44 protein-coding genes are annotated in these 50,583 nt (G+C 66.3%); 25 read left to right on the forward strand and 19 right to left on the reverse strand.

Annotated features, from left to right (window positions below; all coding sequences use genetic code 11):
* The 3 genes from SR3_RS20960 to SR3_RS20970 form a co-directional block, all read left to right on the forward strand.
* On the forward strand, window positions 1–329 hold a 329-nt coding region (locus SR3_RS20960; protein WP_218018864.1), incomplete at its 5' end, for a hypothetical protein.
* Between the two features lie 11 nt (window positions 330–340).
* A complete protein-coding gene (locus SR3_RS20965) occupies window positions 341–1,375 on the forward strand; it encodes a LacI family DNA-binding transcriptional regulator (protein WP_068090363.1) in 1,035 nt (344 codons plus the stop codon).
* A 161-nt stretch (window positions 1,376–1,536) separates the two neighbouring features.
* Window positions 1,537–3,042: an MFS transporter gene (locus SR3_RS20970; RefSeq protein ID WP_407668189.1), complete on the forward strand. Its 1,506-nt coding sequence runs from the start codon at window positions 1,537–1,539 to the stop codon at window positions 3,040–3,042.
* A 1-nt stretch (window position 3,043) separates the two neighbouring features.
* Here SR3_RS20970 and SR3_RS20975 read toward each other — a convergent pair whose 3' ends face one another.
* A complete protein-coding gene (locus SR3_RS20975) occupies window positions 3,044–5,560 on the reverse strand; it encodes a sensor domain-containing phosphodiesterase (RefSeq protein ID WP_084455782.1) in 2,517 nt (838 codons plus the stop codon).
* A gap of 205 nt (window positions 5,561–5,765) precedes the next feature.
* Here SR3_RS20975 and SR3_RS20980 point away from each other — a divergent pair, with 205 nt between their 5' ends.
* The 3 genes from SR3_RS20980 to SR3_RS20990 all read left to right on the forward strand — a co-directional run bounded on the left by SR3_RS20980 (window position 5,766) and on the right by SR3_RS20990 (window position 9,337).
* Window positions 5,766–6,740 (forward strand): ligase-associated DNA damage response exonuclease, encoded by a 975-nt coding sequence (locus SR3_RS20980; RefSeq protein WP_068090367.1) that lies wholly within the window; start codon window positions 5,766–5,768, stop codon window positions 6,738–6,740.
* Window positions 6,741–6,742: 2 nt separating this feature from the next.
* The gene (locus SR3_RS20985) at window positions 6,743–8,335 is read left to right on the forward strand and encodes a cisplatin damage response ATP-dependent DNA ligase (RefSeq protein WP_068090369.1); all 1,593 of its coding nucleotides are present in this window, start codon (window positions 6,743–6,745) and stop codon (window positions 8,333–8,335) included.
* 123 nt (window positions 8,336–8,458) lie between these two features.
* Window positions 8,459–9,337 carry an ADP-polyphosphate phosphotransferase gene (locus SR3_RS20990; RefSeq protein WP_068090370.1) on the forward strand — a complete coding sequence of 293 codons (879 nt, stop codon included), beginning with the start codon at window positions 8,459–8,461 and terminating at the stop codon, window positions 9,335–9,337.
* A gap of 99 nt (window positions 9,338–9,436) precedes the next feature.
* Here SR3_RS20990 and SR3_RS20995 read toward each other — a convergent pair whose 3' ends face one another.
* Window positions 9,437–10,294 carry an aldo/keto reductase family oxidoreductase gene (locus SR3_RS20995; protein ID WP_068090372.1) on the reverse strand — a complete coding sequence of 286 codons (858 nt, stop codon included), beginning with the start codon at window positions 10,292–10,294 and terminating at the stop codon, window positions 9,437–9,439.
* 95 nt (window positions 10,295–10,389) lie between these two features.
* Here SR3_RS20995 and SR3_RS21000 point away from each other — a divergent pair, with 95 nt between their 5' ends.
* Window positions 10,390–11,310, forward strand: coding sequence for a LysR family transcriptional regulator (locus tag SR3_RS21000; protein ID WP_068090374.1), 921 nt, complete (start codon window positions 10,390–10,392; stop codon window positions 11,308–11,310).
* Window positions 11,311–11,375: 65 nt separating this feature from the next.
* On the forward strand, window positions 11,376–12,032 hold the full coding sequence (locus SR3_RS21005; RefSeq protein ID WP_068090376.1) for an HAD family hydrolase: 657 nt from the start codon (window positions 11,376–11,378) through the stop codon (window positions 12,030–12,032).
* A 29-nt stretch (window positions 12,033–12,061) separates the two neighbouring features.
* Here the strand turns inward: SR3_RS21005 and SR3_RS21010 are convergent, their stop codons facing one another.
* The 3 genes from SR3_RS21010 to SR3_RS21020 form a co-directional block, all read right to left on the reverse strand.
* On the reverse strand, window positions 12,062–13,015 hold the full coding sequence (locus SR3_RS21010; protein ID WP_245654031.1) for a DUF4198 domain-containing protein: 954 nt from the start codon (window positions 13,013–13,015) through the stop codon (window positions 12,062–12,064).
* An 11-nt stretch (window positions 13,016–13,026) separates the two neighbouring features.
* Entirely contained in the window at window positions 13,027–13,518 is a 492-nt protein-coding gene (locus SR3_RS21015; RefSeq protein ID WP_068090377.1) for a DUF2271 domain-containing protein, read from the reverse strand.
* A gap of 238 nt (window positions 13,519–13,756) precedes the next feature.
* Window positions 13,757–14,215 carry a cupin domain-containing protein gene (locus tag SR3_RS21020; RefSeq protein WP_157099011.1) on the reverse strand — a complete coding sequence of 153 codons (459 nt, stop codon included), beginning with the start codon at window positions 14,213–14,215 and terminating at the stop codon, window positions 13,757–13,759.
* Between the two features lie 169 nt (window positions 14,216–14,384).
* Between SR3_RS21020 and SR3_RS21025 the strand changes: the two genes are divergently transcribed.
* The gene (locus tag SR3_RS21025; RefSeq protein WP_157099012.1) at window positions 14,385–15,779 is read left to right on the forward strand and encodes a hypothetical protein; all 1,395 of its coding nucleotides are present in this window, start codon (window positions 14,385–14,387) and stop codon (window positions 15,777–15,779) included.
* Here SR3_RS21025 and SR3_RS21030 read toward each other — a convergent pair whose 3' ends face one another.
* Window positions 15,780–16,694 (reverse strand): SDR family oxidoreductase, encoded by a 915-nt coding sequence (locus SR3_RS21030; RefSeq protein ID WP_068090381.1) that lies wholly within the window; start codon window positions 16,692–16,694, stop codon window positions 15,780–15,782.
* A 98-nt stretch (window positions 16,695–16,792) separates the two neighbouring features.
* Here SR3_RS21030 and SR3_RS21035 point away from each other — a divergent pair, with 98 nt between their 5' ends.
* Window positions 16,793–17,680 carry a helix-turn-helix transcriptional regulator gene (locus tag SR3_RS21035; protein ID WP_068090382.1) on the forward strand — a complete coding sequence of 296 codons (888 nt, stop codon included), beginning with the start codon at window positions 16,793–16,795 and terminating at the stop codon, window positions 17,678–17,680.
* A gap of 30 nt (window positions 17,681–17,710) precedes the next feature.
* On the opposite strand, the gene SR3_RS21040 is transcribed toward SR3_RS21035, so the two are convergent.
* Window positions 17,711–18,616, reverse strand: a complete 906-nt coding sequence (locus SR3_RS21040) for a LysR family transcriptional regulator (RefSeq protein WP_068090383.1) — start codon at window positions 18,614–18,616, stop codon at window positions 17,711–17,713.
* 111 nt (window positions 18,617–18,727) lie between these two features.
* On the opposite strand from SR3_RS21040, the gene SR3_RS21045 reads away from it, so the two are divergent.
* Window positions 18,728–19,717, forward strand: a complete 990-nt coding sequence (locus SR3_RS21045) for an aldo/keto reductase (RefSeq protein ID WP_068090384.1) — start codon at window positions 18,728–18,730, stop codon at window positions 19,715–19,717.
* Window positions 19,718–19,782: 65 nt separating this feature from the next.
* Here SR3_RS21045 and SR3_RS31500 read toward each other — a convergent pair whose 3' ends face one another.
* A complete protein-coding gene (locus SR3_RS31500) occupies window positions 19,783–19,956 on the reverse strand; it encodes a hypothetical protein (RefSeq protein ID WP_157099013.1) in 174 nt (57 codons plus the stop codon).
* A gap of 397 nt (window positions 19,957–20,353) precedes the next feature.
* On the opposite strand from SR3_RS31500, the gene SR3_RS21050 reads away from it, so the two are divergent.
* On the forward strand, window positions 20,354–22,693 hold the full coding sequence (locus SR3_RS21050) for a TonB-dependent receptor (protein ID WP_068090386.1): 2,340 nt from the start codon (window positions 20,354–20,356) through the stop codon (window positions 22,691–22,693).
* Between the two features lie 184 nt (window positions 22,694–22,877).
* Here the strand turns inward: SR3_RS21050 and SR3_RS21055 are convergent, their stop codons facing one another.
* The 7 genes from SR3_RS21055 to SR3_RS21085 form a co-directional block, all read right to left on the reverse strand.
* Window positions 22,878–23,525 carry a ParB-like protein gene (locus SR3_RS21055; protein ID WP_174549173.1) on the reverse strand — a complete coding sequence of 216 codons (648 nt, stop codon included), beginning with the start codon at window positions 23,523–23,525 and terminating at the stop codon, window positions 22,878–22,880.
* A 14-nt stretch (window positions 23,526–23,539) separates the two neighbouring features.
* Window positions 23,540–25,141: a SulP family inorganic anion transporter gene (locus tag SR3_RS21060; protein ID WP_281198738.1), complete on the reverse strand. Its 1,602-nt coding sequence runs from the start codon at window positions 25,139–25,141 to the stop codon at window positions 23,540–23,542.
* 65 nt (window positions 25,142–25,206) lie between these two features.
* The gene (locus tag SR3_RS21065) at window positions 25,207–25,857 is read right to left on the reverse strand and encodes an NrsF family protein (protein WP_068090390.1); all 651 of its coding nucleotides are present in this window, start codon (window positions 25,855–25,857) and stop codon (window positions 25,207–25,209) included.
* The gene (locus SR3_RS21070) at window positions 25,850–26,449 is read right to left on the reverse strand and encodes an RNA polymerase sigma factor (protein ID WP_218018865.1); all 600 of its coding nucleotides are present in this window, start codon (window positions 26,447–26,449) and stop codon (window positions 25,850–25,852) included. The genes SR3_RS21065 and SR3_RS21070 overlap by 8 nt, the downstream gene beginning before the upstream one ends.
* 82 nt (window positions 26,450–26,531) lie before the next feature.
* The gene (locus SR3_RS21075) at window positions 26,532–27,767 is read right to left on the reverse strand and encodes a protein-disulfide reductase DsbD family protein (RefSeq protein ID WP_068090394.1); all 1,236 of its coding nucleotides are present in this window, start codon (window positions 27,765–27,767) and stop codon (window positions 26,532–26,534) included.
* Window positions 27,768–27,798: 31 nt separating this feature from the next.
* Window positions 27,799–28,356, reverse strand: coding sequence for a peroxiredoxin (locus SR3_RS21080; protein ID WP_084455785.1), 558 nt, complete (start codon window positions 28,354–28,356; stop codon window positions 27,799–27,801).
* A gap of 123 nt (window positions 28,357–28,479) precedes the next feature.
* Entirely contained in the window at window positions 28,480–29,079 is a 600-nt protein-coding gene (locus tag SR3_RS21085) for a hypothetical protein (protein WP_068090398.1), read from the reverse strand.
* Between the two features lie 345 nt (window positions 29,080–29,424).
* Here SR3_RS21085 and tenA point away from each other — a divergent pair, with 345 nt between their 5' ends.
* Window positions 29,425–30,096: a thiaminase II gene (gene tenA / locus SR3_RS21090; RefSeq protein WP_068090400.1), complete on the forward strand. Its 672-nt coding sequence runs from the start codon at window positions 29,425–29,427 to the stop codon at window positions 30,094–30,096.
* A 78-nt stretch (window positions 30,097–30,174) separates the two neighbouring features.
* On the opposite strand, the gene SR3_RS21095 is transcribed toward tenA, so the two are convergent.
* Window positions 30,175–30,810 carry a TetR/AcrR family transcriptional regulator gene (locus tag SR3_RS21095; protein WP_068090408.1) on the reverse strand — a complete coding sequence of 212 codons (636 nt, stop codon included), beginning with the start codon at window positions 30,808–30,810 and terminating at the stop codon, window positions 30,175–30,177.
* Window positions 30,811–30,916: 106 nt separating this feature from the next.
* Here SR3_RS21095 and SR3_RS21100 point away from each other — a divergent pair, with 106 nt between their 5' ends.
* From SR3_RS21100 to SR3_RS21135, 8 genes are all read left to right on the forward strand, one after another.
* Window positions 30,917–32,404, forward strand: a complete 1,488-nt coding sequence (locus SR3_RS21100) for an efflux transporter outer membrane subunit (RefSeq protein WP_068090410.1) — start codon at window positions 30,917–30,919, stop codon at window positions 32,402–32,404.
* Window positions 32,397–33,542, forward strand: coding sequence for an HlyD family efflux transporter periplasmic adaptor subunit (locus tag SR3_RS21105; RefSeq protein WP_068090412.1), 1,146 nt, complete (start codon window positions 32,397–32,399; stop codon window positions 33,540–33,542). The genes SR3_RS21100 and SR3_RS21105 overlap by 8 nt, the downstream gene beginning before the upstream one ends.
* A gap of 2 nt (window positions 33,543–33,544) precedes the next feature.
* Window positions 33,545–35,092, forward strand: a complete 1,548-nt coding sequence (locus SR3_RS21110) for a DHA2 family efflux MFS transporter permease subunit (protein WP_068090414.1) — start codon at window positions 33,545–33,547, stop codon at window positions 35,090–35,092.
* Between the two features lie 177 nt (window positions 35,093–35,269).
* Window positions 35,270–36,259, forward strand: coding sequence for an L-histidine N(alpha)-methyltransferase (gene egtD, locus SR3_RS21115; protein ID WP_068090419.1), 990 nt, complete (start codon window positions 35,270–35,272; stop codon window positions 36,257–36,259).
* A gap of 4 nt (window positions 36,260–36,263) precedes the next feature.
* Window positions 36,264–37,550, forward strand: a complete 1,287-nt coding sequence (egtB, locus tag SR3_RS21120; protein ID WP_157099014.1) for an ergothioneine biosynthesis protein EgtB — start codon at window positions 36,264–36,266, stop codon at window positions 37,548–37,550.
* 32 nt (window positions 37,551–37,582) lie between these two features.
* Window positions 37,583–38,827, forward strand: coding sequence for an MFS transporter (locus SR3_RS21125; RefSeq protein ID WP_068090423.1), 1,245 nt, complete (start codon window positions 37,583–37,585; stop codon window positions 38,825–38,827).
* Between the two features lie 13 nt (window positions 38,828–38,840).
* Complete coding sequence (locus tag SR3_RS21130) at window positions 38,841–39,569, forward strand: glutathione S-transferase (protein WP_068090425.1); 729 nt, start codon at window positions 38,841–38,843, stop codon at window positions 39,567–39,569.
* Window positions 39,570–39,903: 334 nt separating this feature from the next.
* A complete protein-coding gene (locus tag SR3_RS21135) occupies window positions 39,904–40,614 on the forward strand; it encodes a hypothetical protein (RefSeq protein ID WP_068090427.1) in 711 nt (236 codons plus the stop codon).
* A 35-nt stretch (window positions 40,615–40,649) separates the two neighbouring features.
* On the opposite strand, the gene SR3_RS21140 is transcribed toward SR3_RS21135, so the two are convergent.
* Window positions 40,650–41,426: a SpoIIAA family protein gene (locus SR3_RS21140; RefSeq protein ID WP_068090428.1), complete on the reverse strand. Its 777-nt coding sequence runs from the start codon at window positions 41,424–41,426 to the stop codon at window positions 40,650–40,652.
* An 82-nt stretch (window positions 41,427–41,508) separates the two neighbouring features.
* Window positions 41,509–44,349, reverse strand: a complete 2,841-nt coding sequence (locus tag SR3_RS21145) for a DUF3857 domain-containing protein (protein WP_084455787.1) — start codon at window positions 44,347–44,349, stop codon at window positions 41,509–41,511.
* A 193-nt stretch (window positions 44,350–44,542) separates the two neighbouring features.
* On the opposite strand from SR3_RS21145, the gene def reads away from it, so the two are divergent.
* Window positions 44,543–45,082, forward strand: coding sequence for a peptide deformylase (gene def, locus SR3_RS21150; protein WP_068090445.1), 540 nt, complete (start codon window positions 44,543–44,545; stop codon window positions 45,080–45,082).
* Between the two features lie 197 nt (window positions 45,083–45,279).
* A complete protein-coding gene (locus SR3_RS21155; RefSeq protein WP_084455788.1) occupies window positions 45,280–47,949 on the forward strand; it encodes a TonB-dependent receptor plug domain-containing protein in 2,670 nt (889 codons plus the stop codon).
* A gap of 138 nt (window positions 47,950–48,087) precedes the next feature.
* Here SR3_RS21155 and pobA read toward each other — a convergent pair whose 3' ends face one another.
* Window positions 48,088–49,257 (reverse strand): 4-hydroxybenzoate 3-monooxygenase, encoded by a 1,170-nt coding sequence (gene pobA, locus SR3_RS21160; RefSeq protein WP_068090432.1) that lies wholly within the window; start codon window positions 49,255–49,257, stop codon window positions 48,088–48,090.
* Between the two features lie 78 nt (window positions 49,258–49,335).
* On the opposite strand from pobA, the gene SR3_RS21165 reads away from it, so the two are divergent.
* Window positions 49,336–50,247, forward strand: coding sequence for a helix-turn-helix domain-containing protein (locus tag SR3_RS21165; protein WP_245654033.1), 912 nt, complete (start codon window positions 49,336–49,338; stop codon window positions 50,245–50,247).
* Between the two features lie 81 nt (window positions 50,248–50,328).
* Window positions 50,329–50,583 (forward strand): aldehyde dehydrogenase family protein (locus tag SR3_RS21170; protein WP_157099015.1); only part of this gene is annotated, 255 nt, incomplete at its 3' end.

Here is a 50,583-nt window from a genome sequence, read left to right on the forward strand (position 1 = left end):
AAGGAGGCGCCCTGCCACCAGTGCGAGGCCGTATCGGGAAGGGTCATGCGTGGTGGTCCTTGGAAGCGGGAATGCAAACACCCGTCGACAGCGGCGATAAGCGCCTGCGCCACGACATCTGCGACATGATCGAATATCCCCCCGGAATGGCCCGCCCGTTTGGCGTGGCGCTGTTGTCTGATCGGGGCGGCGTCGCCCTGTTGATCGCCTTGATACAGCGCGCTTTAGTCGGCTTTGAAGATGGTATACGTATACGCATGGCAGAGCAGGCATCGGCGTGTGGCGCGCGTGGCCCATTTCCCTCAGGGGAACCGGCGAAGGAACGATAGGGAAGACGGCGATGAGCCAGCGGGGATCGGGCAAGCCCACCAGTTTCGACATTGCCTATCTGGCGGGGGTCTCCCAGCCCACGGTCAGCCGGGCCTTGCGGGGCAGCCGCGCGATCAGCGCCGAAACCCGCGCCAGGATCGAGGCCATTGCGCGTGAGCTGAACTACACGGTCGACAAGAACGCCTCTTCGTTGCGCTCGCAGCGGGCCAACACCATCGCCCTGCTGTTCTTCGAAGACCCCACGCCCGATGAATCGAGGATCAACCCCTTCTTCCTCGCGATGCTGGGGGCGATCACGCGCCAATGCGGCAAGCGCGGGCTGGACCTGCTGATATCCTTCCAGAAAATGGAGGATGACTGGCATACGCGCTATCAGGACAGCCACCGCGCCGACGGCATGATCCTGCTCGGCTATGGCGATTATGCGCTCTACGAGCAGCGGCTGACCGGGCTGGTGGCGCAGGGCACGCGCTTTGTGCGCTGGGGCTCGGTGGGGCCTGACACCATCGGCGCCACGGTGGGCAGCGACAATTTCGGCGCAGGAGCCATGGCGGGCGAGCATCTGATCGCCAGGGGCCGAAGCCGCATCGCCTTTCTGGGCCAGGCCGACGAGCATTATCCCGAATTCGCCGAGCGCTACCGGGGCCTGCTTGCCGCGCAGCATGCCGCCGGTCTGAAGCATGATCCGGCGCTGCAAGTCGATGCCTACACCACCGAGGACGATGGCTACGGCGCCGCCATGGCGCTGATCGAGCGGGGCACGCGTTTCGACGCCATTTTCGCAGGGTCCGACCTGATCGCCATCGGCGCGCTGCGGGCGCTGGCCGCCAAAGGCCTGCGCGTGCCCGAGGATGTCGCCATCGTGGGTTTCGACGATATTCCCGCCGCCGCCATGACCAGCCCGCCGCTCACCACGCTGGTGCAGGATTTGCGCGGCGCGGGCGAATTGCTGATCGACACGCTGCTGGCCCAGATCGAGGGCCGCCCCCTGCCCTCGCCCATGTTGCCCGCCCGGCTGACCGTGCGGCGCAGCAGCGGAGCCTGAATTCACGGCCCCGATTTCTTGGCATCGTATTCGTATACGTGATTGCTCAAATCACGGCTCCATGCGACCGCAACCAAGGCATCGTGCGAAAAAGTGGGAACCGGTTTTTCGCAAAAACGATGCGACAACAAAAACACGAAGCCGATCAAGGGAGACGGGGGTTGGAGGATCATATCGCGCAGCATGGCGCAGCAAAGCCCCGTCTGGGCTGGCGCGATCTGGGAAACATCAGCTTCGGCTTCTTCGGCATCCAGATCGGCTTTGCGCTGCAGAACGCCAATATGAGCCGGGTCTTCCAGTCGCTGGGCTCCAATGTCGACGATCTGGCCGCGCTGTGGGTGGCCGCCCCCCTCACCGGCCTGCTGGTGCAGCCGGTGATCGGCCATTTGTCGGACCGGACATGGCTGGGTCGCTTCGGGCGCCGCCGCCCCTATTTTCTGGCCGGAGCCATTCTGGCCGCGCTGGCGCTGGCGGCGATGCCGCTCAGCCATGTGCTGATCGGGGCGGCTCTGCTGCTCTGGCTGCTCGATGCCAGCCTCAACATCTCGATGGAGCCGTTCCGCGCTTTCGTGGGCGATATGCTGGGGCGCGATCAGCATACGGCGGGCTATGCGGTGCAGACGGCCTTTATCGGCGTGGGCGCGGTGGTCGGCTCGCTGTTTCCCAGCGTGCTGGATTGGGCCGGTGTGTCCAATGTGGCGCCCGCCGGGGAGATCCCGGCCACGGTGCGCTACAGCTTCTGGGCGGGCGGCGCGGCGCTGCTGGCCTCGGTGCTGTGGACGGTGCTGAGCACGCGAGAATACTCCCCCGCGCAGATGGCCGCTTTCGGAGAAGCTCATGACGCCCCCGCCCCCGACGCGGCTCTGGCCCGCCGCAACCCCGCCGCCGCGCTGATCTGGCTGGCCGCCGGGGGCCTGCTGGCGCTGCTGGTGGCGCATTACGCGCTGGCCAAGGAGCTCTATCTGCTCGCCGCGCTGCTGGGCGCCTATGGTCTGGCCTATGCCGCCGCGATCCTGATGGCGCGGGCCGGGCGGCCCAACATGCTCTCCAGCGTGGTGGGCGATTTTTCGGGCATGCCGCCGCTGATGAAGCGCCTCGCGCTGGTGCAGTTCTTCAGCTGGTCGGCGCTGTTCGTGATGTGGATCTATTCCACGCCGATCGTGGCGCAATATGCCTTTGGCGCCAGTGATCCGGCCAGCCCCGCCTATCAGCAGGCCGCCAATTGGGTGGGCCGCCTGTTCTCGATCTACAATGGCGTGGCGGCGATTGCCGCGCTGGCATTGCTGCCCTGGCTCTCGGCGCGGATCGGCAAGGCCAGGACCCATGCGCTCAGCCTGTGCTGCGGGGCGGCGGGCTTTGCCTCCTATCTGGTGATCCGTTCGCCCGAAGCCTTGCAGCTGGCTGAAATCGGCATCGGCATCTGCTGGGCCTCGATCCTGGCGATGCCCTATGCGATCCTGGCCTCCAGCCTGCCGCAGAGCAAGCTGGGGGTTTCCATGGGCCTGTTCAACGTCTTCGTGGTGGTGCCGCAGCTGCTGGTCGCCACGGTGATGCGCAGCGTGATGGAGGCCTTCTTCCCCGGCCAGCCCGTTTACACCATGGGTTTTGCCGCCGCCACGCTGCTGATCGCCGCCGGGGCCATGCTGACAGTGCGGACGGAAAGCTGAATCAGGCCGGAACCCGCGCCGGCATGACCCCCTTGCTGGCGGGAAAGCGCCCCAGCGCCTTGGCCGAGATCGGGTGGCTGAAGAGATAGCCCTGCAGATGGGTGCAGCCCAGAGAGACGAGCAGGCCCATCTGCTCCTCATTCTCCACGCCCTCGGCCACCACGGCCATGCCCAGCTCCTGCCCCAGCCCCACCACCGCCTGCACGATGGCGCGGGCCGCGCTGGAGGTGGCGATGTCGTTGATGAAGCTCTTGTCGATCTTCACCTTGTCGAAGATGAAGCGCTGGAAATAGCTGAGCGAGGAATAGCCCACGCCGAAATCGTCGATCAGGATCTGGATGCCCAGCGCGCGCAATTGCTCCAGCTGGGCGAAGGTGCGATCCACATCGCGGATCAGCAGACCCTCGGTCACTTCCAGCTGCAGGCGCTGCGGCGCCAGACCCGACACATCCAGCGCCTCACGCACCGTGGCGATCAGCCGGTTGGAAAGGAACTGCAAGGGTGACAGGTTCACGGCCACGCACAGCGGTTCGGGCCATGTCTGCGCATCGATGCAGGCCTTGCGCAGCAATTGCTCGCCCAGCGCATCGATCAGGCCGTATTCCTCGGCCATGGGGATGAAGATGTCGGGCCGGATCGGGCCGCGATCGGGATGGGTCCAGCGCGCCAGCGCCTCGGCGCTGGTGACCTCCCCGGTCTGGGTGCAGATCAGCGGCTGATAGGCCAGCGCGATCTCGCCATTGGCCACCGCCTGACGCAGATCGCGCGCCACGCTGCGCCGGTCCTGCGCGGCGGCATCCATGGCGCTGTTGAAGAAGCACACGCCCGACCGCCCGTTCATCTTGGCGCGATAGAGCGCCAGATCGACATTCTCGCGCAGATGTTCGGTGGTGGCGCCGTCCTCGGGCATCAGCACCACGCCGATCGAGGCGCCCAGATGCGCCACGCCGCGTTCGGTGACGAAAGGCGCGCCAAGGCGGCGCACAATCGCATCGGCGACATGGGCCGCCCGGTCACGCAGGTTTTCGCCGGGCAGGATGGCGAAGAATTCATCCCCGCCGATGCGCGCCACCCATTCCGCGTCGCCGACCACAGCGGTCAGCCGCTCAGCCACCTGCACCAGCACCGCATCGCCCACCGGATGGCCGAACATGTCGTTCACCGCCTTGAAGCGGTCGAGATCGATGCTGAGCATGGCGAAGGGCGCCCGCTCCTGCACCATGCGGTGAATGCGGTCGGTGAAGCTGGCACGGTTGAGCAGCCCGGTCAGCGTGTCGTAATGGGCCAGGCGCAGCACCTCGGCCTCTTGCTGGCGGATCTGGGTGACATCCTCGGAAATGCCCAGAATATACTGGCCGGACCGGTCCGGACCGTCGATCAGCTTGCGGATGGTGCGCAGATGGACGGTCTCGCCATCGTCGCGCACGAAAGCGCTTTCGAAGATATGGGGACCGTCGGAAGCGGCGGCGGCGCTGTCGCGCGCCTCGTAACCCGCGCCATATTCGGGGAAGAGTTCCAGATCGGTGCGGCCCACCATCTCGGTGGCCTCGCGCCCGATCACTTTCTCACCCGCCTGATTGACGACCAGATAGCGGCGGCTTTGCACATCCTTGACGAACAGCATCGCCGGCAGATTGGTCACCACATTGGCAAGGAAGGCCTTGGCATGCTCATGGTCGCGCTGCAGCGCCTTGCGGTGGCCAATGTCGCGCAGGATCGCGGCGATGCCGCCCGCATTGCCCTGCACCCATGGCGCCACGGTGAGTTCGACCGGAAAATCGGCGCCATCGGCGCGGCAGGCCAGCACCTCGCGCCGTGACGCTGTGGCGCCGCCTGGCTCGGGCAGGCCGCCGGGCAGCATCAGCGCGATGCCATGGCCCAGCACATCGCGGGCGGCATGGCCGAACATCGCCTCCGCCGCCGGGTTCCAATAGACGATCTTGCCCTCCGCATCGACCGCCAGCACTGCGTCTGAGGTGGCATCGACCACCTTGACGGCGATCTCGCCCATGCGGTTGAAGCGCCGCGCCTCGATCAGATCGGTGGCCAGCCGGGCCAGATCGGCCAGCAGGCCAAGCTGGGCCTCGTCGAGCCCTGCGCGCGCCCGCGTATCGAAAACGCAAAATGTGCCAAGGCAATGCCCCGAGGAGACGATCAGCGGCACGCCCGCATAGAAGCGGATGCCATCCTCTGCCACGACATGGGGATTGTCGCAGAAGCGCGGGTCGAGCGTGGCGTCGGGCACCACCAGCGTTTCGCGCGCGGCCACCGTATGGATGCAGAAGGCCACATCCAGCGGGGTTTCCTCGAAGGGAATGTTGTGGCGCGACTTGTACCACTGGCGCTTGTCATCCAGCAGGCTGACCGCCGCGCATGCGACACCCAGAGCGGCGGCGGCCAGCCGCGTCAACTCGTCGAAGTCGCTTTCGGGCGCGGAATCGAGAATGCCCAGCCCGGCAAGCACGTTGAGCCTTGCCCGGTCGCTGCAGGCGAGTTTTGGAGCGTTGGAGAGGTCCATGCCCGCAGGCTAGCAGCATGCCCTTTACGCTTGGATCACAGGCCATCCGTTCATAATAAGTGGCAACACCTATGTTATGGGAGGGAAGTGACAACCATCCTGCCCCGCAGACTTCCCCGGAACGAGACGCCTCCGCAATGCTTTGATACACCAGAACCGAAGCCGGAAGGATTTGATTTTGGCAGCATCCTCATGGATCAGCCCCATGCCGCAGGGCCTCTATCTGCCCGGCGCGGATGTCTGGGTCGACCCTTCCGTGGCGGTGGGCCGGGCGCTGGTCACCCATGGCCATGCCGATCACGCACGCGGCGGCCACGGGGCCACCATCGCCACGCCCGAGACGCTGGCGATCATGGCGCTGCGCTATGGCGTGGCGGAGGGTGCGCATCCCCTGCCCCTGCGTGAACGGCTGGATCTGGGCGACGGCATCACCGCATGGCTGGCTCCGGCGGGGCATGTGCTGGGCTCGGCGCAGGTGGTGCTGGAACGGCAGGGCGAGCGGGTGGTGGTGACGGGCGACTACAAGCGCCGCCCCGATCCCACCTGCCTGCCCTTCGAGCCGGTGCCCTGCGACATCCTCGTGACCGAGGCGACCTTTGCCCTGCCCGTCTTCATCCATCCCCCCATCGCCGGAGAAATCGCCCGCCTGCTTGAGGCCCGCGCCGCCAACCCAAAGCGCTGCGTGCTGGTGGGCGCCTATGCCCTGGGCAAGGCGCAGCGGGTGATCGCGGAATTGCGGCTGGCGGGCTACGATGCCCCGATCTGGCTGCATGGCGCGATGGAGGCGATGTGCCGCCTCTATGGCGAGTGGGGCGTCGATCTGGGCGATCTGCGGCTGGTGAGCGAGGCGAAGAAGGAGGCGCTGGAAGGCCAGATCATCCTCTCCCCGCCCTCGGCGCTCAATGATCGCTGGAGCCGCCGCCTGCCCGAGCCCATCACCGCCATGGCCTCGGGCTGGATGCGGGTGCGCCAGCGCGCGGTGCAGCGCAATGTCGAGCTGCCGCTGGTGATCTCCGACCATGCCGACTGGAACGAGCTGACCGCGACCATCCGCGAACTCTCGCCCGCCGAGACATGGATCACCCATGGGCGGGACGATGCGCTGGTCCATTGGTGCCAGACGCATCAGTTGAAGGCCCGCCCGCTCGATCTGGTGGGCTATGAGGATGAGGACGATTGAGCGTGGAAGATTTCGCCAACCTCATCGACCGGCTGATCTACACACGATCGCGCAATGGCAAGCTGGATCTGATCGCGGATTATCTGCGCGAAGCTTCCGATACCGATGGCGGCTGGGCGCTGGCCGGGCTGACGGGCGGGCTGGATTTTCCCGCCGTCAAGCCTGCCGCCATCCGCACGCTGATCGGGCAGAGGGTCGATCCGGTGCTGTTTGCCCTGTCGCGCGATTATGTCGGCGATACGGCGGAAACGGTCAGCCTGCTGTGGCCCCAACCCGGTGCCCCCGCCGCGCCGCCGGGGCTGAGTGAAACCGTCGTCGCCCTGCAGGCTATGACGTGCGGCAGCGTCCAAACCGATTTGGCCGCGCTGCTGGACCGGCTGGATGCCAAGGGGCGCTTTGCCTTGCTCAAGCTGGCGACGGGGGCCTTGCGCATCGGCGTCTCCGCGCGGCTGGCCAAAACGGCGTTTGCCCAGGCCTTCACCCTGCCTCTGGATGACGTGGAAGAGGCGTGGCACGCGCTGGAACCGCCTTACGCCGAGCTCTTCGCCTGGGCGCGCGGGCAAGGGCCGAAACCCGACGCCGCGCATCGCCCGGTGTTCCGCGCCTTTATGCTGGCCCATCCGCTGGGGGACGAGCAGGTCGATCTGGCCGATTATGCCGCCGAATGGAAATGGGATGGCATCCGCGTGCAACTGGTCCGCATGGGCGGGCAGACGCGGCTCTACAGCCGGGGCGGCGACGACATCACCGCCTCCTTCCCCGAGGTGGCCGCCGACTTCACCCGCGATGGCGTGCTCGATGGCGAGCTGCTGGTGCGCGGCAGCCATCAGGGCGGCGAGGAAGGCGGCGCGGCCAGCTTCAACGCCCTGCAGCAGCGTCTTGGCCGCAAGCAGGTCAGTGCGCGCATGCTGGAGGACTATCCGGCCTTCGTGCGCCTCTACGATGTGCTGTTCGATGGCGGCGAAGACCTGCGCCCCCTGCCCTGGCACCAGCGCCGCCAGCGGCTGGAGGCGATCATGCCCCACCTGCCCGCTTCCCGCTTCGACCTCTCGCTGCTGATCGAGGCGGCGGATTTCACCGCCCTCTCCCTGCTGCGCGACGGCGCCCGCGATGCCGCCATCGAGGGGGTGATGCTCAAGCGCCGCGACAGCGCCTATAGCGCCGGGCGCCGCGTGGGCCTGTGGTACAAATGGAAGCGCGATGCGCTCACCGCCGATTGCGTGCTGATGTATGCCCAGCGCGGGTCGGGCAAGCGCTCCAGCTTCTATTCCGACTACACCTTCGGCTGCTGGACCGCCCCGCCGGAGCAGGGCGGCGAGCTGGTGCCGGTGGGCAAGGCCTATTCCGGCTTCACCGACGAAGACCTCAAATGGCTCGACAGCTTCGTGCGCCAGCACACCACCAACCGCTTCGGCCCGGTGCGCGAGGTGGAGAAATCGCTCGTCTTCGAGGTCGCCTTCGATTCCATCCATGAGAGCAACCGCCACAAATCCAAGCTGGCAATGCGCTTCCCCCGCATCGCCCGCATCCGCCGCGACAAGCCCGCCGCCGAGGCCGATCTGGTCGCCACCCTGCAGGCCATGATCCCGCACTGAGCGACAGATTGAGCGGCAGGGCGCCACGGGCACGCGCCATCCGCCGCGCAAGCCTCTTGCCCAACTGCCCGCAACCGGCAATCCTGCCTTGCTTTCCCTCCTCCCAACCGAAGGGCATCGCTTATGAAAATTCGCCTCAAGGATTATCGCATTGCCCCGGGTGAGGAGGTCGATCTCAAGAAGCGCAAGACGCTGGTGACGCCCGTCTACCACTCCAAAGAGCATTATCAGGAGGTGCTGGCGGATCATGTTTCCAAGCTCAGCGACCTGCAGCAGCGCCACTATGCCGACAACAGCCATGCCGTCCTCGTCATCTTTCAGGCGATGGATGCGGCGGGCAAGGATGGCGCGATCCGCCATGTCATGTCGGGCATCAACCCGCAGGGCTGTCAGGTGTCCAGCTTCAAGCACCCCAGCGCCGTGGAAGCGCAGCATGACTTCCTGTGGCGCGCCGCCGTCAAACTGCCCGAGCGCGGCCAGATCGGCATCTTCAACCGGTCCTATTACGAGGATGTGCTGGTGGTGCGCGTCCACCCCGAGATTCTGAAAGCGCAAGGCTTCCCGGTGGAGCGCCACAAGGGCGACGCCCTGTGGGAGGACCGTTTCCGCTCGATCCGCGATTTCGAGCGCCACCTCCACGCCAACGGCACGCGCATCGTCAAAATCTTCCTGCACCTCTCCAAGGAGGAGCAGCGCAAGCGCTTCCTCTCGCGCATCGACGAGCCCGACAAGAACTGGAAGCTCAGCCCCTCCGACGTGGAGGAGCGCAAGTTCTGGAAGGACTATCGCAAGGCCTATGAGGCCGCGATCTCCGCCACCAGCAGCGCCGATGCGCCATGGTATGTCGTGCCCGCCGACGACAAGGAGAATGCCCGGCTGATCGTCTCGCAGATCGTGCTGGATCTGCTCGACGGGCTGAAGCCGCACTTCCCCAAGGTCAGCGCCCAGCATGAGGCCGAGTTGCAGGCGATCCGGGCGGATTTGATCGGGCAGAGGGAGTGAAGGTTTTTAAGTGAGAGAATGCGAGGGCCATCGCCCTCGCGCTCCCTTGAGTGTCTTCGTTGCGCTCAAACCTAATCGTTCGGCACGTGTTCGCAGCTTTTAGAGGTCCAGCTTCGCAAGAAGCTCCGGGGTCAACTCCAGCTGCGCCGCCGCCAGATTTTCCGACAGATGGTTCAGGCTCGAGGTGCCCGGAATCAGCAGCAGATTGGGAGAACGCGCCAGCAGCCATGCCAGTGCCACCTGCATCGATGTCGCCCCGATGCTCTGGGCCAGCGAAGCCAGAGCATCCGACTGGATCGGCGTAAACCCGCCCAGCGGGAAGAAGGGCACATAGGCAATGCCCTGTGCCGCCAGATCCTCCACCAGCGCCTCATCCTCGCGGTGGACCAGATTGTAGAGGTTCTGCACGCAGACCACCGGCGCAATCGCCTGTGCCTGTTTCACCTGATTGGCCGTCGCATTGCTCAGCCCCAGATGGCGGATCAACCCCTGCTGCTGCAAAGCGGCCAGCGCCGTGAACTGCTCCTCCAGCGGGCCTTCGGAAGGCGCATGCACATCGCCCATCAGCCGCAGATTGACCACATCGAGCACATCCAGCTTCAGATTGCGCAGATTGTCATGCACCGCCTGGGTCAGCTGCTCCGGGCTCTGCGCCGGGTTCCAGGATGCGTCCTCGCCGCGCAGCGCGCCCACCTTGGTCACGATCACCAGATCGTCGGCATAGGGATGCAGCGCCTCGGCGATGATCTGGTTGGTCACATGCGGGCCATAGAAATCGCTGGTGTCGATATGGTTGACCCCGGCCTCGATGGCTGCGCGCAGCACCGCCAAAGCCTGCGCATGATCGCGCGGCGGACCGAACACGCCCGGCCCGGCCAGCTGCATCGCGCCATAGCCCATGCGGTTCACAGTGCGATCGCCCAGCTTGAACGTGCCGGCTTGTGCAAGATTGCTCATCAGATGCCTCCTCTTAAGGTTGTGTTTGTTATGGACTCACGGGCGGCGATCGATAAGCCGGGTTATTCGCAACAGCTTGTTCGGAATTTCGTACAATGGCGCTGGAACTGGATGACCTCTCGGCCTTTATGGCCGTCGCCCGCGCCGGAGGCTTCCGCGAGGCCGCCCGCACCAGTGGCCTGTCGGCCTCGGGCCTGAGCGAAGCGCTCAAACGCCTGGAAACGCGGCTGGAGGTGCGCCTGCTCCACCGCAGCACGCGCAGCATCTCCCTCACCGAAGCGGGCGAGCGCCTTTTCGCGCGCCTCACCCCCGCGCTGGCCGAGGTCAGCGCGGCTCTGGAGGCCGTGCAGACCCGCAGCGACCAGCCCGCCGGCACGCTGCGCCTCAACGTGCCTGCCAATGTCTCGCGCACCGTGCTGCCGGGCATCCTGCCCGCTTTCCTGCGCGCCCATCCCCAGATCCGGGTCGAGGTGACGGTGGAGGACAGCTTCGTCGACATCCTCGCCTCGGGCGCCGACGCGGGCATCCGTTACGAGGAACGGCTGGAGCAGGACATGATCGCCGTGCCCATCGGCCCGCGCCAGCAGACGATCGTCACCGCCGCCGCCCCCGCCTATCTGGCCGAACATGGCACGCCCACCCACCCGCGCGAACTGCTCCATCACGCCTGCATGCGCGGCCGTTTTTCCAGCGGCAGACTGGCCATCTGGGAGTTCGAAAAGGGTGGCGAAGTGCTGCACCTCGATCCCACCGGCCCTCTGGTGATCCAGCCGGGCCTCGCCTGCGACCTGCTGATCGATGCTGCCGTGGCCGGTCTCGGCGTGATCCATCTCTTCGAGGACTGGCTGGCCCCGCATCTGCGCAGCGGCGCGCTGGTGCGCTTTCTGGAAGACTGGGACCAGCCCTTCTCCGGCCCCATGCTTTACTACTCGGGCCGCCGCCATCTGCCGCCGCCCTTGCGCGCTTTCATCGATTTTATCCGCGCCCGCCCCGAATCCCGGCCAGATCAGCGCTGAACCATGGCCACCCCGGCGCAAGCGCGGTATCCCGCCCCCACGCAGATCACCACGGCTGGAGCAGCATGACCGCACTGATCTTCGATTTCGACGGCGTGATCGCCGACAGCGAGGCTCTGGCCAACATCGTGCTGGCCGAGGAAATCTCGGCTCTGGGCCAGCCCATTAGCTATGACGACGCGCTGGACCGCTACATGGGCCAGCGATGGCACGATCTGGCGGCCTTGATCGCGGCGGATGTCGGCGCCTGCCTGCCCAGGGGTTTCGCCAAAAAGCTGATGGTCAACACGCTGACGCGCTTCCGCTCGGACCTGATCGAAGTGACCGGGGCCACCGCCTTCATCCGGCGCTTCGCCGCGCTGCCACGCTGCATCGCCTCCTCCAGTTCGGAGGAACGGCTGGATGTCTGCCTTGAGGTGCTGAACCTCTCCGATCTTTTCACGGATCGCGTGTTCAGCGCCGATCGTGTCGAAAGAGGCAAACCCTACCCCGATATCTTCCTGCATGCCGCGCAGCAGCTGAACGCCGCACCCGAAGACTGCATCGTGATCGAGGACAGCCCGTCAGGCGTGAAGGCAGGCACGGCGGCAGGCATGACGGTGATCGGCCTCTGCGCCGGATCGCATATCCGCCCCGGCCATGACGAACGCCTGCGCGCCGCCGGAGCCGCCCATATCGCCCACAGCTGGGACGAGGTGGCCGCCATCGTGGAGCAGGCCTGAAGCCGCACCCCACGATGGCCTCGCCATCCTTACGGCGTCGCCACTTCCAGCGTGACGGCGCTCATCATGCGGCGGCTTTCCGCGCGCTTTTCGTCGGGCTTCTTGTCTTCGGCCTCGGCGCCGATCCAGTAGAGACCCGCGCTCGGCCACTTTATGGTGACGAGCCCCTGCTTGTCGGTCGTCAGCGTCAGGGCGTCGGTCTGCTCGCGATAGCGGTCGCCATCGGCGATGACGGTCACCTTGACACCGGCAGCGGGCTGACCGTCGATCAGATAGCGGAACTGCGCGGGCTCGCCCATGGCCACCGCATTGGGATGGGTGACAGGATCGAACTCCAGCCCCTTGCCCTTGGGCTTGAGCGGGCTGGGCGCGCCCTGGGTCACAAAGGTTTCGGTGGTGCTGACGGTCTCGGTCAGATGCACATCGGTGGCGTTCTCGGGGATATCCGCCAGCGCCAGCGGCGGCACGCGACCGGGGCCGCCGGGGCCGCCCGGACCACCCTGACCGGGGCCACCCGGGCCGGGGCCACCTTCAGGACCACGCCCGCCTTCGCCACCCGGACGCCCCTCGGGCCCCGGACCACCCGGCCTCTGCCCCGGAGGCGGACCGCCACGGCCACCCACGCGGCGCTCCTGCCCGTCGATCTTGACGGTGCCCATCACCATGGTCTGCGCGGAGAGGATGCGCCATGTGCCATCCTGATCCAGCTTCAGATCGAACACCGAGCGGAAGCGCTGCTGCAGCGCATTGGCCAGCGTGCCCGGCGTGCCATCGGGCTTCTCCACCTTGATCGTGGCCAGCGCCACCGGGCGGTGATCCAGCTGGAACAGATGGTCCGCCCCCGCCGCATCGAAGGTGACGATGTTGTTGTTGCCCGCCAGGCTGGTGCTGGACGGCTTGATATAGGTGCTGTCGGCCAGAGCGGGCACGGCGGTGCCCGCCAGCAGGGCCGGAACCAGCGCGAAAGCGATTCTGCGCATCATCTGCCCGCCCCTCACTTGGCCGCCACCACGACAGCGCCAACCTCTGACTTGCCCGAAGCCTTGCCTGCGGGATTGGGGATCGAAACCGGTACGCTGACCAGCTCGCGCCCGCCATGCTCGCGCGCCACCTCGACGTTGAAGACATAATGCCCCGGGGCCAGATCATTGGGCAAAGCAATGGTGTAAGTGCCCGGCGCGCGGGTCGCGCCGCTCACGCCATCGGCGGGCAGCTTCATCAGGCGCCCGGCCTTGCGCCACCACGAGCGCAAATCGCCCAGCCATTTGGTGCCCGGCTCATTGCCGCCCTTCTTGAGATCATACCACACGAAGAGGCTGCGCGGCGCGCCGCCATTGGCGGGCTCGATCCAGCCCGCCACGTAAGGACGCTTATACTCGGCCAGCGACATGCGCGGCAGGGTGACCGAAACGGTGCTGGCCGCGGCCGAAGAGGCAAAAGGCGCCGACAGCGCGCCCGCGATCAGGACAAAGGAAGCAGAACGCACGGAAAGCCTATCCTTTCGGGAACAAAGAGAAAAACGGGCGCCTCGCTCCGGCTCCGCCCACACCACATTCTGCCCGCCCATCGGGCAGCAGCATGCGGACGCAAGGCTTCGGACCGGAAAGAATGATGCCCACCCGCGAGAATTAACGCGAATGATTAGCAATTACAACTTTATCTCGTGTAATCTTCTCGCGCGAAAGGTGTCGCAGCTGATACAAGTGATGGCTTGAGCGCAGCTCTTATGGCCTGGGCGGGGCCCGGCGGATCGCGGTGGAGATAAAGACCACCGGCTCCTTGCCCCGATTGACCCATTCATGGCTGACCCCGCCAGAGGTCACGATGGTGGAGCCGGGGCCATAGTCTCGGGGCGGCTCGCCCGCGCGGTTCTGAGTCAGCGTGCCGGACAGGATGCGCACGATCTCGGGAAGATCCTTGTGCGAATGCAGCGCCCGCCCCGTGCCCGGCGCGACGGTGAACAGGTGCTGGGTGAAGAGAAAGCCCTTCATCTGCGGAAACTCCGCCCCCAGATCCACGCTGGCGGTCAGATCGCCCGCCGCGGCGTCGGGCCAGCCGGCGCTTTGCGCGGCGGGCGATGTGGCCGCGCCTTGCGCGGCGGGTGACGCGGTCGCGCCTTGCGCAGAGGGCGACATGGCAACGCAAACGACCGGCAGCAGACAGGCGGAAAGGATCGAACGCATGGACATGCCCTCCTCAACAGGCCGGATCTCTGCCCGGCACGGGCGCACCATAGGCCACCGCGCCGCATGCGCCAGCGCAATTGCGCAACCCCGCGTTTACTTTCACAAGCTTAGGACTGGTCCTCACGCCGCGCCATCATGCAGCGCCTTCGCTTCAAGGGGAATGTTCGTGCCCGCCTTCACCACCCTCAAGCTCCTGATGCGGATCGGCTCCGCCCTGCTGCTGGGGGCAACTGCCACGCTCGCCCAGGCCGCCCCCGCCCCTCAGCCTCAGACCCCGGCCCAGCACGCCGACCGGCTCTACCCTTTCTATATGCCGATGACCGGCCTGAAACGCCCGGCGGTGGTGCTTCAGGTGAAATGCGATGCCTCGCGCGCCGCCCGCAAGGAGGTCTATGCCGGGCGCGATGCCGCCTCGCTCTATGGCCGCGTGGAGGGCGGCTTCGAGTTCATCTATGAGGCGCTGGACCATGAAGGCAAGCCCTGCGTCTATCCCTTCGCGCCGTGGATGCCGCAGATCATCGGCAATCTGCAGGGCACGCAATATATCCTGCGATCCTCGATCCCCGGGCGGCAGGTGACCTTCCGCGATTCCGGCGAATGGGCGGGCATCGATCTGCGCCTCTTCGAGATCGGCAAGCAGCGCATCCATTTCGAGATGCGCGACATCGCGCTGGATTTCCCCGGCTCGATCCAGCCGCAGGGCGCGCTTCATCTGGAGGCGGCGGGCGGCACGGCGCCGGGGCTGTTCACCGCCGTGGTGCGCCGCTCGCGGCTTTATGGCGGCAAGAACGCGCTCTTCGTGCCGAGCGGCCAGACCATGCTCTATGTCGAGGACAGCGATGTTGCGGGCAATGTCGGCACGCAGGTGGACCAGCAGCATTCCACCTATATCAACGGCATTCTGGTCTCTCACCTGCGCAACTCAAGCTGGCATGGCGACCGGGCATGGAAGAATGTCGCCAGCGGCCATCAGCTGAAGGACAAGGCCTATCTGCGCATCTATGAGAATGTCACGGTCTCCAACCAGCCCAACGACACGCCGCCCTCGGCGATGCCGCTGATCGACGCTTCGGCCTTCGGCTTCACCTGGGCGGAGAATCTGCACCTCAAACGCATCGCCCCGCTGCAGGAGCCGCGCGACGCGCTGGTCGATCTGCGCAGCGAAATCATCTATGGCGCGCCCGGCAACTACCCATGGCCGCTGCTGGCCACGCCGAACTGGCGCATGCCCGCCAATCCGCTGTCCGCGCTGGACAAGGTCTATCTCTCGGTCTTCCTCAACACCACGGTGGAGAGCTTCCGCAACGAGCCCTTTGTCTTCGCGCTGAGGCCCACCGGCAACCGCATGGAGCCGGGGGCCTCGGGCGTCTGGGGCAGCGAGGACACCACGCCCGCCCAGCAGCGCGCGGTGTCTCTCGCCTTCAACACCAGGGGCAATTTCCAGCGCGTCTATGGCAAGGAGGGGTGGACCTTCGCCAACCCCAACCTGCCCCAGACCGACCGCTGGGTGCTGGATCACGATGCCTTTATCCGCCACGCGCTGGGGCTGATCGGGCGGTGATTATCCCGCGAAAGCGGCCTGATAATCCATGGCTTTCAGATCCTCGATCATGCCGGGGCCCTTGGGGGCCCAGCCCAGCGCGGCGCGGGTGATCGCGCTGGAGGCGGGCATATCGAGCGCGGCGAACATCGCCATCCAGCCGAAATGCTCCGGCGCTTGCTCAGTCGTCAGCGAGACGACCGGCAGGCCCAGCCCCTCGCCCAGCACTTCGGCGATGGCGCGGGCGGAGATGCCTTCCTCGCCCACGGCGTGCCAGCGCGCGCCGGGCGTGCCGCCGTTCAGGGCGTGATCGATGGCCAGACGATAGAGCAGCGCCGCATCATCGACATGCCCCGCCGGCCAGCGGTTGGCGCCCTCGCCCACATAGGCCACGCGGCCCTGCGCCTTCGAGATCGCCACCAGCGGCGAGATCAGCCCCTGCCTTTCGGGATTGTGGACCTGCGGCAGGCGCATCACATCGACATGCACCCCGGCCTCAAGCAGCGCCTGCCCCGCCTGCTCGGATGCCGCGCGCGGGTTGGGATGGCTGTTGTCATAGACGTCCTCGGTCGCGGGCGAGCCATCGGCATGGCTGCCCAGCCCCGTGCCCGAGGTGATCAGCAGCGGGCGGTTCGAGCCTTTCAGCACCTCGCCCATGGCGGCGATGGCCACGCGGTCCTTCTCGCAATTGGCGACGAAGTTGGCGAAATCATGGTCGAAGGCGGTGTGGATCACGGCATCGGCCTGCTCGGCGCCGCTTTGCAGCGTGGCCGGGTCTTCCAGCGTGCCGCGATGCACCTGCGCCCCGGCCTGTTCCAGCGCTTGCGCGCCGCTGTCGGAGCGGGTGAGGCCCAGCACCTGATGCCCGGCGGCGATGAGTTCGGGGACGATCCGCGATCCGATAAAGCCGGTCGCTCCAGTCAGAAAGATACGCATGGGGGGCTCCTGTCTTGTCCGGAGGGTGATTTCGGCCTAAATGGCTTCCTGTTAAAGTAGTGACTTTATCGTGGTATAATCCTCAACAGGATCGCGGCATGGCTTCCGATGCAACAACGCCCGATGGCGAAACCGGCAACGCACCCCACAATGCCCTGGGCGGTTTCCTGCGCGACCGGCGCGCGCGGCTCGATCCGGCCAGCTTCGGCTTTGCCACCGGGCGCCGCCGCACCCCCGGCCTGCGCCGCGAGGAGGTCGCTCAACGCGCCAACATCAGCGCCACCTGGTATACCTGGCTGGAACAGGGGCGCGGCGGGGCGCCTTCCGCCGATGTGCTCAACCGCATCGCCTCGGGCATGATGCTGACCGAGCCCGAGCGCGAACATATGTTCATGCTGGCGCTGGGCCACCCGCCCGAGCCGCGCTATCGCGAGGTGGAGGGCATCACCCCGCGCCTGCAACGCGTGCTGGACGCCATGGTGCTGAGCCCGGCCATCATCCGCACCGCCACCTGGGAGGTGATGGCGTGGAACGAGGCCGCCGCCGCGCTGCTCACCGATTATGCCACCCTGCCGCGCAAGCAGCGCAACATCCTGCGCCTGATGTTCTCCGACGCGCGCATCCGCGATGCGCAGGAGAACTGGCTGAGCGTGGCGCGCTATGTGGTGGGCGCCTTCCGCGCCGATGCCGCGCGCGCCGGCGCGGGCGAGGAAATCCGCCAGTTGGTGGAGGAACTCTCGCAAAGCAGCCCGCTCTTCGCCGAATTGTGGCGCGGCAGCGATATCGCGCCGACGCATGGCGACGGCACCAAGCGCATCCGCCATCCCGAGATCGGGACCATCGAACTGGAGTTCTCCAATTTCGCGGTGGAGGGCCGCTCCGATCTCAACATGATGGTCTACAACCCCGCCACCCCCGAGGGCGTGGAGCAGGTGCGCCACCTCATCGCGGCGCGGGCGCGGCAGCGGGAAGCCGAAACCGCCTGAGCCTCAGCGCGCCGCGACTGGCGCCGGGAATCAGCGCAAGGTCCGATTGGCCGCCACGAAGAAATCGATAAAGGCGCGCACCGCCGGGCGCATCCCCCTGCGGCTGGAATGATAGAGGTAGAAGCCGGGGAACGTCCCGCAATTCTCGGGGAAGAGTTCGATCAGGCGGCCTTCGGCGATGTGACGGGCGATGCGGCGCTCATAATGGAAGGCGATGCCGCTGCCGTTCAGCGCGGCCTCCAGCATCAGATCGTCATCATTGGTGGTGATGGTTTCGCTGAGATGCGGCAGGGTGATCTCGGTGCCGTCACGCTCCACCTCCCAGACATAGAGCAGGCCGCTGCTGAAGCGGCGGCGGATGCAGCGGTGATGGGCCAGATCGTCCAGACTGGCCGGGCGGCCATGGCGCGCCAGATAGTCGGGCGAGGCGACGATGGTGAAGCGCATCGGCGGGCTGAGCATCACCGCGATCATATCGGGCCGCAGCGCCTCGCCCAGCCGCAGGCCCACATCGAAGCGGTCCGCCACGATGTCGACGAAACGATCCTCCACCAGAATCTCCAGCGAGACTTCGGGAAAGGCGCGCGAGAAATCCCCCAGATGCGGCTTGAGCAGCATGGTGCAGGCCGATTGCGGCGTGGTGATCCGCACGCGGCCCGAAGGCTCGTCGCTGGTTTCGACGGCATCGCGCAGGCCCTGAGCGATATCCTCCATCGCCGGATCGAGGCGGGCGAACAGGCGCTCGCCCGCCTCGGTCAGAGCCAGGCTGCGCTTGGTGCGGTTGAGCAGCCGCACCCCCAGCCGCTCCTCCAGCAGGGCCACGCTGTGGCTGACCGCCGAGGGCGACATGCCCAGCGCGCGGGCCGCGGCGCGAAAGCCGCCCCGCCGCGCCACTTCGGCAAAAAGGCTGAGATGGGGAAGATGTTCCCGGGTCATGGGGCCCTTTCAGTGTGCAATCGAGACGAACAGCATGTGCTTGATAGTGCGACTGGGCAGCGCAGGCCAGAGGGCTAGAACGGGCGCCGGTTCTTCAACGGGAGCAAGCATATGCAACAGCGTCAATTGGGTCAGCTTTCGGTCTCGGCCGTGGGCCTTGGCTGCATGGGGTTCACGGCGGTCTATGGCGGGCATGAGGAAAAGGCCTCCATCGCCACGCTGCACCGCGCGGTGGAGCTGGGCGTCACCCTCTTCGACACCGCCGAGGTCTATGGCCCCTACGACAATGAGCAGATCGTGGGCCGCGCCCTGCGCCCCTTCCGCGACACAGTGACCATCGCCACGAAGTTCGGCTTTGCCATCGGTGAGGAAGGGATCGGTTTCCAGCGCGTCACCGGCGTGAATGGCAGCCCGGCGCAGGCCCGCAGCGTGGCGGAGGCCTCGCTCAAGCGGCTGGGCGTCGATGTGATCGATCTCTATTATCTGCACCGCCCCGATCCCGCCACGCCGATCGAGGAGACGGTCGCCGCGATGGCCGATCTGGTGCGCGAGGGCAAGGTGCGCGAGATCGGCCTGTCGGAGGTGTCGGCGGGGCAGCTGCGCCGCGCCCATGCCATCCACCCCATCGCCGCGCTGCAGAGCGAATATTCGCTCTGGACCCGCGATGTGGAGCGCGACATCCTGCCCGCCTGCCGCGAACTGGGCATCAGCTTCGTGCCTTACAGCCCGCTGGGGCGCGGCTTCCTCTCGGGGAAAATCCGGGGCGCTGAAGATTTCGGCGAGAATGATTTCCGCGCCGCTCAGCCGCGTTTCACCGGAGACAATCTGGCGGCCAATCTGGCGCTGGTCGACCGGTTGCAGGCCATGGGCGAAGCTCGCGGCGTGAGCGCGGCGCAGCTGGCGCTGGCCTGGGTGCTGGCTCAGGGCGAGGATGTGATCCCCATCCCCGGCGCCCGCAGGATCGAGCATCTGGAAGCCAACATCGCCGCCGCCGATCTGGTGCTCGCGCCGGACGATCTGGCCGCCATCGGCGCCGTGATGGCCGATGTTCAGGGCCCGCGTTATGGCGAAAGGGAAATGTCCATCGTCGGGCGGGACTGATCCTCAACACCAGCCGACAGGGGGCGCCGCGAGACCATCGCTGCGCCCCTTTTGCCTGTCGGCTCTCAAGCGATGCGCGCCAAAGGTCCGGCAGAGGCATGATCCGCATTGGCGATCTTCCAAAGCGCATCCACCGCCGCCGAGACATGGATCGCGGGCATCCGCAGCCCTTCCGCATCCAGATCGCTCATCACGGCTTCGAGCCGTTCGATATGCCGTGCCAGTTTTTGATCGTCCATAAATCCTCCTTCACATCAGGGCGGGCATAGCGATCCGGGCTTGAGCGTTTCTGAACGCATTGTCAGGATCGATCCATTACAGAGGCAAAAGCGCATCAAAATATCCGCAATGGAGATATTATCTCTGCGCAAGTTGCGGAGCGCTTGTCACAGTAACGGTTTGCACAGGGTGTGATCCTGCACTCTTCCGGCACGTAACGCCTCCATGCACCGCAACAAAAAGATGCGCGCGTGCAACACTGTGGCAGGAAATGCACCTTACCAACCCCAATCTGTGTAAACTTGTCCAAAAACTGTCATATACGCCCCCTAATCGCAGGCATCGATCTTTGCGGTCGGACTCTTCCAGGCAGCAACTGCCCGCGAAAGACAGATTTTTTACAGGGGACCACCACTGATGACCTTCACCCGCTCCGCGGCCCTCGCGGCTGCCAGCATGCTTGCGCTCGCCTGCGCGCCCGCCTTTGCCGAGACCGCCGCAGCCCCCGCTGCCGACGCTGGCGCAGACGCTCCGGGCGACATCGTGGTGACCGCGCAGCACCGCAAGGAAAGCAATCTGACCGTGCCGATCACCCTCTCGGTGGTCAGCAACGAGCAGATGAGCGACTATGCCTCGGGCGGCGGTGATACGCTGATCAAGCTGTCGGGCCGTGTGCCCAGCCTCTATTCGGAATCGACCACGGGCCGCATCTTCCCGGTCTTCTTCATCCGCGGCCTGGGCAACATCGACTTCTACCTCGGCGCCTCGCAGCCGGTCTCGCTGATTCAGGACGATGTGGTGGAAGAGCATGTCGTGCTCAAGTCCAACCCGATCTATGACGTGGGCGATATCGAAGTGCTCAAGGGCCCGCAGGGCTCGCTCTTCGGCCGCAACACCACGGCGGGCATCATCAAGATCGCCAATGCCGCCCCCACCCCCGAGTGGAAGGCCCATGCCACCGCCAGCTGGGGCACCTACAACAGCGTCAACGTGGAAGCCGGTGTCGGCGGCCCGCTGAATGCCGACAAGACCCTGATGTTCCGCGTTTCGGGCCTGTACCAGCACCGCGACAACTGGATCAGCAACAATTATCAGGGCGCCAGCGACGATGGCACCGTGCCCGGCAAGAACGTCATGGGCGGCTTCAACGAGCGCGACGGCCGCCTGCAGCTGCTGTGGCAGCCCGATGCCGACACCAGCGTGAAGCTGGAAGGCCACTATCGCCATTACGACGGCAGCGCGACGGTGTTCTACCGCCAGTCGGTGACCCAGGGCAGCACCAACCCCACGCCCGGCCTGAACCTGCGCGCGGTGAACTATGCCGAGGGCCAGAACAACCCGCAGGCCTATGACACCCATGGCGAGCAGCTGAAGGTCGAGCACAAGTTCGGCACCGTCACGCTGACCTCGATCTCGGCCTATGAGCATGTGCAGGGCTACAGCCGTGGCGACACGGACGGCGGCGCGGCCGCTGCCTATGGCGCCAACGCCCCGTACTGCGTGGCTTCGGCCGCCAACCCCTATGCCGGTTGCGGCGAATCGATGGGCCGCGTGGCCGGTCTCGACCAGCTGACTCAGGAAGTCCGCCTGTCGAGCGCCGACAATGGCAAGTTCAAGTGGCAAGTCGGCGGCATCTACTTCGACTCGCGTGACAACACGCAGTTCTATCAGCGCGCCTTCTTCCTGCAGAACAACGCGCTGGGCACCGCCCCCAACCCCAACAACTGGGTGCAGCTGCACAACATCAACACCAGCTGGGGCCTGTTCGGTCAGGCGACCTACAACCTGACCCCGGCCTGGAGCGTGACGGGCGGCGTGCGCGTCACCAACGACACCAAGAGCACCGCGCTGACCACCCCGCCGCGCACGGTGACGGGCGCCTCCACCTTCCCCGCCACGGCGCCGACCTATGTCCGCATGTCGGACACGCAGCCCAGCTGGGATATCGCCACGCTCTATCGCCTGGACGATCACACCAGCTTCTACGCCCGCGTGGCGCGCGGCTTCCGTGGCCCCACCATTCAGGGCCGTTCGGCGGTGTTCAGCTCGGCCTTCACCACCGCCAAGTCGGAAACCAACACCTCGTATGAGGCCGGCCTGAAGAGCGTGCTGTTCAACAACCACGGCCACTTCAACCTCACCGGTTTCTACTACAAGGTGAAGGACATCCAGCTCAACGGGCAGGACAGCAACGGCAGCGGCGTGCTCTTCAACGCCAAGCAGGCGCAGGGCTACGGCGCGGAAGCCGAGTTCGACGTGCGCATGCAGAACCTGACCTTCAACGCAGGCCTCTCGCTGCTGCACACCGAGGTGAACGATCCCAACGTCTACGCCCAGGTCGGCGCGGTGGGCGGCGTTCCGGCCACCACCATCCTGAACCCGCGCGTGACCACGGCGGGCGGCGTCTTCGCGCAGATCAACGGCAATCCGCTGCCCGACGCGCCGAGCTACAACCTGAACCTTGGCCTGCGCTACGATCTGCCGGTCGGCCCGGGCAAGTTCTTCGCCTCCACCGACTGGACGGTGCAGGGCAAGATCTCGCTCACGCCCTACACCACGGTGGAATACACCACCAATGGCACCTTCGAAGGCGCGGTGCGCGCCGGTTACGAGTGGAAGAACTACTCGGCATCGGTCTTCGTGCGCAACCTGACCAACGAGCGTAACCTGATCGGCGTGCTGGACACCAACTGGTATCGCGCCGGCGCCTACAACGATCCGCGCATCATCGGCGTGACGCTGTCGGCCAAGATGTAATCCCGGTTACATTCGGATCATGAAGGGGGGCTTCCAACCGGGAGCCCCCTTTTTCTTTACCCATTATGCGGCCGCATCGCTCTTGCGAAAAACCGGTTCCCACTTTTTCGCGCGATGCTCGATCAATGTGCGGTCGCATCGCTCTTGCGAAAAACCGGTTCCCACTTTTTCGCGCGATGCTCCGTCAATCCTCCTCGCCGCCATGGTCGGGTCCGGCATAGCCCGGCAGATAGGATGCTTCGGGAATGCGGGCCAGTTCGATGCCCTTGACCAGCGCCTTGTCGAACTTGCCTTCGATCTGGCCACGCTTGATCCGGCTGCGGAAGTAATCGGCCCAGAGAAATTCGGTGTAGGGCGTGGGGCTCTTGGCATAGCCGCCGCCGCGCCTCACCTCGCCCGCCAGCGAGCGGTAGGGATCGTCCACCAGCTTGCCGACATGGCGGGGCAGATCCTTCCAGTCGCGCCGTTCGCCGTCTTCGTCATAGGGGTGCAGCCAGTTGTGGCTGTCCATAAAGGCGAAGAAGCGCTTTTTGGGCAGGTGCTGCAGCTTGGCGATCACCGAAACCAGCACCTTCTCCTCCCCCGCCTCATGCAGGGCGAGCGCCAGATGATGGTGATCGACCAGCCAGTGCAGCCCGTCCGGCCCCACCACCGTGGGGATCATATGCGTGCCGAGGAAAGCGCCGCCCTTGCTTTCGGCCCTGGCCTTCAGCTTCTCCCAGGCGTCGCGCTTGCGCTTCACCTCATGCATGCCCACCGTCATCTGGGTGGGGCGCAGATCCTTGATCGGCACAGCATGCAGAACGGGTTCGATCGGGTGAGACAAGGCCATGGGTTTACGTCCCCTCAGGTTTGAGCTTGCTGCACAGCGTCTGCCACGCTGTAGGCGGAATGGCTGGCCAGATCGCCAAGCCCGGCGGCCACCAGCACATCGCGCACCCGGTCATGCGCGCGGGCCAGCACCAGCTTTTTGCCGATGGCGGAAAGGCCCTGCGCGAATTCCGACAGCGCATCGATGGCCGTGCTGTCGAGGTCATTGCTTTCCTCGAGGCTCAGCACCACCAGCGGGGCCTTGCTGGCGCGGGCGAGCTGGTCGATGGCGCGCAAGGTGCCCTCGGCGTTGGCGAAGATCAGCGGGGCGTTCGGACGGAAGATGGCCACATCGAGCGGCGCCTGGGCGTCCTCATGCCGGGCGATATCGACGAAATCATGGCTCTGGCCGATGCGCCCCAGCGCGCTGATCGAGGGATGCGCCAGCGCATAGAGCAAATGCCCCACCGAGAGCGCAATCGCCGCCAGCATGCCGTTGAGCACGCCCAGCAGCAGCACCCCCAGCGCGGCGGCCAGGGCAATCCAGCCATCGCGCCGGATCTGGAACAGCCGCCGCAAAGGCGCGGGAGACAGCGCATGGGTCAGCGCCGCGATCACCACGGCGGCCAGCACGGCCTCGGGAATGCGCGCGATCCAGCCCGAAGCAAACAGCGCCAGCAACAGCACCGCCACCGATCCGGCCGCGGCGGCGATGCGGCTGGTCGCCCCCGCCGCCTCATTGGCGGAACCGGCGGAGAAGCCGGCCCCCACCGGCATGCCCTGCGCCACGGCGGCGGCCAGATTGGCGAGGCCCAGCGCGCCCAGTTCGCGGTCGGCATCCATCGGGTCGCCGTGTTTCAGGGCCAGCGAGCGCATCGTCCCCCAGCTTTCGGCGAAGAGGATCAGCGCAATCGGCGCGGCCAGCTGGAACAGGCGCGGCAGAAGGCTGAGCGGCGGCAAATCGATGCTCGGCATGGTCAGCGTCACCGGGCCCGCCAGAGCGATATGCCATAGTTCCGGCGCGGCGGTGGAGCCCAGCACGATCCCGCCAAGGATCACCAGCAGCGCGCCGGGTATTTGCGGCAGACGGCGCAGCGCCAGAATGGCCCCCAAAGCCAGCAGGCCAATGGCGGCGCTGGGCAGGTTCACGCGCGGCAAAGCCGCGATCAGCCCCGGCACCATCGTCCAGATCGGGCCGCCCGGACTGTGGACGCCCAGCAGAGGCGGCAGCTGTTTGAGAATGATGGTGATCGCCAGCCCAAAGGCAAAGCCATGCAGGACCGGGCGCGAGATGAAGGCCGAAAGGCTGCCCAGCCGAAACGCCGACAGCACCAGAAAGATCACCCCGACCAGCGCCACCAGCATCGTCGCCAATGCGCCGCGATCGACGCCCGCGGCCAGCTCATTGGTGGCGAGGCCTCCAATAGCCGCCGCCAGGATCGCCGCCGAGGAGGAGGTGGGCGAGACCACCGCGAACCGGCTGCGCCCGGCCAGCGCATAGGCAAGGCCCCCGGCGATGCCCGCCGCCAGCGCGCGCCCGGGCGGCAGCCCTGCAAGGCCCGCATAGGCCACGCCCTCGGGCAGCATCAGCCCGGCCACGGCAAGGCCCGTCAGCAGATCACGCGGATTGAGCCGGATAAGCCTCCCCCCTTCTTATTCGAAGGCGAGTGTGGCGCGGGACGACGCGCAAGCCAAGCCCCGATTTAGATCACGATCAGGCGGCGTCCCAGCAGGGTGGTCAGGCCCACGATGGTCAGCCCCGCCGCCAGATGCATCACGAAATCGATGGGATGCAGCGATCCGGGGTGGCAGAAGCCCAGCAGCCCGGCGACCAGAAAGGCGATGCCCGTGCCCGCCAGCGCCAGCACCCGCCCCGGGCGCAAGGCCCGCGTGCGGCGCAGCGCCCAGATCACCATCGGCATGATCGGCGCGCTGCCCAGCATCATGAAGGTGAAGCAATACATGCCCGCTCCGGGCCGGATCGGATGCGGCGGCGAAACCACGACGTTGGCGATAGAGATCGTCAGCCACGCCAGCACCAGAGCGGCCAACACGCCCCGCCCGCGCAGGCCCTGCCCGGCGATGCTTGCCTGAAACGCCAGCACCAGCGCGCCCGCGCCGATGCAGAGCGCCAGCGGGATCTCCATCATCGACCACATCATCATGGGCGCATGCCAGTCAGGCTGGTAATGCGGGATCAGCCGCGTCATCGCAAAGCCGCAAGGCAGCGCCAGCGCCGCCCAGCCCAGCGCCCGCATGGCCGCAGGACGGGGCCGCCGCACCGGCGTCAGCGAGGCGCTGAGCTGGTCGATCAGATCATGGTTGGTGGCCGAGCCGGCCCCAGAGTCAACCATTGTCGCCCACTCCATTCTGGCGCAATTTGGCGAAAGCACGATGCAGCAAGGCCTTCAGGGCCGGCACCGACTGGCTGGTGGCCTGCGCGACATGATCCAGACTCATCTCTTGCAGTTTCACCATCTCAACCGCCTGACGCTGCCGGGCAGGCAGGGTGGAGAGCAGCTGGCTCACCTCGCCCTGCACGGCGAAATCTTCCATGCGCGCGCCCGCATCGGGGTCCAGTTCCATCGCCAGCACGGTTTCATCCCAGATTTCACGGCGCTGCACGCGGCCCTGGCGGCGCAGCGCATCCACGGCGCGGGTGGCGGCGATCGCCGCGATCCACGGCATCATCGGCCTTGCCGGATCGTAAGTGTGGCGCACGCGGTGGAGCGTCATCAGCACCTCCTGCACCACATCCTCGGCCAGAGCCTCATCGAACACGCGTCGGCGCACCAGCGACTGGATCGCGGGCATCAGGCTGCCCAGCAGCAGACGATAGGCCTGCTGGTCGCCATCCTGCGCCTTGCGCATCAGCGCGGGCCACAGGGCGGGTTCAGCGCGCCCTATCGCCCTGCTCTTGCGGTCTATGCCATCGCGTGCCGACACATTGCTCACCCTGACCCGTCGCCCGGCCCCACGGCCAATCCGGGCATCTGCGGCAAGAGGCAAGGCGGATGCAAGCGCCATTTCACGCCTTACCAGAGGCCTTGTTCAGCGCATCGACCAGCAGGCTCCTGCTCAGCACCTGCGGCAGGATCACCGGCTCCTTGCCATCGGCGGGGTACAGCACCGTCAGCGGCAGGCTGTCGCGGCCATAGGCGGCCATGGCGTCCTGAATTTTCGCGTCGAACTTTGTGGAATCGGCGACCATATAGGCCGTGCCGGTGCGGGCCAGAGCGGTCTTCACCTCGGCCGTGGACAGCGTGGTCTTTTCATTGACCTGACAGGTGAGGCACCAGCTGGCGGAAAAATCGATCAGGATCGGCTTGCCCTGCTTGCGCAGCGCCGCGACCTTCTCGGGCGACCATGCGGTGGGCGCGGCATCGGCCAGCGCGGGGCTCGCCTCGGCATGGACGGGGATGCCGCCCGCGGGGCGCAGAATGGCCAGCGCGATCAGCGCCGCCACCGCGCCCGCCGCGCCATAGAAGCCGCCAAAGCCCTGCCCCATCATGCGGCGTTTCTGCCCCACGCCATAGAGCCATGCCGCAAAGCCCAGCGCCACGAAACTGGAGAGCAGCACCAGCAGACCGTCATTGCCTGCCTGCTGGGCCAGCACCCAGGTCAGCCATGCCGCCGCGCCGAACATCGGGAAGGCCATCACCGCCTTGACCGTGCCCATCCATGCGCCGGGCTTGGGCAGGCGCCGGGCAAGGGCAGGCACGAAGGAGATCAGCGTGAAAGGCGCGGCAAAGCCCAGCCCCAGCGCGGCGAAAATTCCCAGAGCCGCCAACGGCGGCTGCACCAGAGCATAGCCCAGCGCGCCTGCCATGAACGGCCCGGAACAGGGCGTGGCCACCACGATGGCCAGCACGCCCGTCAGCGCCGCGCCCAGCGGGCCGGAACGCTTGCCGCCGGTCTGACCGATCTTCTGGATCGCCAGACCGAACTCGAACAGGCCCGCCAGATTGAGGCCCGCACCCAGCATCACCAGCGCCAGCACGGCAATCACCAGCGGCGACTGGAGCTGGAAGCCCCAGCCCACCGCCGCGCCGCCCGCGCGCGCCGCGATCAGCGCGCCGGACAGCGCCAGCATGGCCGCCATCACGCCGGCGAAAAAGGCAAGCCCTTCGGCCCGCAGCTGCCCGGGGTGTTCGTCACCATGGCGCACCAGCCCCATGATCTTGAGCGAAATCACCGGAAACACGCAGGGCATCAGATTGAGGATCAATCCGCCCAGAAACGCGGACAACAGAGCTACGAGCATAAGGGCCTGCCTTCTTTACCAACCGCGAGTCTTACGAATGCTTGGCGCGCCAGGCCTTCACGGCTTCCAGCGACTTGGTGATGTGCTGTTCTGGATTGCGGTCGGTGTAGGCGAGCAGGATCTTGCCATCGGGCGCGATCACGTAAGAGGTGCGGTCCGACAGGGTCTTGCCGCCAAACTGGATCTGGTTCTTGTAAACCGCCGCGATCTTGGCGTCAGGGTCGGCGGCGACGGCGAACTTGTCGCGGCATTCCACCTTGGAGAATTCGGCCACGCGGTCGATGTTGCCGGCTGTCACGCCGATCACCGTGGCATGCAGCTTGTTGAAGCTGTCGGTCGCCTCGGCGAAGGAATGGGCCTCGATGGTGCAGCCGGGGGTGAAGGCCGCCGGGAAGAAATAGAGCACCACAGGGCCCTTCTTGAGCGCCTGCTTGAGCGAGAAGGGCATTTCCTTGCCGCCCAGCGCGGCCTTCAGCGTGAAATCGGGGGCCTTTTCGCCCACCTGCAGCGCGGCAGCGGCGGGCATGGCCGCCATCAGCGCCAGCGAACCACCCAGAGCCAGGGCGAAACCACGAGCGAAATTTTTCATCACGATGCTCCCATCAAGCGATGGGGCCGGCTTGCGGTGTCGCGCCAGTCCCCATCATGCTGTTCGACGGGAGGGGAGGAAAAGTTGCGGTGCTGGTTCAGAATTTTTTCGCCCGGGCGCTTTTCAGCCCTGAGCCGCCTTGATGGCGTGAAAGGCGCCGCCCATCAGCCGGGTGACTTCATCCGCGCTCAGCACATAATGCGGCTCGTAACTCAGGCCCAGACGCGCGGCATGCTTCCAGCGGTCGACGAACAGCGCCTTGCCGGGGCCGAACGCCAGATCCACATGGCGCGAAAGCGCGGCAGGCCCTTGCGCCGAATAAGCCAGACGGAACAGCGCGATATCGATGATGATGTCCCCCACCATCAACCAGGCATGGCCGTTGAACGCCGGAGTCTCGACGGCAAAGGCCTCAGCCGGATCGAAGGCGAGGCGGTCGCCCAGCACGGGCACGCCCTCCACCGCCAGCGTTCCGGCCACCACATAGGGCTTTGCGGAAAGTGCATCTTCCAGCCGCACGGCCAGCGCCGCGCTGATCAGCGGCGCCTCATCGGGCGTGGCGGGAAAGACGCGCTGCAGATCGAACCCGGCTTTGGCCACCTTCTCCCCATCGGCGGGGATCAGCGTGGAGGATTTGAAGGCTTTGGCGGCGGCCCAGCCGTGATGGAGGGCAACGAATTTGCCCAATTGGGCGAGGTCTCTGGCAATCGGCGCTTTGGTCATGGCGGGCGCCTCTAAAGCATCCCGCGAAAAAGTGGGAACCGGTTTTTCGCAAAAAACGATGCGACGACACAAACCACGCTCTGGCCAAACCGCGCGCTGGCCGCCGCGCCGCCAGAGCTGCGCTGCCTGCGCCAAGCCGAACGATGATTCCACTTTGCGCATCGACTGTTTCACTTTTCGCATTTGCAATATCGACGCTGCAGCGCAATAAGGATCACGCCTTTCAGGCATCCTCTCCCAAACTTTCAAAGGCCCGGTCCCAGGACCGGGCTTTTTTTTCGCCATCGACAGGGCGCAAAGGCTCGGGCATGCGGCCCGCAGGCTTCCACGGGAAAGGCACGGCTCATGAGTTTCTGCGACACCATCTGGCAAGAGCTGGCCCCGCTGCGCCGCGCCATCCTGGCCCAGCCTTTCCTGAGCGAACTGGCCGATGGCACGCTCCATCCGGACAGCTTCCGCCACTATATCCTGCAAGACAGCCTCTATCTGGCCGACTACGCCCGCGTGCTGGCCATCGCCGCCGCCCGCGCGCCCTCCGCCGCCGGACGCCTTGAGTTTTCCTACGGCGCGAAGGTGGCGGTGCAAGTGGAAGAAATCCTGCATCAGGGGTTCTTCGCGCAATTCGGCGTCACCCCCGCCATGGCGGCGGCGGCGGAACCCTCGCCCGCCTGCCTTGGCTACACCGGCTATCTGGCCAGTCTGGCCGCCACGCGCAGCTATGAAGAGCTGATCGCGGGCATTCTGCCCTGCTTCTGGGTCTATTGGGAGGTGGGCTGCGCGATCAAGCCGAAAGCCGCCTCGCCCAATCCTTACGCCGCATGGATCGACACCTATGCCGCCCCCTCCTTCGGCGAGGCGACAGACCGGGTGCGCGCTCTGGTGGACGAGGCGGCAGCGCAAGCCTCGCCCGCGATCCGTGACGGCATGGCCAAGGCCTTCCGCACGGCGACGCGCTTCGAGTGGATGTTCTGGGATTCGGCCTATCGCCGTGAAGGTTGGCCGGTGGGGTTCGACTGACGCTGAAAGGCGCAAAGCATGGCGCGAGGGGCAGCCCCCTTGCGCTCCCAAGCCTTCGTCCACCTGCGCAAGACAGGCTCAGGCGACCCGCTTCACCTCGGCGTCATCCACGGCATAGAGGCGGAAGAACAGATCGGTGATCTTTTCCGGCGGCGGCGGCTGCATCGCCCCCTGCGGGCAGTTGAGCCCCAGCAGCACGCGCTGATGCGAAATGCCGGTGCAGAGCGAAATCAGCACCTGCGCCATTTCCAGCGGCGTGCCGCCGCGCAGGCGTCCGGCGGCCTCATGGGCGCCAAGAAAGGCGACCAGCAGAGCCTGCACCACGCCGGGACCACGTTCGTAGAAAATGCGACTCGCCTCGGGCGCCCTGGTGCCCTCGCCGCACAGCAGCTGATAAAGCGCCACCGACTGCGGTTCGCGGATCTTGGTCATGAAGCGGCGGCAAAAACTCTCGATCGCCGACCGCAAGGATACGCCGGGATTGAGCACCTGCACCAATTCCGAGCGAAACACCTCGGTCTTATCTTCGACACAGGCCGCAAACAGTTCTTCTTTTGAGGAAAAATAGCTCCACAGCGTGCCCTTGGAGCCACCCAGACGGGCCGCCACGGCAGACATGGTGGTGCCTGCATAGCCATGCTCCAGAAAGCACTCGCCGGCGGTGGCCAGAATGGCGGCGCGCCGCTCTCCCCGGCGCTCTTCTCTTTTGCTCATACCCGTATCCATACATTCCTTATGCCGTACTATATAGTATGATTATGGGTTGACAAGCCCCTTATCAGCGTCGATATGCGGCGTACCCCATAGTACGGTAAAACTTATGAAGCACCCCCCACTTCGCTCCACGACCATCCTCTCCGCCCTGCTGCCGGTCCTTTTGGCCGGCTGCGTCAGCGTGCCGCCGCTGCCTCCCAAGCCGGCGCCCGCCCCCATCTCCGATTTCGCAGCGCAGCAGACGCTGGGCGCGGCCACTGCTGCAGATGCACAATGGCCCGCTCAGGACTGGTGGCACGCCTATGGCGACCCCCAGCTCGACGCGCTGATCGCTGAAGGCCTGCAAGGCGCCCCCGATGTGGCCGCCGCCGTCGCCCGCCTGCATCAGGCGCAGGGCTATGCGCAGCAGCAGCGCGCGCCCCTGCTGCCCAAGATCGACGGCCGCATCATCGGCCAGGAAACCTACGCCAAGGACTTCCCCGGCGGGTTGCTGTCCGACGGGTGGAGCGGGGTGGGCGCCGATGTGCTCCAGCTCAGCTTCGACCTTGACCTGTGGGGCAAGAACCGCGCGGCTCTGCGCGCCGCCAAGCTGGAAAGCACGGCTGCCGAGCTGGATGTGGCGCAGGCCCGCCTGACGCTTTCGACCGCCATCGCCAGCTCCTACGCCGATCTCGCCCGGCTCTATGCCGAGCGCGATGTGCAGGATGCCTCGATCCGGCTGAAGGAAACGCAGGCCCAGCTCACCAGCGACCGCGTGACCAACGGCCTCGACACGCAGGCGGAATTGAAGCAGGCGCAGGCCGCCGTGCCCGCCGCCCGCGAGCAATTGCTGCAGATCGACGAGAACATTGCCCTCACCCGCAATGCTCTGGCCGCGCTGCTGGGCAAGGGGCCGGATCGCGGCCTCTCCATCGCTCGTCCCACGGTGCAGATCGCCGCGCGCGGGCTGCCGGCTGGCGTCACCACCGATCTGATCGCGCATCGCCCCGATGTCGCCGCGGCGCTGGCCCGCGTGAAGGCCGATGACGAGCAGATCAAGGTCGCCCGCGCCGGTTTCTACCCTGCCGTGTCGATCTCGGCGCTGGCGGCGCATCCGGCCATTGGCCTTGAAAACCTCGTGCAGGGCAGCACCCTGCTGGGCGGCGTCGGCCCGTCGATCTCCATGCCGATCTTCCATGCCGGTGAGATCAAGGGCAAATACCGCTCGGCCCGCTCGACCTTCGACGAGGCGGTCGCCACCTATGACAAGACGGTCGCCACCGCCTTCCATGACGTGGCCGATGCCGCCGCCAGCCAGCTGATGCTGACACGGCGGCTGGACCAGAGCCAGCAGGCGCTCACCCAGTCCGAGGCCGCCTATGACGTGGCCCGCATGCGTTACGAGGGTGGCCTCTCCACCTATCTCAATGTGCTTTCGGCGCAGGAGGCCGTGCTGACCGCGCGGCGCACCCATGCCGATCTTCAGGCGCGTGCCTTCACGCTGGATGTCGCGCTGGTGCGCGCTCTGGGCGGCGGGCTGAGTGCCTCCGTCGCCAACAACACCCCTTCTGCGGCCCCCACCGCAAACGCCCCCAAGGATGCAACCCATGGCTGAAGCCGATCTCAACTCCGCCTCGCAGTCCCAGGACGATGCGGCCCGCAAGAACCGCCGCAAGACGCTGCTCACCGGCATCGCCGCCGCTGTCGTGGTGGCCGGTGTGGTGGCCGGTGGCTGGTATGTGCTGGTGGGCAGCCGCCATGTCACCACGGACAACGCCTATGTCGGCGCCGACACCGCCACCATCACCCCCATGGTGGCCGGCCAGATCGCCGAGGTGGACGTGCAGGACACGCAGGTCGTCCACAAGGGCGACGTGCTGGTGCGCATCGACCCGCGTGACGCCCAGATCGCGCTGAACCAGGCCGAGGCGGACCTTGCCAAGGCCAAGCGCCAGTACGGGCAGACCACCTTTGCCGGCAAGGCGCTGGCCACGCAGATCAAGGCCCGTCAGGCCATGATCGTCAGCGCTCAGGCCCAGCTGTCCTCGGCGCAGGCTGCTTATGAAAAGGCCCGGATCGATCTGGACCGCCGCCGCGCGCTGGCCCCCAAGGGCGCCGTTTCGGGCGACGAGCTGACCATCGCCACCAACGCCTATGCCGCCGCCAGGGCCAGCCTCGAGCAGGCGCGCGCCGCCGTGGCGCAGGCCGGATCGGACAAGGGCGTGGCGCAGGGCAACTTCTCGGCCACCGACGCGCTGATCACCGGCACGACGCTGACGAACAACCCCGATGTGCTGGCCGCGCAGGCCAAGGTCGATCAGGCCAAGCTGGATCTGGAGCGCACCGTGATCCGCGCGCCGGTCGATGGCGTGGTCTCGGGCCGCAGCGTGCAGGTTGGCCAGCGCGTGGCGGCGGGCAACACGCTGATGCGCGTGGTGCCGGTGAACGCGCTCTATGTCGATGCCAATTACAAGGAAAGCCAGCTCCAGAAGGTCAAGCCCGGCCAAGCGGTCGAGCTGACCTCGGACCTGTATGGCAGCGGCGTGGTGTTCCATGGCAAGGTCGCCGGTTTCTCGGGCGGCACCGGCAGCGCCTTCGCGCTGATCCCGGCGCAGAACGCCACCGGCAACTGGATCAAGATCGTGCAGCGCCTGCCCGTGCGCGTGGTGCTCGATCCCAAGGAGCTGGCGGATCATCCGCTGCGCGTCGGCCTGTCGATGGATGCCGACATCAACATCTCCAGCGGGAACTGACCATGGCGCAAGCGGCTTCGAGCAAGCCGGCGCTGCCGCCCGATCAGGTACTTCAGGGCTCATCCCTGCTGATCGCGGCCTTCGCGCTGGCGCTGAGCAACTTCATGGTGGTGCTCGACACCACCATCGCCAACGTCTCGGTGGAGCATATCGCGGGCGGCCTCGCGATTTCCTCCAGCCAGGGCACGTGGATCATCACCTCCTATTCGGTGGCCGAGGCGGTCTGTGTGCCGCTGACGGGCTTCCTTTCGATGCGCTATGGCGCGGTGAAGACCTTCATCATGGGCATGGCGGGCTTTGCGGTGTTTTCCGCGCTGTGCGGCCTGTCCACCTCGCTGCCCATGCTGGTGATCTGCCGTCTGGGGCAAGGCTTCTGCGGCGGCCCGCTGATGCCGCTGACCCAGACCCTGCTGCTGCGCATCTTCCCCAAGGAGAAGCACGGCGCGGCGATGGGCATGTGGGCGATGACCACGGTGACGGCGCCAATCCTGGGCCCGATCCTTGGCGGCACCATTTCCGACAACTGGTCATGGCACTGGATCTTCTTCATCAACCTGCCCGTGGCGGCGGTCTGCCTGTTCATCTCCATGCGCTATCTGCGTGCGGCCGAAACGCCCACCAGCCAGCCGCGCATCGATGTGGTGGGTCTGGCGCTGCTGGTCGGCTGGGTGGCCTGCCTGCAGATCATGCTCGACCTTGGCCATGACCGCGACTGGTTCAACAACAACTTCATCCTGACGCTGGGCATTCTGGCGGCCATCGGCTTCCTGGTCTTCTGCGCCTGGGAGTTCACCGACGCCCATCCGGTGGTCGATCTGCGGGTGCTGCGCCATCGCGGCTTCACCGTGGCGACGCTGGCCATGGCGGCCTGTTTCGGCACCTATTTCACCTCGGCGGTGATCATTCCGCAATGGCTGCAATCCAGCCAGGGCTACACCGCCACCTATGCCGGTTATGTCACGGCCTTCTCGGGCATGTCGGCGGTGGTGATGTCGCCACTGGTGGCGCGCTGGGTGACGCGGGTGGATCCGCGCCTGCTGGTGTTCCTGGGCATCTTCTGGCTGGGCGCCACCACGCTGATGCGCGCCCACTGGAACAGCGGCGGCGATTTCTGGACCTTCGCCTGGCCGCAGCTGCTGCAGGGCATCGGCCTGCCGCTGTTCTTCGTGCCGGTGACGACCATTGCGCTGGGCGCTGTCAGCCCCGAGGAAACCGCCTCCGCTGCCGGTGTGATGAGCTTCCTGCGCACGCTGTCGGGCGCGGTGGCGACCTCCATCGTCACCACCGCCTGGGACAGCGACACGCGCATTTCGCGCAACGAGCTGGTCTCGCAGATGAACAGCGGGCCGACGCGTGACGCGCTGGATACGGCGGGCTTCTCGCTCGGCCAGATCCGCGGCATGATCGAGCAGCAGGTCGCCACGCAGAGCACGGCGGTGGCCACGACGCATATCTTCCTGGCCTCGTCCTTCCTGTTCTTCGCCTCGGCGCTGATCATCTGGCTGGCGCCGCGTCCGCGCGGCAAGGTGGACACCAGCGCAGCGCATTAACCCTTTTACCGTCTTTACCGTCCCCCCGCGTCAGGCCCGGTTCTCCATTCGGTGGAGCCGGGCCTGATTGCGTTAAGCTGAACGGAACCTAATCCCGGCCCTGCTCGTTGAACATTGTGCAAGCGGTCCACCGCAGCCACCGGGGCGCCCTGGCGCCCCAAGCAGAAGGCGACAGGCATGCCAGATCTGATCGAAGCCCTTTCCCCCGAACCCGCTTTCCAGATCCAGCCCGACCCGCCATCTCCCTTCCTCGAAGCCTTGCTGGACGGTCTTTCCCGCCCGCAAAAGGCGATTCCCTGCCGCTTTCTCTATGACGAGGCCGGGTCGAAGCTGTTCGACGACATCTGCCGCCTGCCCGAATATTACCCCACCCGCACCGAGACCGCGCTGCTGCGCGCCCATGCCCCGCAGATGGCGCGGCGCATCGGCGCGGGCGTGCGCTTTATCGAACTGGGCGCGGGATCGGGCGGCAAGGCGGAGTTCGTGCTCGATGCGATGCATGCGCAGGGCCTGCCGCCTTCGGCCTATGTCTGCCTCGATATTTCGCCCGTGCCGCTGGCTGCCACGGCGGAGGCCATCGAACAGCGCTATCCGGGCCTGCCCGTCACGGCGGTTTGCGGCGATTATCTGGGCGAGCTGGATCTGCCCGCATCGCAGGCGCGGGATCTCTGCTTCTTCCCCGGATCGACCATCGGCAATTTCGAGCGGGCCGAGGCGCGCGATTTCCTCGCCCACTGGCGCGAGAGGCTGTCTGCGGGAGCCATGATGCTGATCGGCGTGGATCTGAAGAAGGACATCCCCACGCTGGAACGCGCCTATGACGATGCGCAAGGCGTCACCGCGCAGTTCAGCCTCAATGTGCTGGCCCGCGCCAACCGCGAACTGGGCGCCAATTTCCAGACCGCGCGCTTTCGTCACCGCGCGCGCTACAGGGAAGACCCCGGTCATATTGAAATCTCGCTGGTCAGTCAGGATGCGCAGACCGTGGCGGTGGCCGACAGCCTGTTCCATTTCGCCCCCGGCGAGGCGGTGCATATCGAAAACTCCCACAAATACAGCGTGAATGAATTCGCCGCGCTCTCGGCCAGCGCGGGTTTCGATGTCGATGCCGTCTGGACCGATCCGCGGCGCTGGTTCAGCCTGCATCTGCTGCGCGCGCGGGATTGACCCGATGGCCACCACCCTTCCTGCAGGGCGCATGACGCAGGATCATCCCGCGCTTGCCGAGCATTACACGCAGGTCCGCGCCCTGACCGAGGCGCTGGTTGCGCCTTTGTCGGATGCCGATGCCACGGTGCAGTCCATGGCGGATGCCTCGCCCGCCAAATGGCATCTGGCGCATACCACATGGTTCTTCGAGACCTTCGTGCTGCGCGACCATGTGTCCGCCTATCGCCTGCATAACGCCGACTGGCCCTACCTCTTCAACAGCTATTACGAGGCCGAGGGACAGCGTCTTCTGCGCTCGGCGCGCGGCATGCTGTCGCGCCCCTCGCTGGCCGACATCCTGACCTATCGCGCGGTGGTGGATCAGGCGCTGCTGCGCGCCTTGCCTCACCTGTCCCCCTCGGCGCTGGAGCTGGTGCGGCTGGGCTGCCAGCATGAGCAGCAGCATCAGGAACTGCTGCTGACCGATATCCTCCACGCTTTCTCCACCAACCCGCTGGAACCGGCCCTCTGGCCCGGCCAGCCGTCCGCCACCGCCACGCCGCACCCGCATGGCTGGATCGCCGGACGCGCGGGTCTGGCCGAGATCGGCCATACGCCCTGCCAGGGCCGCTTCGCCTTCGATTGCGAGGAGCCCGGCCATACCGCCTTCCTTGCTCCCCACGCTCTGGCCGACCGCACGGTGACCAATGGCGAATGGCTCAGCTTTATCGAAAGCGGCGGCTACGTTGACGCCCGGCTGTGGCTTTCGGATGGCTGGGCCTGGCGTAAGACGGAAGGCATCGCTGCGCCCCTCTACTGGCGACAGGATGATGACGGCTGGAGCCAGTTCACGTTGGCCGGGCGCCAGCCACTCGATCACGCCGCCCCGGTCTGCCATATCAGCCTCTATGAAGCCGATGCCTTCGCCAGCTGGGCCGGGGCGCGCCTGCCCACCGAAATGGAATGGGAGGCCTGCGCCAGGGCCTATGATCCGACGAAGGGCCATCAGCTGGATGCGCCCGGCCCCGGCACGCCCCCAGCCGTGCGCCCCATCGCGGACAAAAGCCCCGCCTTCTTCGGCAATGTCTGGGAATGGACCGGCAGCGCCTATCGCCCCTATCCCGGCTTTCGCGCCGCGCCCGGCGCGGTGGGCGAATACAACGGCAAGTTCATGAGCGGGCAATTCGTGCTGCGCGGCGGCAGTTGCGCCACGCCGCGCGGCCATCTGCGCGCCTCTTACCGCAACTTCTTCTACCCCCATCAGCGCTGGCAATTCATGGGCCTGCGTCTGGCGCGGGATCTGGCGTGAACGCACACCCCCCGGCTCTATCGCGCAGATCGATGGCGGTGGCGGCGCTCTCCACCGTCGTCGAGTGGTATGATTTCACGCTCTATCTCTATTTCGCCACGATCCTGTCGCGCAGTTTTTTCGGCCCCGGCGCTCAGGCGCTGGGCGAGACGCTGGCGGGCTTCGCCATCGCCTATCTGATGCGGCCCCTGGGCGCGATGGTCTTCGGCCATTTCGGGGACCGGCATGGGCGGCGCCAGACATTGCTGCTCTCCATGGCGCTGATGACTCTGGCCATGCTGCTGACGGCCTGCCTGCCCACCCGCAATCAGGCCGGGCCGATCGCGGGCGGGCTGCTGCTGGGGCTGCGCTGCCTGATGGGCTTCAGCGTGGGCGGCGAATACACCGGCGTCGTCACCTATCTGCTGGAGGGCGCGCCAGAGCATCGCCGGGGCCTGATCGGCTCGCTGGCGGCGGCGGCCAGCGAGGTTGGCGGCTTGCTGGCCGTGGCGGTCTGCGCCTTGACGGCGGGCGCGATGGATCAGGCCAGCCTTGACGCATGGGGCTGGCGCATCCCCTTTCTGATCGGCAGCGTGCTGGCTGGCGCGGTGTGGCTGGCGCGATCCTCCCTGCCCGAACCGCCGCTGTTCGAGGCGCAGCGCCACAAGAGCGATGCCTCCCCCCTGCGCCACGCCCTGCGCCATGAGCGCGGCGGGATCGCCCGGGGTTTCGCCATTTCGACGCTCGGCTCGATCACCTATTACGTCGGCATCACCTATGTGCCCGCCTATCTGCAAAGCGTGGGCTGGCGCGCGGAAAGCACCGCGCTGGGCCTCTCCACGCTGGCCGCCGTGGTGGTGATCGCGGTGACGCCGCTGGTCGGCGCGCTGTCAGACCATATCGGCCGCAAGCCGGTGCTGCTGGCGCTCTGCGCGGGCAGCGTGGTGCTGCCCGCCGCCATGTTCGCCCTGATGGCGGGCGGCGATCCTGTAACGGCGGCGGCAGGCGCCTGCGTGCTGGCCGGGCTGGCCGGCGGGGTGAGCGCCGTGGGCGCCGTCGCCACCGCCGAGCAATTCTCCACCACCAGCCGCCTGAGCGGGCTGGCGCTGGGGGCCACCAGCGCCACCGCCCTGTTCGGCGGAGCCGCGCCCTATGCCGCCCATGCCCTGCTGGGCGCCACCCATTGGGCCGCCGCGCCCGGAGCCCTGATCGCCGTGGTGGCGCTGGGCGTCGCCCCGGTGCTGCTGCGCGCGCCCGAAACCGCTCCTGTGGAAACGCCGGGCATAGCACCAGCATGATAAGGGACATCCCATGGCTGACTACGATCTCTACTACTGGCCCGTGCCCTTTCGCGGCCAGTTCATCCGCGCCATCCTCACCTTCGCAGGCAAGACATGGCGCGAGCAGGATGCCGACGCCATCGGCCAGATCATGGGGGTCGCCCCCGGCAAGCAGCCCATCCCCTTCATGGGCCCGCCGGTGCTGATCGATCATGCCCATGGCTTTGCTGTGGCGCAGATGCCCGCCATCGCGCTCTATCTGGGTGAGACGCTGGATCTGTTGCCCGCCACCCCTCAGGCCCGCGCGCTGACGGCCAAAGTGGTCAACGACGCCAATGACGTGCTGGATGACATGACCCGCGACGGCGGCAGCCAGATGTGGGACGATGACTCATGGCGAGCCTTCCTGCCCCGCCTGCAACGCTGGATGACCATCTGGGACGCCACCGGCGCCCGCCATGGCCTGACCCTCACCGACGGTTTCCTGCTGGGCGCCCATCAGCCGGGCGTGGCCGATATCGTCACCGCCACGCTGTGGGCCACGATGGGCGACCGTTTTCCCGATCTGGCCGCGATGCTGCGGCAGACCGCGCCCGGCATCGCGGCGCTGACCCGGCGGATGCAGGCCTGGCCCACCCTTGCCAGACTCAGCCGCGAGAGCCGCGAGACCTATGGCGATAGCTGGTGCGGCGGCCAGATCGAAGCATCGCTGAGGCGCGTGCTGAAACAGGACGAAAAGCACCATTCCGGGGCCCAATAGGGCTCCGGTCCTTGTGGCCGCATCGTTCTCGCGAAAACCGGTTCCCACCTTTTCGCACGATGCCTTGAGGGAACAATCACCCTGCCCCGGCGTCTCTTCTTCGGATGCGAGGCATCCATATGACCCCCGATCAAGCGAAAGCCTGCGTGTCCTGGCGTGACCCCACGCCGGACACGCTTTTTCGTATGGGACGGCGCGGCGCGAGTCCGCAGGGAACCGCCACTCATCCTGTCAAGCAAGGGTTTGGCTTGCATCAGGCCGCTTTACGCGCATATCCGCAGGTGACAGCGCCGCTCCGCACAGGGGCGAGGGCGGCGATGCGAAGGGACGAAGCATGTTTGGTTTTCTGAAGCGCCTGTTCTCGGGCTGGGGCAAAAGCGCCGAAACGCCGGAGGAATACACGCCGGAGCCTTTCGCGCCTTCTCCGGTTGCGCCTGAACCTGTCGCGGTCAAGCCGGTCGCTGTTGAACCCGTCACCATTGAGCCGGTCATCGTCACCCCGGTGGAGGCCCAGCCGGTCATCCCCGCGCCGATGGCTCCGGAGCCGGTGGTCATCGCCCAGCCCTCGCCCAACCCTGCCGCGCCCGAACCTGCCGCCCCCGAACCCTATCTGCCCGAGCCTGTGGCGCCCCCGCCCACCATGCTGCTGGGCGACGAGCCCCTGCTGCCCGGCGACACCGAAAGCTTCGGCATGGTGCAGAGCGTGGGCAATCCCGACGCCTATATGATCGGCCTGATCGGCGAGCAGGACCATGCCGCGGCCGTTCAGGGCCTGCGCCCCGGCCTGCCTGTCTCGCTGGAGCTGGAGGCCGACAATCCGCATGACAATGCCGCTATCGCCGCTGTCGATCTGCATGGCCGCGTGATCGGCTATGTCGGGCATGACAGCTGGCTGCGTGAGGCGATCTATGGCTCGGGCGTGGGCTTCAAGGCCCGGGTGCTGGCCGTGGAAATGGGCTCGCGCGGCTTTCGCGAGGTGGTGCTGGAGGTCGAGCCCAGCGAGGAACCCCTGCGCGAAAGGCGCTATCAGCCGCCCCGGACCTGAAACGAGGCCTGATCTGAAACAAGGTCCGACCTTAATCAGCCCTTGCCGTTCATCTCCATCAGCCAGATCCGCGCGGCGGCTTCCTCGTCCGCGGGGAAATACCGCAAGTCCATGGTCAGCAGCGGATCGGCCAGAGCGGCGACCCGCGCCATCCAGTCCGGCCCGCCCACCAGCGCATAACGCGCGACATGCCGCAGCAGCGACAGCTTGAGCTCCACATATTTGGGATTGAGCAACAGGGCCGGATCGAAACCCTCATAGTGGTGGACCTTGGCCAGCAGGCGCAGCGACCGTCCCTCGCCGCCCAGCCGCACGATTGTGTCGGCCAGCGCGTCCACCGCTTGCGGGGTGATGCGCCCGTTGAGTTCGATGGTGATGATCCCCTGCCCATCGGCCCCTGTCACCTGCAAAGCCGGTGGCTGCGGATCGCTGACATCGCCCCGCGCCCATGCCAGCGCATGGTCGCGCTGCCCGGGGCGATAGACGTGATAGGTCACAAAGGGCAGCAACGCGCTTTCAATGCGCGAGGCCGCGCGCACCCAGCTCTGATCGCTGACGATCGCCACCCGCCCGAACTGGTGCAGTTTCGTGAGATAGCGCAGCCCATGGCGCAGATCGCTCAGCCATGCATCGGCGGGCATGCCGGTGAAGTTGCGCACCTCCACAAAGAGATGCACCTTCCCGCCCCGCGCGAAAGCGGCATCGAGCAGGCCCATCGCCCGATCGACATCCTCCTTCTCCAGCCCGCCCTCGATGGTGAGGGCGATCACATCCGCAGGCAGATCACCGGTTCCGGGGGTTTCGCTCAGCATCGTCTCACACCTTTTCACGCAGCGCCTGAGTCAGGAGGCGATGGTGAGCGCACAAGTTCCCCCGCGCAACAGCAACCCGCGCCTACCAGCGCAGGCCGAAGCTGGCGTAGAACTGATCGATGGCCGGAAACAGCAGCCGCGCCGCCGCCAGATCGCGCCTGGCCGCCTCGGCGTCGCCCGCCTCGCGCTGGGCCAGAGCACGCAGGAAATAGTCGGCGGCATGGCCCGGGCGCAGATCGAGCGCCTGCGTGAAATCGGCCACGGCCTCCCGGCCATGGTGCTGCCGCAGCTGAATCAGCCCCCGGCTGCCCAATGTTGGCGCGGTGCTGGTGCCGCCGATCTGGATCGCCCGGTTGCAATCGGCCAGCCCCGTGTCGAGATCGGTGTTCAGCAACCCCTTCACCCAGCAGCGATCCCCCAGCAGCCCGGGATTGCCCGGCCGCCGGGCCACCGCGGCATCGATCTCCGCCATGGCGCCCGCCTTGTCGCCGCGCCTTGCCAGCACCTCGGCCTTGCGGGCGTGGTAGAAGGGCTCCTTCTCGCCGGGGTTGGTCAGCAGGCCGTTGAGCCGGTCCAGCGCCTCGTCAACGCCCCCGGCCCAGGCCTGCACATAGGAGAGGCGGTTGAGCGTGGCCTGATCGGCAGGATCGAGATCATAGGCCGCCTTGAGATCGGCCACCGAATGCACCTTGTCGCCCAGCAGTTCATAGAGCGTCGCGCGCTGGAGATAGAGCTGCCTGTCGCCCTTCAGCTCCAGCGCCTTGTCCAGATCGGCGATGGCCTTCTGCCGTTCGAGGATTTCGCCATAGAAGGCGGCGCGCAGGCGATAGCGCTCGGCATCATCGGGCTTTTCGGCGATCCATGCCGCCAGATTGGCCTGGGTGGCATCGAAAAGATGGTCGCGCTTGGCCGCCTCGACATTCTGCCAGGGCGCGGGATAGCCCGCATCGGTGCGCAGGCGCGGCATGCGGGCGATGAAATCGGCATCGGCGCGGCGCATGGCGGGGATCTCGGCGGCGGGCATTTCGCCCCCGCTGCGCAGATTTTCCAGCGTCAGGCGCCACACGCCGTCCTTCAGTTCGGCATGGACGCGGCTGCTGCCGCCCATCGGCAGGCTGCGCTGCTGATCGCCCTCGCCGGGCATGAAGATGCCCTGCCCGCCGCGCGGCAGCTGGAACGTCTCAACCGTCACGCCATGCTGCGGATGCCCCAGCGCGACGGGGATGGTCTGCCAGATCGACCGGCTGCGATCCGGATAGGACGAGGCCACCACCAGCTTGGGATCGAAGCTGTAGCGGTTGTCGGCCCGCGTCCAGTCGGAGAGGACCACGCCATTGGCGGTGATGGTGCCCTCGCCGGTCTGCGGATCATAGACAAGCTGCGGCTGCACGAACATGCGCCGCCCGCCCGCCGAGGCGCTGGCCAGCACCGCGCGCAGCACCGTGGCCTTGCCCTCGGCATCCAGATTGCCCAGCCCCGCGCTGATCTGCCCGATCGCCGAGCCGCGCAGCGCCAGCGAGACGCGGAAGGGCGCCATCAGCCCCACCCCGGCGCGCAAATCGACATCGTAATGCACCTCGGCATTGGGGCGGGCGGGCGGATGCAAGGGGGCCTGCAACAAGTCGGCGCTGCCATTGGCGCGCACCGGCAGCACCCAGCCATAGGCGGGCACATCGTCGAGATCGGCCTCACGCGTGCCCAGCCCGGTGCCGTCCAGCCACAGCACTTTGCCGCCGACATGGGCCAGCACCATCACATGGTCGAACGCCGCCATGGAGGGCAGGCTGTCATGCACGCGGTCGCCATGGCTCAGACTGGCCATGGCGGGCTCGGCCTCGATGCCCAGCCTGTGGAGCACCGCCAGCAACAGCAGCGTCTTGGCCTTGCAATCGCCATAGCGCAGGGCCCAGGTCTTCTCGACCGGCTGGGGCGTGTAATTGCCGCCGCTCATCGTCACCGCGAAATAGCGGATCTTGTCCTGCACCAGCTGCAGCGCCAGAGCGGTGCGGCGGCGCGGATCGGGGCTGGCCGCCGCGATGCGCGCGATCTCCTGATCCAGATCGCCACCCTTCGTGATCGCGGCGGCGGGCGCGTCCACCCGGTAGAGCGGGGCCATCACCTTGCTGACATCGCCCCAACCGGCAAAATCGGAGAAATAGGCCACCGCCTGGCGCTCGAACCGGGCCGGGGCCTGAGGGGCAAGATCGGGCTGCCGGGCCACGGGCAGCGTGACCTGCCATTCATGCCAGCCCGGGCGCGTGCTTTCGGTGGGGGTGACGCCATCGAGATCGGTCTTCCAGCGGACCTTATCGGCATCGCTCCACAGCACCCGCACCCGCCCGAAGCCGAGCTGCACCGGCTGGGCCAGCAATTTGGCCCCGGTGCTGATATGGCCCTGAAGCGCGGCATCCTTCGATGTCACCGAAAAACGCGTTTCGATGACATCGCCGACCTGCAGCCCTTCCAGCGAGAGCGTGGCGGTCAGCGTGCCATCCAGCTGGAGCGATTCCAGCTTCTGCTCGCGGCGCAGCACGGTGTAGCGCGCGCCGGTGGCCAGCACGTCGATCGGCTTGCCGCCGCGCAGGATCGTCACGCTGTGGACGATCAGATCGCCATGTTCGGGCGCCCAGTTCAGCGTCAGCGTGCCCGCGCGCTGCAGGCCTTCGGGCGTGGCGACACGCACGGCGGTGGCGGCATAGGTCCAGACCTCGCCATGGCTGATGCGCTGCTGCTCGTCGAAGAGGCGCAAGGTGGACTGGCCCGCCCCGCTGGCCGCGGCGGCCTCCTGAGGCGTGGCGATCACCCAGTCGGGCGCGGGCTGATAGAGCGGCTGGTCCCCGGCCCAGGCGGGCGCGGCGGCGGAGGTCAACAGGGCAGTCAACAAGGCAGTGGGGATCGAAAGGCGCGCAGGGGGGAATCGCATCACGGTCTCTCCGGGGCATGGCAAGCAGGCCACCCCGGCGGCCGACCTATCCCGCGCCGGAGATCATCGCATTTTCGGATAAGTTTCAAGCCCTTTTGCCTTAGGTATCCTTGCATAGGCGGCGGCGCCCACCGGCCTCTCGCGCCGGCGGGCGAGGCATGGCATGATGGCGGGGAACAAGAAGGACAGGGCCATGATCCGCGCGATCCTGAAAATGGGCGATCCGCGCCTGCTGCGCGTCGCCAGACCGGTGGAGGATCTGCAGGATCCCCAGCTGCGGGCGATCATCGCGGATATGTTCGACACGATGCATGCCACCCATGGCGTGGGTCTGGCCGCGCCGCAGATCGGGGTGGACCTGCGCCTGATGATCTTCGGCTTCACGGCCAGTCCGCGCTATCCCGAGGCCGAGCCGGTGCCCGTCACCACGCTGATCAACCCCTGGCTGGAGATCCTGACCGAAGAGACCGAGGATGGCTGGGAGGGCTGCCTTTCGGTGCCCGGCATGCGCGGCACGGTGCCGCGTTTCACCCATATCCGCTATGGCGGCACGCTGGAGGATGGCACCACGCTGACGCGTGAGGCGCATGGTTTCCACGCCCGCCTCTTCCAGCATGAGTTCGATCATCTCGACGGCATTCTCTACCCGCAGCGGATCAGGGACATGACCCGCTTCGGCTTTATCGAGGCGCTCTTCCCGGACAGTCCGCTGGCCGCTCTGGAAGCGGATTGAAGGCCATCCGGGCCTAAAACGCGGCTTATGAGTTTTTCTCAACCGACGCGCTCGCGCCGGGCGAACCGGCCTGAACCCTCGCCTTCCCCACCATGACCTAGCGATCCTTGCCCCATGGCAAAAAAAACTCTCGTGACAATAATCTATTATTCCTATCACCAAGGTATGGTATTTGTGCACTGGGGTTTCGCATCATCATGGTATCATCATTGTTCACGGCCCGGCCTTTCGCAGGCACACGGGCGGGCCGTCATGCCCGGCGACCATCGTCCTTTCTGATCGGCGTCGGACTCTTCGCCCTGGCCGCCGGGGCGGCGCATGCCGAGGATGCCCCGGCTCCGGCCTCCGCCGCCGATCCTGCCGCCGCCGTTGAGGGCAATGGCGAGACCATCGTCGTCACCGGCAGCCATGGCGCGGCGCGGGCGGCGGAAAAGAGCCTGGTGCCGATTTCCGTCGCCAGCCTCGATGACCTCGCCCGCTCGGGCAAGCAGAACCTGCGCGATGCGCTGGCCGAGGTGTTGCCCTCCTATCAGGTGCAGGCGGGCGGCTATCAGGGCCAGCAGGGCGCGGGCGTGCGCGGGGCAAGGCTGCGCGGGCTGGATGCCAAGGACACGCTGATCTTGGTCAATGGGGTGCGGCGGCATACCTCCTCGCTGCTGGTGGGCGGAGCCTCGCCCACCGATCTCGATCTGATCCCTTCCAACGCCATCGAGCGGATCGAGGTGCTGGGCGATGGCGCGGCCTCGCTCTATGGCTCGGACGCCATTGCCGGGGTCATCAACATCATCCTGAAAAAGACCGCGCAGACCGGCGGCGGCTTCAGCGTCTATCTCGGGCAATATGGCCAGAGCGTGGGCGATCAGGCAGACCTCTATGGCCGCACCAAGAATGTGCAGTTCCATCAGGGCTTCAAGCTGGATGACGCGGGCAGCTTCATCAACGTCAGCGCCAACGCCCAGCTGCAGGATGGCACCAACATCTATCCCGGCTACAAGGCGGCCAACATCAATGACCGCACCAGCCTGCTCTATCCGCTGCAGGCCAATGGCACGCTGGACCCGCGCGAAACCAGCCAGAGCCGCTATCGCCAGATCATCGGCCTGCCGGCATCGCGCACCTATTCCTTCGCCGCCAACAGCGAGATCGCGCTCAATTCCGATCTCACCTTCTACAGCAACGCCACCTATGCCTGGCGCTATTCCTCGGGGCCGGGCTATTTCCGCACGGCATCGAACCAGTCGGTGGCGGCCAGCACCACGCCCAGCCCGCAAGACCCCTTCGCCAATGCGCCCTACACCAGCGGCGCGCTGGTCTTCCCCGATGGCTATCTGCCCCGCTTCGACGATCAGGAAAGCGACTTCCAGTTCGTGGCGGGGCTGAAGGGCACGCTCTCGGGCTGGGACTGGAATCTGAGCAGCGGCTATGGCAGCGATCACGCCCGCATCTTCACCAAGAACAGCATCAACGTCTCGGCAGGGCCCGCCAACTGGGGCCAGCGCGATTTCTACGATGGCGCGCAGACCGATGGCCAGTTGCTGACCCAGCTGGCCCTGTCCAAGAAGTTCGACCACGGGTTGTTCGGGCGCGCGCTGAATGTCTCGGCGGGGGTCGAGCATCGCTATGACCGCTTCACCAAGACGGCGGGCGAGTATCTCTCCTATTACGCGGGGCCATGGGTGTGGCCGGCGGGCACGGGCAATGCGGGGGTGCATCCCAATCTGGGCGCTCAGGGCATGTCGGGCAACACGCCCGATTCAGCGGGGGCATGGGGGCGCAACAACATCGCGGCCTATGTGGAGCTCAACCAGCAGCTGACCGACAAATGGACCGTCGATCTGGCCGGGCGCTATGAATATTTCACCGATTTCGGCAGCGCGCCCTCGGGCCAGATTTCCACGCGTTACGAATTCAGCCCGGCCTTTGCTGTTCGCGGCAGCTTCGGCAATGGCTTTTCCGCGCCCACCTTGTTGCAGTCGCATAATGCCACGCAGGCGGGCTCCTATTCGGTGGACAGCAATCCGGCCAACCCCACCTATGGGCAGTATATCCAGCAATACACCGTCACCACCAACGCCGATCAGGCGACCGGCAAGGCCACGGGCATCCAGCCGTTGAAGCCCGAGCACAGCCTCAACGCCAGCGCGGGCTTTGTGCTGAAACCCTTCGCGCATACCACGCTGACGCTGGACGGCTATCTGATCGACATCCGCAACCGCATCGTTTCGGCCACCGCCAATGTGACGAATGGCTCAGCGCTCTACAATCTGCTGATCAATCAGGGCATCTACAATGTCACCAGCATCGCCTTCAATCTTAATGGCGCGCATACCTTCACCAAGGGCTTCGACCTGCGGCTGGAGCACAGCGACGAGCTGGGCAAGGCGGGCACGCTGCACTGGACGCTGACCAGCAATGAGAATGTCACCACGGTGAAGAACTATTCGCCGCTGCCCGCCGTTCTGGGCACGGCCAGCGCCGGCACCTTGCGGGTGTTGCAAGGCCAGTTCACCAGCTATTACCCCAAGAACATCACATCGCTGGCGCTGCGCTGGGAGGTGGGCAAGCTCAACGCCTGGGTGAAGGAAACGCGCTGGAGCTCCACCACCTATCTGGGCACCACGGCGGCGCTGGACCAGCATCAGGCCGCAGCCTTCACCACCGATGCCAGCCTGAGCTACGACTTCACCCCGCAAATCCGCTTTACGGTGGGCGGCAACAATGTGTTCAACAAGCGGCCCGACCGGCTGTCTTCGGCGGCGCAGGCCTTGCAGTTTATCTCGGCGACAGCGGTGGCGCCGTATAATTCCTATGCCGCCTTCGGGCAGGATGGCAGCTATTACTATGGCCGCCTCGATTTCAAATGGTGAGGTGATGGGGGCCATGCCCGGTGCATTTGACCCGATACTATCGGATCAAATGCACCAGCTTTTTGTTGGTCACGTTTTCCGAGTCGTCGGGTGTTGTCACCCGACTTGAAAACGCTCCGGGCATGGCCCCCAACCCGCCTACACCGGCAGGCCGACGTAATTTTCCGCAATCGAGGTCTGCGCCGCCTTGCTGGTGGAGATATAATCCAGCTCGGCCACCTGCATGGCGCGCTCGAAGGGGCCATCCTCGGGGAAGCGGTGCATCAGCTTGGTGAGCGACCAGCTGAACCGCTCCGCCTTCCACACGCGGGCCAGCGCCTTGTCGGAATAGCCCGCCACGCCCTCGCCATCCTGACGCTTGAAGAAAGCGGTCAGGGCCTGCGCGGCGTAATGCACATCGCTGGCGGCCAGATTGAGGCCCTTGGCACCGGTGGGCGGCACGATATGCGCGGCGTCTCCGCAGAGCAGCAGGCTGCCATGGCGCATCAGCCCGAAGACATAGGAGCGCAGCGGCGCGATTGATTTCTCGATCGAAGGCCCGCGCGTCATCCCCGCCGCCGCCTGAGGGCCAAGGCGGGTGGCCAGTTCGTCCCAGAGGCGGTCGTCGGACCAGTCCTCGACCTTTTCGGTCAGCGGCACATCGACGTAATAGCGGCTGCGCGTCGGGCTGCGCATGCTGGCCAGGGCGAAACCGCGCTCATGGTTGGCATAGATCAGCTCGTGATAGCAGGGCTTCACATCGGCCAGAATGCCCAGCCAGCCGAAGGGATAGACCCGCTCGAACTCTTGCGCCTTGCCGGCGGGAATGGCCTTGCGGCTGGGGCCGTGATAGCCATCGCAGCCCACGATAAAGCGCGCGTCCAGACGCTTTTGCGCACCATCCTGCGTGAAGGTCACATAGGGCGCATCGCTTTCCAGATCGTGCAGCGCCACATCGCCCGCCTGATAGATCACCTCCAGCCCGCGCGCGGGGGCCGCTTCCATCAGGTCGCGGGTGATCTCGGTCTGGCCATAGACGGTCACATGCTTGCCCGTCAGATTGGCAATGTCGATGCGGATCAGCCGCTCGCCATCGGCCAGGTTGAAGCCATCCTCCACCAGACCCTCGGCCTTCAGCCGTTGGTCCAGCCCCAGCCGCTGCATCAGGCTGACGGTGATCTCTTCCAGCACGCCCGCGCGGATGCGGCCCAGCACATAATCGCCGCTCTGGCGCTCCAGCACGACGCAATCCACGCCCTCGGCCTTGAGCAGATGGCCCAGCAACATACCGGCGGGCCCCGCGCCAATGATGGCGACCTGGGTCTTCATATCCTCTCTCCTGCCATGCCGCCTCTCAAAGGCAGCGCTTGCCCAAAACTTGACACCGCGCAGCCACAGGCAGAAGGGATGGGCCAGACATTGTATTGGTACTTTCCGGACATGCGACCAACGCCTCCCCCCATCCCCACCTACGGCCTCTACAGCGATGGGGAAGCGCAGAGCAGCGCCGGTTTCGTGCATATCGAAACGATTGCGATCCGCTCCAGCCTGCATGACTGGGAGATCAAGCCGCACCGCCATGACCATGGTATTCAGGTGCTTATCGTCAAGGAAGGCCATGCCGATGTGACGCTGGATGGCGAGCAATTCGCGCTCCCGCCCCCCGGTTTCGTCACCGTGCCGGTGGGCAGCGTGCATGGCTTCCGCTTCCGCCCGGATACGGTGGGCCATATCATGACGCTCTCGCAGGATTTCCTCACCCGGGCCCATGGCCCCGAGGATCCGCTGCGCCGCTGGCTGACCACCGGCGGCCACGGCGCCCTGCCCGCCCCCGCTATGGCCCGCATCGCCATGCTGGCGGGCGAGATGCTGGTGCTGATGCAGGACTGGCAGACCCAGCCCGCCCTGATCCACGCCCTGGCCGAGGCGCTGGTGCGCAGCCTCCCCGCACCGCAGCAGGCCGATGCGCACAATCGGGATGACCGCCGCCTCACCCAGTTCCGCCATCTGATCGAAACCCATCTGCGCGACCACCACCCGCTGGAGTTCTACACCACCAGCATCGGCTGCACGCCGCGCACGCTGAGCCGGTTGTGCCGGGCGCGGCTGGACTGCAGCCCGCTCGATCTCATCAACCGGCGCCTCGCTTTGGAGGCGCAGCGCCTGCTGCGCTACACCAGCGCCAGCGTCGAGCAGGTGGCGCAGGAGCTGGGCTTTGGCGACCCCTCCTATTTCTCGCGCTTCTATCTGCGCATGACCGGCCATCGCCCCCGCATGGAGCGCGACAGGCCTGCGGAAACCAGCCCACCGCAAGGCTGAAACGCACCCCACAAAAAGGGGCTATGCGCGGCCCCAAATTACGCTATCAATCATAGCTAAATGAACTCTGGGAGAGTCGAGATGGAATTTACGCGCCTTGATCCGCTGACGGGGGCGGTTGCCTCCACCGCCACGGCGATGACGCCCGCCGATGCCGCCGCCATCGCCGCCAAGGCCGGCGCAGCTCAGCCCGCCTGGGGCGCCATGGGGCCGAACGCCCGCCGCGCCGTGCTGGCCAAGGCGGCCGATGCCCTGCTCGCCCGCAAGGACGCCTTTGTCGAGGCAATGATGGGCGAGATCGGCGCCACCGCCGGTTGGGCGATGTTCAACCTGACT

The organism is Novosphingobium rosa NBRC 15208, from assembly GCF_001598555.1.
GTDB classification, from domain to species: Bacteria; Pseudomonadota; Alphaproteobacteria; order Sphingomonadales; family Sphingomonadaceae; genus Novosphingobium; species Novosphingobium rosa.

Coding starts and splice junctions, on each gene's coding strand:
- SR3_RS21045 (WP_068090384.1), top strand. CDS start 18,728: ATGCAACAGCGTCAATTGGGTCAGCTTTCGGTCTCGGCCGTGGGCCTT.
- SR3_RS31500 (WP_157099013.1), bottom strand. CDS start 19,956: ATGGACGATCAAAAACTGGCACGGCATATCGAACGGCTCGAAGCCGTG.
- SR3_RS21165 (WP_245654033.1), top strand. CDS start 49,336: ATGGGCCAGACATTGTATTGGTACTTTCCGGACATGCGACCAACGCCT.
- SR3_RS21100 (WP_068090410.1), top strand. CDS start 30,917: ATGAAGCACCCCCCACTTCGCTCCACGACCATCCTCTCCGCCCTGCTG.
- SR3_RS20990 (WP_068090370.1), top strand. CDS start 8,459: ATGAAAATTCGCCTCAAGGATTATCGCATTGCCCCGGGTGAGGAGGTC.
- SR3_RS21140 (WP_068090428.1), bottom strand. CDS start 41,426: ATGCTGAGCGAAACCCCCGGAACCGGTGATCTGCCTGCGGATGTGATC.
- SR3_RS21050 (WP_068090386.1), top strand. CDS start 20,354: ATGACCTTCACCCGCTCCGCGGCCCTCGCGGCTGCCAGCATGCTTGCG.
- SR3_RS20975 (WP_084455782.1), bottom strand. CDS start 5,560: ATGGACCTCTCCAACGCTCCAAAACTCGCCTGCAGCGACCGGGCAAGG.
- egtB (WP_157099014.1), top strand. CDS start 36,264: ATGGCCACCACCCTTCCTGCAGGGCGCATGACGCAGGATCATCCCGCG.
- SR3_RS20965 (WP_068090363.1), top strand. CDS start 341: ATGAGCCAGCGGGGATCGGGCAAGCCCACCAGTTTCGACATTGCCTAT.
- SR3_RS21000 (WP_068090374.1), top strand. CDS start 10,390: ATGGCGCTGGAACTGGATGACCTCTCGGCCTTTATGGCCGTCGCCCGC.
- SR3_RS21080 (WP_084455785.1), bottom strand. CDS start 28,356: ATGAAAAATTTCGCTCGTGGTTTCGCCCTGGCTCTGGGTGGTTCGCTG.
- SR3_RS21155 (WP_084455788.1), top strand. CDS start 45,280: ATGGTATCATCATTGTTCACGGCCCGGCCTTTCGCAGGCACACGGGCG.
- SR3_RS21125 (WP_068090423.1), top strand. CDS start 37,583: ATGGCGGTGGCGGCGCTCTCCACCGTCGTCGAGTGGTATGATTTCACG.
- SR3_RS20980 (WP_068090367.1), top strand. CDS start 5,766: ATGCCGCAGGGCCTCTATCTGCCCGGCGCGGATGTCTGGGTCGACCCT.
- SR3_RS21095 (WP_068090408.1), bottom strand. CDS start 30,810: ATGAGCAAAAGAGAAGAGCGCCGGGGAGAGCGGCGCGCCGCCATTCTG.
- SR3_RS21145 (WP_084455787.1), bottom strand. CDS start 44,349: ATGCGATTCCCCCCTGCGCGCCTTTCGATCCCCACTGCCTTGTTGACT.
- pobA (WP_068090432.1), bottom strand. CDS start 49,257: ATGAAGACCCAGGTCGCCATCATTGGCGCGGGGCCCGCCGGTATGTTG.
- SR3_RS21035 (WP_068090382.1), top strand. CDS start 16,793: ATGGCTTCCGATGCAACAACGCCCGATGGCGAAACCGGCAACGCACCC.
- egtD (WP_068090419.1), top strand. CDS start 35,270: ATGCCAGATCTGATCGAAGCCCTTTCCCCCGAACCCGCTTTCCAGATC.
- SR3_RS21055 (WP_174549173.1), bottom strand. CDS start 23,525: ATGGCCTTGTCTCACCCGATCGAACCCGTTCTGCATGCTGTGCCGATC.
- SR3_RS21085 (WP_068090398.1), bottom strand. CDS start 29,079: ATGACCAAAGCGCCGATTGCCAGAGACCTCGCCCAATTGGGCAAATTC.
- SR3_RS21030 (WP_068090381.1), bottom strand. CDS start 16,694: ATGCGTATCTTTCTGACTGGAGCGACCGGCTTTATCGGATCGCGGATC.
- def (WP_068090445.1), top strand. CDS start 44,543: ATGATCCGCGCGATCCTGAAAATGGGCGATCCGCGCCTGCTGCGCGTC.
- tenA (WP_068090400.1), top strand. CDS start 29,425: ATGAGTTTCTGCGACACCATCTGGCAAGAGCTGGCCCCGCTGCGCCGC.
- SR3_RS21005 (WP_068090376.1), top strand. CDS start 11,376: ATGACCGCACTGATCTTCGATTTCGACGGCGTGATCGCCGACAGCGAG.
- SR3_RS21020 (WP_157099011.1), bottom strand. CDS start 14,215: ATGCGTTCGATCCTTTCCGCCTGTCTGCTGCCGGTCGTTTGCGTTGCC.
- SR3_RS21135 (WP_068090427.1), top strand. CDS start 39,904: ATGTTTGGTTTTCTGAAGCGCCTGTTCTCGGGCTGGGGCAAAAGCGCC.
- SR3_RS21075 (WP_068090394.1), bottom strand. CDS start 27,767: ATGCTCGTAGCTCTGTTGTCCGCGTTTCTGGGCGGATTGATCCTCAAT.
- SR3_RS21110 (WP_068090414.1), top strand. CDS start 33,545: ATGGCGCAAGCGGCTTCGAGCAAGCCGGCGCTGCCGCCCGATCAGGTA.
- SR3_RS21040 (WP_068090383.1), bottom strand. CDS start 18,616: ATGACCCGGGAACATCTTCCCCATCTCAGCCTTTTTGCCGAAGTGGCG.
- SR3_RS21105 (WP_068090412.1), top strand. CDS start 32,397: ATGGCTGAAGCCGATCTCAACTCCGCCTCGCAGTCCCAGGACGATGCG.
- SR3_RS21065 (WP_068090390.1), bottom strand. CDS start 25,857: ATGGTTGACTCTGGGGCCGGCTCGGCCACCAACCATGATCTGATCGAC.
- SR3_RS21130 (WP_068090425.1), top strand. CDS start 38,841: ATGGCTGACTACGATCTCTACTACTGGCCCGTGCCCTTTCGCGGCCAG.
- SR3_RS20995 (WP_068090372.1), bottom strand. CDS start 10,294: ATGAGCAATCTTGCACAAGCCGGCACGTTCAAGCTGGGCGATCGCACT.
- SR3_RS21010 (WP_245654031.1), bottom strand. CDS start 13,015: ATGATGCGCAGAATCGCTTTCGCGCTGGTTCCGGCCCTGCTGGCGGGC.